Below are 57,671 nucleotides of genomic sequence, written 5' to 3'. Positions count from 1 at the left end.
GCCGACAAACGTGGCGATGATGGCTTCGTGACTGACGCGGCGCGACACGAACAGCGCGGCGCGGCGCGCGAAGTTCATGGCGAAGGGGTAGGACACCACTGCCGCCAGCAGCACCGCCAGCATGCCGTAACCCAGGAATTCCCAATGGTTCAGCAGGTTGTGCAGGTTGTGCGTCTGGCCGGTTGCCGAATCCACCGTGAAGCGCGGCGGCGCGTTAAAGAGCGGCGCGGCCGGTCCCGCCGCCACGGGGCTCAGGGGCAGGCCGAAGGCGATCAGCGGAATCAGGGCCTCGGCGATGTAGGTGGCCTCGGTCACGCCGTTGCGCGCGCTCAGCACCGTCGTCAGCCGGTGATAGGCGTGCTTGACGCGCGAACCCACCAGCTCGCCCAGCACGACGGTCATGGCGACCGGGCTGAACACGAAGGTGGCGCTGGACACGGCTGCGGTGGCAAGCGTCCAGCGCGTCTGCACCCGGTCCATGACTTTCAGCGGGTTCGGAAAGTAGCCCGACCAGCCTTTTACGTCAGGCGCCAGCGAGAACGTGCGCACCTTGTCGCGCATCATCTTGCCGCGGCCTTGCGGCGACAGCACGGTGAACAGGTCGGCGATCAGCGGTCCGATGGCGATGCCCAGGAAGTAGCTGATGCTGAGCTTGACGCCGTACTTGGCCGTCAGGCTTTGCAGCGCAATGATCACCATGACGAACGGCACCAGCAGCGCCACCGCCGCCCAGCGTCCCGCGGAAAAATACGCGATCAGCAATGCGGCGGCCAGGAAGATCCATGGGGCGGACTTGGTGATGGCGGCGCCGAACGGCGCCAGCAGCACGGCGAACAGCACCGCCAGCGGCACCGCGACAAAGGCGGCGACGATGGCGCCGGACACCATCTTGCGCAGCGCAATGTGCGGCACGCCCAGCTTGCGCAGCATGTTCGCGTCCTGCAGCAGCGGCGTGGCCAGGGTGTCGCCCGGGATGCCGAGCAGCGCGGTCGGCACGGCGTGCGTCATGTGCTTGGCCACCGCGCCCGCCAGAAAGAACGTGAAGACGCCGGCGGGCGGCACGCCCAGCAGCACGACCAGCAGCGTCAGCGGCGCCAGCGTCGTGGTTTCATCGGTGCCGGACACCAGGCCGATGGCCGCAAACACGACCGCGCCCAGCAGGCCCATGCCCGCGGCCACCATGATTTGTTCAAGCAGTTCGGGGCTCATGCCAAGGCCTCCTTGGCGGCGCCGCGCCGGGGGTCGGCAACATCGGCGGCAGCGGCAGAGACGGCGGGCGCCGCCGGCTGCGCGAACAGGTCGTACAGGTCCAGTTCCTTCAGCTCGCGCACCACGGCCTCGGGCAGGTCCGCCAGCGTGCCCAGGCCGCCGGGCTGTTCGGCCAGCTCGGCCAGCACTTCGGCGCGCCAGGCAGGATCGTGCGTGGCGCTGTGCTCGACGACCTCGCGTTTGGGCGGGAACAGTTGGGCGCAGATCACGCCAGCCAGCACGCAGCCGGCCAGCCCGGCCAGCATCGCGTATGCGTGCGCGAGCTCGGGTGACGCCACCACGCCGCGCAGCCAGCGGCTGGCGGCAAAGAAGCCGGCCACGCTGACCGAGATCCCAATGCCGATGGCCCAGGCCAGATGCCTGAGATCCACGGTGTCGCTCCAGACTTCAGCCAGGCGCGTGGACGGCGCCTGAGGGCTTTGTTTCATGTCTCTCTCCTGTGTTTATCGGACGGCGCGCGGGGTGACCGGCGCCGCCTCGGGTACTCACCGTGCGGGTTATCGGGACGCGCGCAGTTCCTCCAGCAAGGCCAGCGCGCGGTCGGTGCGGACGTCTTTTTCCGCGGCCATGCGCTTGGCGACCTCGTCGATCTCCGCGCCCGTGGCGCCGGCCACCAACGCGATGTTGCGGGCGTGCAGCGCCATGTGGCCGCGCTGGATGCCTTCGGTGGCTAGCGCCCGCAGCGCGCCCAGATTCTGCGCCAGGCCGACGGCCACGGCGACTTCGCCCAGCTCCTGTGCCGAACGCACGTCCATGATCTTGAGCGCAAGCCGCGCCAGCGGATGGGTCTTGGTGGCGCCGCCGACCAGGCCCACAGGCATGGGCATCTCGATGCTGCCGACCAGTGCGCCCGACGTGTCCTTTTCCCAGTGGGTCAGCGACGTGTAGCGGCCCGACCGGGCAGCGTAGGCGTGCGCGCCGGCCTCGACCGCGCGCCAATCGTTGCCGGTGGCGACGATGACCGGGTCGATGCCGTTCATGATGCCCTTGTTGTGCGTCGCGGCGCGGTACGGGTCGATGGCGGCGAACGTGTACGCGTCCAGCACGCCTTCGATGATCTCGGCGCCGCTGCGCTCCTTGGTGTCCAGCGTCTGCGGCGTCAGGCGCACGCGGGCGCGGGCCAGCCGCAGGTCGGCCAGGTTGGACAGGATACGCAGGCGGACCGAGCCGCCGACAATTTCCTCGACCAGCGGGGCCACGGCCTCGGCCATGGTGTTGACGGTGTTGGCGCCCATGGCGTCGCGCACGTCGACGATCAGGTGCATCACGATCATCGGGCCGCGCGGCGTGTCCGGGAACACGTGGACCTCGATGTCCTGGCAGCCGCCGCCCAGTTCGATCAACACCTTGTCGCGGCTGTTGGCCAGCGTCAGGATGCGTTCGCGTTCGCGCAGCAGGGCAAGGCGCGCGCCATGCGGGTCGGTCAGGCCCAGGACCTGCACCTGTGCGCGCATCAGCGGGCGGGTGCTGGACGTCTCGAAGCCGCCGCCTTCGCGCGCCAACTTGGCCATGAACGAGGCGGCCGCCACCACGGACGGCTCTTCCACGGCCATCGGCACGAGCACGTCGCGGCCATTGACCTGGAAGTTGCCCGCCACGCCCAGCGGCAGCTCGAACGTCCCCAAGACGTTTTCGATCATGCCGTCGGCGCGGGCCAGGTTCAGCGCGCCGGGCTCGGCCAGCAGTTGGCGCTCTTCATCGGTGAGCGAGGCGGCGTCGGCAATAAAAGCCAGGCGTTGGGCGGGGGTGAGGGCCCGGAAGTTGGGCAGGCGTGAATCGGCCACGATGGCGTGTCTCCGTATAAGAATCGAGTGGCCTGATTCTAGGTAAACTGTACCGCTATTCAGAGGTACAGTTTGGGCAAACAGTACCATTGCACTGCACCAATTTTGGCAACGACAAGACGGGGATCGCAACGTGGATGACGCCAATTCGCCGGGCAGGCCGCAGCGCGCGGCGCCCATCGCCGAGAGCCTGGCCAACCTGATCGGCCAGCAGATCGCCGACGGCGTCTACCGCGCGGGCGACAAGCTGCCGTCCTTGCGCGAGCTGGCGCAACTGCACCGCTACGCCAAGAACACAGTCGTGGTGGCGTTTGAAATGCTGGTGGCGCGCGGGCTGGTCGAACCGCGGCGCGGCTCGGGCTTCTATGTGCTGGACGTCGATCACGCGCGCCCGGCCGCGGAAGAAGAGCCGGGGCAATTGAGCCGGGCGATGGACATCGTGTGGCTGATGCGCGAACAGCTCAAGACCCAACCGGATGCGGTCGCCGTGGGCGACGGCTTTCCGCCGGTGGAGTGGCTGGCGGACATGCGCATGGATCGCTATCACCAGAAGGTGGTGCGCACGGGGCTGGGCGCGCTGTTCCGCTACGGCAGCCGATTTGGCTATGCGCCGCTGCGCGAAAGCCTGGTCCGCAAGCTGGGCGACGTGGGCATCAACACCGCGCCGTCGCAACTGGTGCTGACGCATGGCGCCAACGAGGCAATGGATCTGGTGATCCGCTACTTCCTGCCGCCGGGGTCGACGGTGCTGGTGGACAATCCCGGCTACTACCCGCTCTTTGGCAAGCTGAAGCTGGCCGGCGTGCGAATGCTGGGCGTGCCGCGCCTGCCTGACGGGCCGGACGTCGTTGCACTGGAATCGTTGCTGCAGCGCGAAAAGCCGCGCCTCTTCTTTACGCAGTCGATCGCGCACAATCCCACCGGCTCGGACATGTCGCCCGCCAAGGCCTACAAGATCCTGCAACTGTCAGAGCGCTACAACCTGATGGTGGTCGAAAACGACCCCCTGGCGGACTTCAAGCCCACGTCGTCGGTCAGGCTGTCGGCGCTGGATCAGCTTGAGCGCACCATCTACATCGGCAGCTTCTCGAAGTCTTTCTCGGCGGCGTTGCGCGTGGGTTTCATCGCGTGCAACGCCGCGCTGGCAAGCGACCTGGCCGATCTGAAGGCACTGGTGCACGTCAGCAGCTCTGAGTATTGCGAGCGCATGGTGGACGTGATGCTGCGCGAGGGCCATTACGAGCGGCATCTGGTGCGGCTGCGCCAGCGGCTGGAAGCTGCGACCGGCCAGGCGTTGCAGGTGCTGGATTCGCTGGGCGCGCAGGTGTTCACGCGGCCGACCAGTTCGTTGTATCTGTGGTCTGCGTTTCCCGGCGTGGCCGATTCGCTGACGCTGGCCGCAGCGCTGATGCCCGAGAAGGTCATCATGGCGCCGGGTCGCGTGTTCAGCGTGGATCCCACGGCGGTGTCGCCGTGGTCCCGCTGCAATGTGGGCGCCGTGGTGTCGCCGCGATTCCACGCCACCCTGGCTGCGCATCTGGATCAGCGATAGGAAAACTCCTGGAAGGCCTGCCGCAGCTCGCCCTGCGCCTGGTTGCTGAGCGCCCGCGCGATGGGCGCGCCGGGAGCGGCGCGCGCGGCCTGCACCGCGAAGTGGCGCACCCCGCGGCGGGCCAGTTCCCGCGCCAGCGCCATCAGCCGCGACTCGTCCAGCCAGTCGGGATGCCACGTGATGCGGCATTCGAAATCCTGTCCGGCGGACAGCAACTGCGTCAGGCACGCCAGCGCCGGACGCTGGGAATCGCGCCGCCCCGTGATGTCGTCGTAACCCTTGGCGTCCGCCTTGATGTCCATGCCCACCCAGTCCAGATGACGCAGCACGTCGGCCAGCCGTAGCGGGTAGATGCCCGCAGTGTGCAGGCCCACGCGGTAGCCCATGCGTTTGACGTCGCGGATCATGGCGGGCAGGCGCGGCTCGCTCAGCGGCTCGCCGCCGGAGAACACAACGGCGTCCAGGAGGCCCTTGCGGGTTTCGAGGAAGGCGCGGACCTCGCGCCAGTCATAGCGGGCGGCGCGCGTCTGGAGTTCGACGTTGTGGCAATAGTGACAGCGCCACGGGCAGCCCGAGATGAAGACGACCGCGGCCAGTTGGCCGGGCCAGTCGACGGTGGAAAAAGGCACCAGCCCGCCCACGGCGGGCGAGTGCCGGGGCAGGGGCTGGATAACCGGCTGCGGCGGTGCGGCATAGGCCGGCCGATCCGCCAGCAGGCGGATGGCCTGGGCGGCGGGCCGGCCGGCGCCGCCGGCCTGCGAGTTGCCCTGGGGCGATCCGCCTTCAGGCACTGCGTTCGACGAAGAAGCGGCGCTCATTGAATTCGCCCTGTTTGCCGGTGTTGAAGGAAGAAACCGGGCGGTGGTAGCCCATCACCCGGGTCCAGACTTCGCAGCGCACGCGCTGGCTGTCGTCCAGTTGGACAGCGGGAGCGGACGCGGCGACGGGAGCGGTCAAGGTTTGCATAGGTTTTCCTCGGAAAGTGATGCCGGACGCTTGCCCGGCGGGTAAAGGACGGCGCGCGCCGGTAGGTTGCGCACCGCCCCGGATTCCGGCAACGCTAGGCCGGGGTGCAGCAAGACGATTGCTTGGCCAGCAGTTCCGCGTCGCACTTGGGGCAGAACTCGTGGTGCCCGGCCAGGTAGCCGTGATTCGGGCAGATGGAGAACGTGGGCGTGACCGTGATGTACGGCAGGCGGAAGTTGGTGAGCGCGCGGCGCACGAGTTGCTTGCAGGCCTCGGCGGTGGACACGGCCTCGTTCATGTACAGGTGCAGCACGGTGCCGCCCGTGTACTTGCTTTGCAGCGTTTCCTGCAATTGCAGCGCGTGGAAGGGATCATCTGTGTAGCCCACCGGCAACTGGCTCGAGTTCGTGTAGTAGGGCTGGGCGTCCGTACCCGCTTGCAGGATGCCGGGGTAGCGCTTGCGGTCTTCGCGGGCGAACCGGTACGTGGTGCCCTCGGCCGGCGTGGCTTCAAGGTTGTAGAGGTGGCCGGTTTCTTCCTGGAATTCGGTCATGCGCTGGCGCACGCGGTCCAGGAGGCGCACCGCAAAGGCGTGGCCGGCGGGCGTGGTCACGTCTTCGGCATCGTCCGTGAAGTTGCGGATCATCTCGTTGATGCCGTTCACGCCCAGCGTGCTGAAGTGGTTGCGCAGCGTGCCCAGGTATCGGCGGGTGTAGGGGTAGAGGCCCTGGTCGATGTAGCGCTGCACGACCTTGCGCTTGGTTTCCAGCACGTCGCGGCCCAGCGCCAGCAGGTAGTCCAGGCGCTCCATCAGCCGCGCTTCGTCGCCGCGGCAGGTATGGCCAAGCCGGGCGCAGTTCACGGTCACCACGCCGACGGATCCAGTCTGCTCGGCTGAACCGAAAAGGCCGTTGCCGCGCTTCAGGAGTTCGCGCAGGTCGAGCTGCAGGCGGCAGCACATGGAGCGCACCATGTGCGGCTCCAGGTCGGAGTTCAGGAAGTTCTGGAAGTACGGCAACCCGTAGCGCGCCGTCATTTCAAACAGGCGCTCGGTGTTGGGATGGTCCCAGTCGAAATCGGGCGTGATGTTGTACGTGGGGATGGGGAACGTGAACACGCGGCCCTTCGCGTCGCCGGCCATCATGACCTCGATGTAGGCGCGGTTGATCATGTCCATCTCGGCCTGCAGGTCGCCGTAGGAAAACGGCATTTCCTCGCCGCCCACGTAGGGGATCTGGTCCTTCAGGTCGGCCGGGCAGGTCCAGTCGAACGTGAGGTTGGTGAAGGGCGTTTGTGTGCCCCAGCGGCTGGGCACGTTCAGGTTGAAGATGAGTTCCTGGATGGATTGCTTGACGTCCGCGTAGGTCATCGCGTCGCGGCGGATGAAGGGCGCCATGTAGGTGTCGAACGAGCTGAACGCCTGCGCGCCGGCCCATTCGTTCTGCAGCGTGCCCAGGAAGTTCACGATCTGGCCGATGGCGGCCGACATGTGTTTGGGCGGCGTGGATTCGACCTTGCCGGGAATGCCGTTGAAACCTTCGGTCAGCAACTGGCGCAGCGACCAGCCGGCGCAGTAGCCGCTGAGCATGTCCAGGTCGTGGATGTGGATGTCGCCTTCGCGGTGGGCGTGTCCGGCTTCCGGGGTGAAGACGTTGGACAGCCAGTAGTTGGCGGTGACCTTGCCGGCGACGTTCAGGATGAGGCCGCCCAGGCTGTAGCCCTGGTTGGCGTTGGCGTTGACGCGCCAATCGCGCTGTTCCAGATACTCTTCCATGGCGCTTTCGACGTCGACCAACGTATGGCGCAACGACCGCAGGCGGGCGTGCTGCTCGCGGTGGACGATGTAGGCGCGCGCGGTGCGCCAGTGGCCTGCCTGGACCAGCACGTCTTCAACGCGGTTCTGGATGGTTTCGACGCCGGGGCAGACGTTGCCGTCCAGCTTGGCGATGACGGTGCCGGTCAGCGCGCGTGCGCCTTGCAGGTCCAACTCCCCGGTGCTTTGGCCCGCCGCCGCCATGGCTTGCGCGATCTTCTCGCTATCGAATGCAACGACGCGGCCGTCGCGCTTGAGGATGTGTTGGATTTCCATTGTTGGCACCATATGTAGTGGAGTGCGAAGACTCTATCACCACATATGGTGCTGGAACCGCTGGATCTGGATGCCGATTGACCCGCATCAAATGGCCGAAAACCGTCGTGAATTTGCGCAATGCGGCGATCGGTCGCACCCGGCGCCTGCGGCCGGCCCGGCTGGATCAGAAGCCGATGCTCACGCCGAGCAGGGAAATCGCCACCGCGACCGCGGCCGTGCCGGCGGCCGGCCGCGGGGCCCATGACAGCAGCCCGAACCACAACAGCGCGCCCGCCGACAGCCAGCCCAGCCAGACCACCATGCCCAGCATGTCGCCCCACAGGCCCACGCAGGGAAGGATGGCCAGCCCCATCAACAGGACCCCGGCGCCGCGCAGGACGCGCGTGTGGCCGGCGTGCGGATTGCGCGTCCAGACCTGGTGATAGTGACGGGGGGTGGCGAGCGCCAGGCAAGCCATGCCGGCGTAGGTCAGCAGCAAGGCCATCGCGATGGCGCAGAGGTCGTTCATGGTCATGCGGCTGCTTTGTTGCGCGGGTCGCTGTGCCTGCCGGGTGGCGCGACGCCCTTGCGCTGTTGTGGGTAATGCCCCCGATTCTACGGGAATCGGCGCGGCGTCCGGCTTTGGAGCGCTTTGTATTTTCTGCACAGCTTCCGGGCCGCCACTGCTCGGACGGCGGCAATCGCCTGCCCGGATCGGCGGACGCAGCCTCGGGAACGCGAATTGCTGTGTTCGCGCCTCCATCGGAAGCGATCGCCCGCCGTGCGCATCGTTGATGACCTACGACAAGGAGCCCAACCATGAAACGCAAAGCCGGAAACGCCCGCCAGATCAAGGAGCTGCTCTACCAGGCGCTGGAAACCGAGATCGGCGGCCTTGCCATTTACGAGACTGCGGTCAGCTGTGCCATCAATGAAGACCTGAAGAAAGAATGGCTGGGCTATCTGGAAGAAACCCGCACCCATCGCCGTGTGTTGTTGACGGTGTTCGAACAACTGAAGCTGGACCCGCAGGCCAAGTCGCCGGGCCGCGACGTGGTGCGTCACCTGGGCGAATCGCTGGTTCGGGCGATGAAGATGGCCATCAACGCCGGCGACCCGGCCGCCGCTCAGCTGGTGGCGACCGAATGCGTGGTGCTGGCCGAGACCAAGGACCACGCCAACTGGTCGCTGATCGGGCTGATTGCCGAGCAGCAATCGGGCGAAGAAGCCAAGATCCTGAAGCAGGCCTATGACGCCGTGGCAACCGATGAGGACCATCACCTGTATCACACGCAAGGCTGGTCGCGCGAGCTGTGGATCGAGTCGCTGGGCTTCCCGGCCGTGCTGCCGCCGCCCGAAGAGGTGAAGAAAGTGGAAACCGCCATTGGTGCGTCCCGTGCCGAGCAGGCGCGCGAAACGATGCTGACCCATTAAGGAGAAAGAATCATGCCAAGCAAGAAGCCAGCAAAGGGCGGCGCGCTCGACACCGCCTACATGAATACCGATAGCGGTCCGGCCACCGGACCCGCCGGCAAGCCGACCCACCCCGCGCTCCAGCGCGCGGCTGCCGTGGGCGCCACGACAGGCGCCATCCCCCACAACGCCAACAAGGAAGCAGAGTACGGCGAGCAGGCCGCGCGCTGTCCTTACGCCGGCGCACACGTGGGCACGGTGGATCCGGCCGTGGGCGCAAGCTCGTTGTCCGAGAAGGAAGTCTCGGACAAGACGGGCGACGCCGCCACGCCGGGCGTGAACCAGAACGACGGTACGTTGCCGCGCGTGCGCGCGGACGGCGGTGGCCAGGCCCTGACCACCAACCAGGGCGTGCGCATCAGCGACAACCAGCATTCGCTGAAAGCCGGGCTGCGCGGGCCGGCGCTGCTCAAGGACTTCATCCTGCGTGAAAAGATCACGCATTTCGACCATGAGCGCATCCCCGAGCGCATCGTGCACGCGCGCGGCTCGGCTGCCCACGGCTACTTCGAGTGCTACAAGCCGCTGACGGACCTGACCGCTGCGTCGCTGTTTGCCGAGGCCGGTAAGCGGACCCCGGTCTTCGTGCGCTTTTCGACCGTGGCTGGCGAGCGCGGGTCCAAGGACACGGCGCGCGACGTGCGCGGCTTTGCCGTGAAGTTCTACACGGACGAGGGCAACTGGGACCTGGTCGGCAACAACATGCCGGTGTTCTTCATCCAGGACGCAATGAAGTTCCCGGACCTGGTTCACGCGGTCAAGCCCGAACCGCACCATGGCATGCCGCAGGCGGCGTCCGCGCACGATACCTTCTGGGACTTCGTGTCGCTCATGCCCGAATCCACGCACATGCTGATGTGGGCGATGTCGGACCGTGCGATTCCGCGCAGCTACCGGATGATGCAGGGCTTTGGCGTGCACACGTTCCGCTTCGTCAACGCGCAGGGCGAATCGCGGCTGGTGAAATTCCACTGGAATCCGATCCTGGGCACGCATTCGCAGGTGTGGAACGAAGCGGTCAAGGTGTCGGGCGCGGATCCGGACTATCACCGCCGCGACCTGTGGGAAGCGATCGACGCGGGCCACGGCCCCGAATGGGAACTGGGCGTGCAGGTCTTTACCGAAGATCAGGCCGAAGGCTTCAGCTTCGACGTGCTGGATGCCACCAAGATCGTGCCCGAGGAACTGGTCCCGGTCGTGCCGATTGGCCGCATGGTGCTGGACCGCAACCCCGACAACTTCTTTGCCGAGACCGAGCAGGTGGCGTTTTGCGCCGCGCACGTGGTGCCCGGCGTGGACTTCACGAATGACCCTCTGCTGGCTGGCCGCATCCATTCCTACGTCGACACGCAGATCTCGCGCCTGGGCGGCCCGAACTTCCACGAGATTCCCATCAACGCGCCGCTGGCGCCGGTGCACAATAACCAGCGCGACGGCATGCATCGTCAGGCCATCCATCGCGGCCGGGTGGCCTATGAGCCCAATTCGCTGGCCGGCGGCTGCCCGTTCCAGGCGGGCATGGACGGCTTCGTGTCGTTCCCGGAGCCGGTGACGAGCGATGAGTTGCGCGGGCATCCCGAAAAGTTTGCCGAGCACTACAACCAGGCCACGCTGTTCTACGACAGCCAGACCGCCTGGGAGCGCAAGCACATCGTCGATGCCTTCGCGTTCGAGCTCAGCAAGGTGACCGTGCCGCAGATCCGCCAGCGCATGGTGGCGTCCCTGCGCAACGTGTCCGACGAGTTGGCCCAAGGGGTGGCCGATCAGCTGGGCATGGCGCTGCCGGACCCGTTGCCGCGCGCCATAAAGAACCCGCCCAAGCCCGAAGTGCAGGTGTCGCCATCGCTGTCTCTGACCGCGCGGCCGGGCGACGGCAGCGTAGCTACGCGCAAGGTCGCCATCCTGGCGGCTGAAGGCGTGGATGGCAAAACCGTATCCGCGGTGGCCGACGCGCTGATTCAGGCGGGTGCCGTCGTGCGGCTGGTGAGTCAGCGCATCGGTCCCGTCCACACCGCCGACGGCGGCGCGTTTGATGCGGATGCGTCGCTGGACAACCATCCGTCCGGCGTGTTCGACGGGGCGGTGGTAGCGGGCGGCGCCGATGCCGCGGCGCTCCTGGCTGCCGACGGTCGGGCGCTGGAGTTCCTGCGCGACGCCTACCGGCACGGCAAGACGCTGATGGGTATCGGCGACGGCGTGCAGGTGTACGCGGCCGCGGGCATCGATCCGGATCCGAACGACGGCGGTCTGCTGCTGGGCGGGGAAGATCCGCAGGCGTTCATCGCGGCACTGGGCAAACACCGCCATCCGGAGCGGGAGACGACGCCACCGAAGGTATGAGGGACGCGCCCGCACGGGTAAGAACGGATCATTGACACGTGCGGGGCGGCTGCGAATACTGAGCCGGCAGGTCGGGCGCGCGCAATCGGCGCGCGTCCTTCTTAACCGGGGAGGCCGTATGAATCGCGCGTCCGTGTTGCCTGTGAAGTTCCTTGGCTGGCTCTGCGCCAGCCTTTTGGCTTTTTCCGCCCTGGTCAGCGTCTCACCATCCGCGCGGGCCGCGTCGGCGGCGGAGATCGGCGCCGACGCGATGGCGGCGCTGGAGCAGCTTTACTCCCAGGATCCACGCATGCGTGAACTGGGCAAGCAGGCTGTCGCGGTGCTGGTGTTTCCCGACATCATCAAGGGCGGCTTCCTGGTCGGCGGCGAGCGCGGCTCCGGCGCGTTGATCCGCCGCGGCCAGGTCGAAGGGTTTTATTCGATATCTGCACTGTCTTTCGGGTTCCAGGCCGGCGCCCAGCAGTTTTCGTACGCGCTGTTCTTCATGAATGAGCCGGCGCTGGCGTACCTGGATCAGAGCGACGGGTGGAGTCTGGGGGCGGGGCCCAGCCTGGTCGTGGTGGATCAGGGCTACGCCGCCAGCATCTCGACCACCACCTTGACGCAAGACGTGTACGCGGTGCCGTTTGGCGAGCAGGGCCTGATGGCGGGGATGGGTCTGCAAGGATCGAAGATCAGTCGCATGGATCCGAACTGAGTCATTTGCAGAAATGGGGGCGGGACCCCGGTTGGCGTCCCGCCAGCCGTCATTCCAGCGTTATGCCGGCACGCTGGGCGATGGCGCTGAAAGTGGCGATTTCTATCGCAATCTGCTCACGGAAAGCCTGACCTGGCAGGAAGACCGGATTCAGTGACAGTTCCGACACGCGCTTGCGCACCTGAGTGTCCTGCATGATTTCCGCCATTACCCGGTTCAAGGTGTGCATGACCGGAGTCGGTGTGTTCGCCGGCGCGACCAATCCGTACCAGCCGACGAACGACACCTCCGGCATGCCCGCTTCGGCGAAGGTCGGCACGTCCGGCAATTGCGGCATGCGTTGCTCGCCGGTGACGGCCAGTGCGCGGATCTTGCCGGCGCGCACGTGGGCGGCGGACGCCGACACCGTATCGACGGCCAGCGCGATCTCGCCGCCGATCAGCGCGGTCATGAGCTGCGCGCTGCCCTTGTAAGGCACTGGCGTCATCTTGGCGCCGGCAGCCTGCGCGAACATCTCGCCGGTGAGGTGGGGGGCGGACCCGGAGCCGAACGTACCGTACATCAGTCCGCCTTTGGCGCTTTCCTGTCGTGCGAGCTCAGCCGCCTGTTGTGGTGTCGCTGCGGGCAGCGCATTTTGCGCCAGCAGCACGACGGGCGCCATGGCGACGATGCCGATGTGCTCGAAGCTGCGCACGGGGTCGTAGGGCAGCGACGGTTTGAGTGCGGGCAGGACGCTGTACGTGGTGCTGCCGGACAGCATGAGCGTGTAGCCGTCGGGCGCTGCGCGGGCGACGGCCTCGGCGCCGATAAGCGTGGAGGCGCCGGGGCGGTTCTCGACGATGACGGGCTGACCCAGCTTGCCCGTCAACTTGGTTGCGAGCAGGCGCGCCACCGCGTCGGTGGCGCCGCCCGGCGTGAACGGGACGACGATCTTGATGGCCTGTTCCGGATACGCGGCGTGGGCGTTCGCGGCGGCAAGTGTCAACGCCAACAGGGCGGTGCGAAGTCTGGCGGTCATGATGGGGCTCGGTCGGATCAGGCGTAGGTGGACGATTGGGAGCAGGCTTGTTCGAGCAAGTCGGCGCCCTGGGTGCCGAGGTCCCAGAAAAGGCCGGCCATGATGGCTAGGCCTTCCCGGGCGACGCTGCCCAGCAGGTGTTCATTGGGCGCGTGCTGCGCGCAAGCGGGGTAGGAGTGCGGCACCCACAGGGTGGGAAGGCCAAGTTGGTCGGCAAAAATGTCGTTGGGCAGCGAGCCGCCCAGGTTGGGCAAGAGGGCCGGCCGTTTGCCGGTGGTGCGCTCCAGCGAGGCGGCGGCCCAGCGCACCCACGGGGTGTCGGGCGACAGGCGCGTCGCGCCCGCCTGCATGCCGACACGAACCTCAACGTCGTCGAAACCGCCCTGATGCAGGTGTTCGACCACGTGTTCCTGCAGGGCACGCCAGTCGGTGCCGACCACGAAGCGCAACTGGCACCAGGCCGACGCTTCCGGAGGAATGGCGTTCACGGGCTTGGCGGGGTCTCCGGCGCCGAATGTCAGGACGTCGAGACTGTTCCAGCCAAATACCTTTTCCGGCGAGGTCAAGCCGGGTTCGCCCCACCAGTCGTTGATGTCCGGATCGTCGTCGCCACCACCAACTTCCAGGTCTGCCAGCGCCAAGGCGACCGCAGCGGGGATTGGCGGGGGGCGCAACCCGGGCACGGCGATGCGGCCGTTCGCGTCCACCAGCGAACTGATCGCATGTGTCAGCCGGATGGCCGGGTTGGAAAGCAGTCCGCCCCAGTTGCCGGAATGGTAGCCGCGTTCCCGAGCCCGTACCTTGAGTTCGAAATTGACCGCGCCGCGCGAGCCCATGAACAGCGTAGGCCGCGCGGCGTTCAGGCGCGGCCCGTCGCTGGCGATGAAGACGTCGGCGGCCAGAAGATTGCGGTGCGTCTTGCAGAACGCGGCCAGGCCGGGCGAGCCCGCTTCTTCGCCGGTTTCGATGAGCCAGATCGTATTGAACCCCAGCACGCCGCCGCGGACGGCGATGACGCGCGACAGCGCTTCAAGGTTGATGGAGTGTTGGCCCTTGTTGTCGGCCGTGCCGCGCCCGTACCAGCGGTCGCCTTCGACCTGCAGGCGCCAGGGGTCCCGGCCGGCGTCCCATTTGGCGGCGTTGCCTCGCACCACGTCGCCATGACCGTACATGAGGACGGTCGGCAACTCGGCCGCTTCGATGCGGCGTGCGACCAGGATCGGCAGGTCCACCCCGGCAGGGTTGCGATGCACTTCACAGGAAAAGCCCAGTGCCGACAGGCGCGGGACCAGTTCGATCGACAGGTAGGCATGCTGCGCCGGGCCCTGGGTGGAGACTTCGCTTTCGGTGGTGTACGCGATGCGGCGCGCGAGGGTGTCCTGAAGGACGCCGCTGTCATACGCTTCTGTCGCGTGGAGAATGGCTTGTTCGCGGGTCATGGCGGTTCTCGGGGCAGTACGGAAAAACAAAAGTATTACGGTTCTATGCGTGCCACAATTAGATATTTCGCACCTTTGCGTTGCCATAAAGGCATCTCATCCAGGAGCCATCCATGATCTCCCTCGGTCTCAGATATTTCCTGGAAGTCGCGCGCTGCGGTTCGATCGCAGGCGCGGCGGCCAGTCTGCATGTGGCAGCATCCGCCGTCAGCCGGCAGATCGCCAAACTGGAAGACAGCCTGGGCATCGTGCTGTTCGAACGCCAGGCGCGCGGCATGGCGCTCAGCGAGGCCGGGCTTCAGCTCGCGGCATACGCCCGGGCGGCCGCGCTGGAGGCCGAACGCGTCACCAAGGAGATCCGGCGGCGCAGCGCGCTAGGCGACGTCACGATCCGGCTGGCCTGTAGCGAGGGATTCGCGCACCGATTCCTGCCGCTATGCATGGCCGACTTCAAGCAGGTCCGGCCCGAGACGCGTTTTCATCTCCAGGTGGACCGGCCGGAGGAGGTGATTCGACGGATTCTCGAGGGAATGTCGCAGATCGCGCTGCACTACACGGTGGCGCAGGACGATCGCCTGAAGACCGAACTGCTGACGCGCGCGCCGGTTTACGCGGTGATGTGCCGGCAGCATCCGCTTGCCGCGCGCCGCGCGATCAGCCTGCGTGACCTGGCCGACGTGCCGGTATCGGTTGGCGATAAGGGCACCACCGTGCGGCAGCTTTTCGATACCGCCTGCGCCAATGCCGGCTTGCATATCGAGCCGGCCTACGTGTCCAACAATTCGGCGGCCTTCCTGCCCATGCTGCCGGGAAGCCGGATCGTGGCGCTGACGGGTTACCTGACCTTGATGGGGGATCCGCAGGGCACCGCGCTGGCCGCAGTGCCGTTCAGCAACCCGGAAATGCGCCAGCGCAGCATCCAGGCCGTGACGCTGCAAGGGCGCACCCTGCCGCCGCTGGCCAAGGAGTTTCTGGAATTCATGGCGGCGCGGCTCACTGCGGCGCCGCGCGCGCCGGATCTGGACAAGGGCGGCGCGTGACGGCTGATGACTAGACCGACCGCACGAACAGGGCGCGCAGCTTGTTCCAGAAATCGCCGCCCAACACGAAGAAGCTGGCCACCAGCATGACGTCGCCCAGCAGTTGCGCCTGCCACAGCCGCGGCCGGAAACCGGGCCAGATCTGGTCGACATAGGGTTCCAGCATCGACGTCAGTAGCGGCAGGATGAACATCACCATGCCGATGGCGTGGCGCACGGGGCCGACCTTCTGCACGGGCGCCAGTTTCTTCGCGTGACCGCCGATGATGGCCTTGAGTTGCTGGAATCCCTCTTTGCCCATGACGGCGATGCAGGTGATGAGCAACACCTTGTTGGCGATGAAGATGGCGCCGGTCAGTGCCGCGATGCGCGATCCGGGGATGTCCATCGCGGCGCCGATGGGAATCAGGAACCAGAGCGCGAAGGCCAGGATGAAAATTCCGATTCCGCACTTGAAGCGCCAGCCCATTGCCGGCGCGGGTTGGGTTGGCAGGTCTTGGACACTCATGGCGGTCTCCTTGCAAGGGGTGGAATATGAAACGGGGGAGTTCAAGGCATGTGAATCAAGTTCCGGAAATACGGCGGCGTGAGGAAAATACGCCCGGCTTGCGGGGCGCACGCGGCCGGGGTTCGAGCAACTGCAGCATCAGGCAGGCATACAGGGTGACGGCGATGAACAGCCCCATGCGCACGGCGAAGGCGGTATAGACGTCCTTGCCCGCCACGCTGTCCTGCACCGACTGGCCGAGCAGGATGATGAGCGTGATCAGGGTGTTCAGCCAGAAGCTGGGCGGATGCGGCGTGGGGCTCAGCCGGTACAGCTTTCTGGCCATCACCAGCCCGAACAGCAGCATCCACAGGAAATACATCCACAGGCTGGGAAAGGGCCGCAGGGCGATCCAGAACCCCACCGCAAGCACGCCGGCCAGCAGCGTCGATCCCAGGATCTCGCGCGCCGCGCCATGCGCCGCCGTGACGCAGCTTTGGCGGCCTAGGCTGACCGCCTTCAGGATGATGGGCATGTAGCCCAGCGGATCGGTCATCGCCAGCAGAAAGGCCGGCAGCACGACCAGCGCCGCGCGCAGGGCCATGCGGCTTGCCTCGGCGGCCGGCAAAACAGGCGGGGGCGGTGGCGCCGGCAGGCCAGGCGGTTCGGGAAACAGCGCGTGGCAGACGCCCAGCACCAGGGCGGCCAGCAGCAGCGCTTTGACCAGGGCCTCGATCACCGTCACCGCCAGGCCGAAGTCCAGTGTGCCTGCCGCAGAAATCATGGTCAGGCCGATGATCAGGAACGTCGACACCAGATTGTTGCCGCCGCGCAGCCCGTGGCGAAACGCCAGGAACAGGCACAGGCCGACGATCAGCACCCCGCCGGCCGGGTAGTAGCGAAGCAGCGGAATCAGCAACAGCCCGCTGCCCGTGGTGAACATCGCCACCAGCGCCAGGGCCAGGCCGGCTTTCAACGACAGCGGCCGGTTCATCTGCGCCAGCAGGAATACCCCGAGCACCGGCGCAATCATCGGGATCGGCATGTCCAGCCCGAAGCTGATCGCCAGGCACAGCGCCGTCCCCACGCCCAGGCGCAGGGCGCGCTGGCCGCGCGGGTCGCGCGGGGGGGAGATGGCGTCAGTAGGCATAGGAAAGCCAGCTCATCAGCCGCAGGTACAGGCGGCCAAGGGGGTTGAGCGGATTGCCGGGGTTGGGAAACGCCATCACTTCGGCCTGGCCGCCCACCCGGATGCCGCGCAGGGAGGGAAGCTGTCCGGGATCGAGGTCGATGGCGACCGGAAAGCGTTGGGCGGGGCGCAGCCAGTCGCGGCTGTTCTGAACCGTGGGAAGGCTGCCGGGCTGCGTGGGCGTGCCGACGTTGACGCCATAGCCCACGCTGCGCACGCGGCCCTCGAACACTTGCCCGGGCAGCGCATCCAGGATGATGGCGACCGGCGTGCCGGGGTCGACGTGCCCCAGGTTGTTCTCGGTCATTTCCGCGTTGATCCACACGTCGTGGATGGCGATCAGCGTCATCACGGGCTTTCCCGCCGCGGCGAATTGGCCGGCGTCGGTCCGCAGGTCGGTGACCAGGCCCGCGGCGGGGGCGCGCACCTGCGTGTTGGCCAGGTCCAGTTCGGCCTTTGCGACCGCGGCGGCGGCGCTGCGCAGCTTGGCGTTGTCTTCCTCGCTGCCCCCTTCTTGTTCGCGCGCTCGCTGCACCTCGGCACGCGCGGCCGCCACCTGGCTGACCGCCTGGGCCAGATTCGCCCGCGCGATCTCCAGCCGGCGCAGCGATATCGTGCCCTGGTCGTCGCGGTACAGGCGCTCGAGCCGGGTGCTGTCCTGGCGCGCGCGGACTTCATTGGCTTGCGCCGCGCGCAGGGACGCCTGCGCCGCATCGATGCCGGCGGTGCTGGCGCCAATCTGCCGGCGTGTGGCGTCCAGATCGGCCCGGGCGCGGTCGAGCGCAATCCGGTAATGCTCCGGGTCGATGTCGAACAGCACGGCGCCCGACTTCACGTCCTGGTTGTTGCGCACATGTACCTGCGTCACCCGGCCCGCCACTTCGGACGCCACGGGCACCACAAAGGCCTCCACCCGCGCCTGCTGCGTGTACGGCGTGTAGCGGTCCGCCAACAGATACCAGACCAGGCTGATGACGATGACGACGAGGACCCAGCGGACCCCCTTTTTGGCGGGATCCGCGGGGGGCGGCGGGGCGGCCGGCGGGGCGGGCGGTGGCGGCGGCGGCTCGGACGGCGCGGGGCGTGCCGGCGTATCGCGGGGCGGCGAGCCAGGGCTCGCCGCGGGCGCAGCGCTGGCCGTCGGGGGCGCGGGCCTGGGACTAGTCATCGGATCGCCTCGTGGTCTTGGGAAGCGCCGGCGCGGGCCGCCCGGCCTCGGACAGCAGGTCGCCCCAATTGGTGCGCCGCTGCATCTGTTCTTGCGTGGCCGGATCGATGACCGGCTGGTCGCTGTACCAGCCGCCGCCCACTGCCTTGTACAGGGCGATCAGGTCGCGCACGGCATTGCCCCGGTTCACCAGATAGGTGTCCTGCTGCGTTGCCAGCGCGCGCTGCGCATCCAGCACCCGCTGAAAGTCGGAATAGCCCTCGCGGTAGAGCGCCGTGGCCAGCGTCAACGAGCGCTTGGCCGCCAGCGCCGAGTCGTAGAGGATCCCGTCGCGTTCCAGCGCCTTGACCAGTCCCGTGGCGGCGTCGTCGGCCTCGCGCGCGGCCTGGCGCACGGCGTCCTGGTAGATGACGATGAGCTGCTGCAGCCGCGCGTCCTGCAGGCGCACCGTGTTGGTGATCCGGCCGTGGTCGAACACGTTCCAGGTCAGGCTGGGGCCGGCAAGCAGGGCTGCGCCGCCGGACGTGCCGGCCAGCGACGTGGCGGTCCAGGCGATGCTGCCCAGCAGCGTCAACGAAGGGTAAAGATCCGCCTTGGCCACGCCCACCTGCGCGGACTGCGCCGCGATCCGCAGCTCGGCGGCACGGATGTCCGGTCGCCGCAGCAGCAGGTTGGCCGGCACGTCCTGCAGCACCGCCCGGTCGATCAGCGGAATCACGGCCTCGCGCGTCGCCAGGTCGGGCAGCTCCGGCATCGGGCCCGGCGGCTTGCCGACCAGCACCGCCAGCGCGTTGCGGGTGCGCGCGATCTGGCTTTCGAACTCCGGAATGGTGCTGAGCGTGCCAAGGTATTGCGTGCGCGCCTGCTGCAGGTCCAGTTCGTCGGTCTCGCCGCTCTTGAAAAGGCGCTCGGTGATCTCGTAGCTGCGCTTCTGGATGGCCGCATTGTCGCGGGCGATGCGCAGCCGGGCTTCGGCCGTGCGCAGCGCGTAATAGCTTTCGGCGACCTGCGCGTGCAGCAGCACCAGCACGTCTTCGCGGTTGGCCTCGGCCGCGAAGTAGGCGGCATCCGCGGATTCGATGGCGCGGCTGAAACGGCCCCAGAAGTCCAGTTCCCAGCCGATGCTGAACCCCGCGCTGTATTGCCAGAAGCTGCTGGGCCGCGGATTGCCTTCCGAGGAGCGCGATGACCGATGCTGATAGAGCGCGTCCGCGCCGACGACCTGCGATTGCGGATACAGACCGCTGCGGGCAATGCCAAGCTGGGCGCGCGCTTCCATGATCTGCAGACCGGCCACCTGTACGCCGGGATTGTGCGCATCGGCCTGGGCGATCAGGGATTCAAGAACGGGGTCGTCAAAGATACGCCACCACTGCCGGGCGTCCGGCTGCGAGGCTTCCACGGTGGCTTGTTGCAGCGCCGGCGTGTCCCATTGGCTAGACCAGTCGACACGCTGGGGCTCGAAGTCGGGTCCCACTTGCACGCAACCGGCCAGGCACAGCACGCCGGTCAGCAGCAGTCGATTCAAACAAGTCATCGGCCACATTGGGCACCAGGTCTGTCAGAGGCTAAACTGCGAGTCCCCGGTGACGGCCCGATGGTGCCCGCACCGCGAACGCCGGAAAGCTCGGCAGCGACAACGTGTTGTGTGGTCGCGCCGGCATCGCGGGCAGCAGTCGCGTTCTCGGCGGCGCGAAAAAGCGCCGGACCGGATCGGGCGGTCTGCGTCAGCGTGCCAACCGATTCTATTGAGCTTTTTATTTTCCGGCTAGCGGGAAGATACGGAGGGCGGCCCGGCAGGCCGCCACGGTCAGGCGGTGCGGCGGCGCCAGCCCAGGCGGCGCAGCCGCTCCAGCGCCAGATACACGATCGGCGTCGTATACAGCGTCAGGAACTGGCTGATCATCAACCCGCCGACAATGGCGACACCCAGCGGGCGGCGCAATTCCGACCCTTCGCCCATTCCAAGCACCAAGGGCAGGGCGCCCAGAAGACCTGCGAGGTTGGTCATGACGATGGGCCGCAGGCGCAGCATGGCGGCGCGGTGGATGGCCTGCTCGGGCGTCAGGTTCTCGCGCCGCTCCAGACTCAGGGCGAAGTCGATCATGAGGATGGCGTTTTTCATGACGATGCCCACCAGCAGGAACAGCCCCAGCAGCGCAATCAGCGTGAACTCGATGCCGGCCAGCCGCAACGCCAGCAGCGCCCCGACGCCGGCCGATGGCAGCGTGGACAGGATGGTCAGCGGATGCAGCGCGCTTTCGTACAGGATGCCCAGCACCAGGTAGATGGCGACCAGGACCCCCAGGATCAGCCAGGGCTGGTCCTGCAGGCTCTGTTGGAAGTTGCGCGCATCGCCGCCCAGGCGGGTCTGGATGTAAGACGGCACCATCAGCTTGGCCGTCGCCGCGTCAATGGCGGCCAACCCCTGTTCCAGCGACACGCCCGGCGCCAGCGAGAAGCCGACCCACACCGCGGCAAACAGGCCATCGTGAAAGACCCGGTCGTTGACCAGCCCGTTATCGTAGGTGGCAAATGCGGTCAGCGGAACGCGGTTGCCATCGGCAGCCACGACGTGCACCTGTTCCAGGACTTCCGGGTCTTCGGTGTAGCGCGGGTCCAGTTCCAGCACGACGCGGTACTGGTTCATCGCGTCGTACAGCGTCGCGACCTGCCGCTGGCTGAATGAATTGCTCAGCACGCTGCTGATGGTGTCCATGTCGACGCCCAGCCGCTGCGCCGCGCTGCGGTCGATGTCGATCACGACCTGCTGCGTCGCGCCGTCGCCTTGCGCGTCGACCTCGCGCAGCTCGGGGATCTCCTGCATCGCCTTGGAGATCTTGCGTGACCATTCCCGCAGCGCCGGCACGTCGCTGGCCATGATGGCCAGTTCGTGGTCGCCGGAATTGCCGAAACCGCCTGGCATGCGCAGGTCCTGGTCCACGTTCAGGAAGAACATGCCGCCCGGCACCGCCGGCGCGTTCGTGCGCATCCAGTTGATGACCTCGGTGGACGACGCCTCGCGTTCGGCGGCGGGTTTCAAGCGGATGAGGAACAGAGAATTGCTGATGCCCAGGCCGCCGCCGTTGTAGCCGATGACGTCGTCGACGGCCGGATGCTTGAGGACAAGTTGCCGGTACTGGTCGATCTTGGGCTGCATGACCTGAAACGAGAACCCGTCGTCGCCGCGCACGAAGCCCATGAGCTGGCCGGTGTCCTGCACCGGCAAAAATCCCTTGGGCGCCTGGACATACAGGTAGACGTTCAGCCCGACGACGCCTGCCAGCAGCAGCAACGTCAGGCGCGCGTGGCCAAGCACGCGCGCCAGCGACACGCCATACCAGTCGTGGATGCGGGCAAACACCGCCTGCATCCGCGAGGGCTTGGCCGCAACATGGCTGACGGGCCGCAGCCAGCGCGCGCACAGTGCCGGAATGATGGCCACCGACACGACCAGCGAGATGACGGTGGCGGCCACCAGGGTGATCGAAAATTCGCGGAACAGCCGCTCCACCAGACCGCCCATGAACAGGATCGACACGAACACGACGCTCAGCGCCACGGTCATGGCCACCAGGGTAAAGCCCACCTCGCGCACGCCGCGCAGCGCGGCCTTGACCGGCGTGAGACCGCGCTCCAGATGGCGCGAGATGTTTTCCAGCACGACGATGGCGTCGTCCACCACCAGCCCGGCGGCCACGATCAGCGCCATGAGCGACAGGTTGTTCAGCGAAAAGCCCCACGCGTACATGACGGCAAAGGTGGCGATCAGGCAGACCGGAATCGCCACGCTGGGGATCGCGGCGGCACGCGCATTGCCCAGAAACAGCCCCACCACCAGGATGACCAGCCCGGCGGCCAGCGCCAGGGTGATATGCGCTTCGCGCAGCGTCGCCTTGATGCCCGGCGAGCGGTCCAGTGCGACGGTCAGGTCCACGTCGGCGGGCATCAACTGGCGCAGGCCCGGAAGGGCCTGGTTGATGGCGTCGATGGTTTCGATGATGTTAGAGCCCGGCTGCCGGCTGATGGTCAACACCACCGCCGGATTGCGGTTGTGAAAGCCGCTGCTGTAGCGGTTTTCGACCGAATCGCTGACGCGCGCCACCTGCGACAGCCGGATCACGGCGCCATCCTGGTAGCGCACGATGAGACTCTCGTAGTCCTGCGCGCGGCGCGGCTGCTCGGGGGTGCCGACCTCCCAGCGCTGGCCGGCCGAATCGAGCTGCCCTTGCGGGCCCATCGGAGCGGCGTTCGAAATTGCCTCGCGCACGTCGTCCAGCGCCACGCCGTAGTGCGCCAGCGCGTTGGGATTGACCTGGACCCGCACGGCCGGCAGTGAACTGCCGCCCATCGTCACCTCGCCCACGCCGCTGATCTGCGAAAGCTTCTGCGCCAGCACGGTTGAACCCAGGTCGTAGAGCTGACCAGCGGGCCGCGTGGCGGAACTGAGCGCCAGCGCCATGATGGGCGCCTGCGACGGATTGACCTTGCGATAGCTGGGATTGCCCGGCATGCCGGCGGGCAGTTCGGCGCGTGCGGCGTTGATGGCGGCCTGCACGTTGCGGGCGGCCTCGTCGATGTTGCGATCCAGTTCAAACTGGAGCTGCACGCGGGTCGAACCCTGGTTGCTGGACGAGCTCATCGAGCTGACGCCCGCAATGCTGCCCAGCGCCCGTTCCAGCGGCGCGGCGACTGTGCTGGCCATGCTTTCGGGGCTGGCGCCGGGCAGATCGGCGCGCACTTCGATGGTCGGAAAATCCACCTGCGGCAACGGCGCCACCGGCAGCAGGCGCCACGCCACCGCGCCCAGCAGCGTCAGCGCCAGCGCCAGAAAAATGCAGGCGACCGGCCGGTGCAGCAACGCCCGGATCATTTCACCGGGCCTTCGGCGTTGGGCGCCGGTGCGGCATCAGCGCGGCGGTGGCCCAGCCGGTGAAAGAACAGGTACACGGCCGGCGTGGTGAACAGGGTCAGCACCTGGCTGACCAGCAGCCCGCCAACCATGACCCAGCCCAGCGGCTGGCGCAGCTCGGCGCCCGAGCCGGTCGCCAGCATCAACGGCAGCGCGCCAAACAGTGCGGCCAGCGTCGTCATCAGGATGGGGCGCAGGCGCAGCAGCGCAGCCTCGCGGATGGCGGCTTGCGGGTCAAGGCCGCGCGTGCGCTCAGCCTCCAGCGCAAAGTCGACCATCATGATGCCGTTCTTCTTGACCAGCCCGATCAGCAGAATGATGCCGATCACGGCAATCAGGTCCAGCGGCCGGCCGGTGATCAGCAGCGCAAGCAGCGCGCCGACCGTGGCCGAGGGCAGGGTGGACAGGATGGTGACCGGGTGGATGGCGCTTTCGTACAGCATGCCCAGCACGAGGTACATGGTCACCACCGCGGCCAGCATCAGCCACAACGTGTTGGACAGCGACGCCTCGAACGCCGACGCCGCGCCTTGCAGCCGCAGCTCGACGCTTTCGGGCATGCCGATTTCCTGCTTGGCCGCTTCGATGGCAGCGATGGCTTCGCCCAGCGAACCGCCCGGCGGCAGGTTGAAAGACAGATTCACCGCGGGGAACTGCGACAGGTGATTCACCGCCAGCGGTGCGGCGCGTTCACTGACCGTGGCCAGTGCGGACAGCGGAATGGCCTGCCCGTTTTCCGTCTGCAGATGGACGCGTTCCAACGCCTCGGGGCTGGTCGCCATAGTCCGGTCCACCTCCAGCACCACGCGGTACTGGTTGGATTGCGTGAACAGCGTGGCGACCTGACGCTGACCGAATGCGTTGTACAGGGCCTGCGCCACGTCGTCCATCGTGACGCCCAAGCGCGCAGCGGCGTCGCGCGAGACCTCCAGATAGGCTTGACGTCCCCCGCCTTGCAAATCGGAAGACACGTCGGCAAGCTGGGGCGCCTGCGCCAGCCGCTGCATCAGCGCGGTGGTCCAGCGCGTCAGCAGGGCGCCGTCGGGCGAAGTCAGGCTGAACTGATATTGGCCGCGGCTGACGCGGTCTTCGATGTTCAGTTCCTGCACAGGTTGCAGGTAAAGCGAGATGCCGTTCACCTCGCGCGCCCGCGCGTCCAGCCGCGCCATGATGTCCGCCAGCGGCGCGCTGCGTTCGTTCCAGGGCTTCAGGTTGATCAGCAGACGCCCCGTGTTCAGCGTGGCGTTCATGCCGTCGATGCCGATGAAGGACGACAGGGTCGCGACGTCGGGATCGGCCAGCAGGCTTTCCGCCACGGCCTGCTGACGACGCGACATGGCGTCAAACGACGTGCTCTGCGCGGATTGGGTCACGCCTTGCAAAACGCCGCCGTCCTGCGCTGGAAAGAAGCCCTTGGGCACCGCCAGATACAGCAGGCCGGTCAGCACCAAGGTGGCCACCATCGCCAGCAGCGTCAGCCGCTGGTGGCGCAGGGTCACGTCCAGCCAGCCGGCGTAGCGTACTTGCAGGCGGTCCAGCAACCCGGGGCGCGACGGCTCGTGCGCCGGCAGCAGGCGCGCGCACATCATGGGCGTAAGCGTCAGCGAAACCGCCAGCGAGATCAGGATGGCGACGGCCAACGTAATGGCGAACTCACGGAACAACCGGCCCACCACGTCTTCCATGAACAGCAGCGGGATCAGCACCGCGATCAGCGACAGCGTCAGCGACACCAGCGTGAAGCCGATCTGCCCCGCGCCCTTGAGCGCGGCCGCCATCGGGCTGTGGCCTTGTTCGCGGTAGCGCGCAATGTTCTCCAGCATGACGATGGCGTCGTCCACCACGAAACCTGCGCCTATGGTCAGCGCCATCAGCGTCAGGTTGTTGGTGGAGAAACCGGCCAGGTACATGAAGCCGAACGTGCCGATCAGCGACAGCGGGACGGCCAAGCTGGGGATCAGCGTAGCGGGCAGGTTGCGCAGGAACAGAAAGGTCACCAGGACGACCAGCCCCACGGCGAAGGCCAGCTCCCATTGCACGCCGCGCACCGAAGCGCGGATGCTCTCCGTCCGATCGGTCAGGATGCGCACCTGCACGGCGGCGGGCAGGCTGGCCGTCAGTTGCGGCAGCAACGCCTTGACCTGGTCCGCCACCGCAATGACGTTGGCGCCCGGCTGGCGCTGGATATTCACCAGCACCGCGGGTTGCTTGTCCACCCATGCGGCCAGATAGCGGTCTTCGGCGCCGTCTTCGACCGTCGCGATCTGACCCAGCCGCACCGGCGCGCCATTCTTCCAGGCGACGATCAGGTCGCGGTATTCCTCGGCGCTCTGCAATTGATCATTGGCGTCCATGATGACGGACCGCACGGGGCCATCAAAGCTGCCTTTAGGCTGATTGGAGTTGGCCCTGGCAATCGCCTCTTGCACGTCCGACAACTGCAGGCCGCGCGCGGCCAGCGCCATCGGGTTGACCTGCACGCGCACGGCGGGGCGCTGCCCGCCCGCCAGGCTGACCATGCCCACGCCCGACAGCTGCGACAGCCGCTGCGTCATCCGCGTATCCACCAGATCGTAGACCTTGGGCAGCGGCAGCGAATCCGACGTGACGGCCAGCGTCAGGATCGGCACGTCCGCGGGGTTGACCTTGCGGTAGACGGGCGGGGTGGGCAGATCGTTCGGCAGAAGCGAATCGCTGGCGCTGATGGCTGCCTGCACCTCCTGTTCGGCCACGCCCAGCGGCACGTCCAGCGCAAACTGCAGCGTGATGACCGAGATGCCGCTGCCGCTGGTGGACGACATCTGCTTTAAGCCCGGTATCTGCCCGAAGCGCCGCTCCAGCGGTGCGGTGACCGCGCGCGCCGTCACGTTGGGACTGGCGCCCGGATACTGCGTGGTGACCTGGATGATGGGATAGTCGACCTGCGGCAATGCGGCCACGGGCAGCAGGCGCCACGCCAGGATGCCCGACAACAGCAGGGCGATCATCAGGAACGATGTGGCGACCGGGCGCAGGATGAAGGGGCGTGACAGGCTCATGCGGGCTCCTTGTCCTGATCATGCTGCTCCACGATCTGCACATCGCGTCCGTCATGCAGCCGGTCCACGCCCTCAACCACGACGCGCTCGTCCTCGGCCAGGCCCGCCAGCACGACGATGCGACCCGCGTTGGCCGGACCCAGTTCCAGCACGCGGCGGGTGACGCGATTGTCGTCGCCGATGACGAAGACGAACGATCCTTCAGAACCGAACTGCACGGCGGCGGTGGGTATGGTCACGACATCGTCCTGCTGCACGACGGCCAGCCGGATGTTCACGAACTGGTTGGGAAACAACGACTCGTCGGCATTGTCGAAGCGCGCGCGCAGCCGCACCGTGCCGCTGGCCGCCTGGATGCGGTTGTCCAGCGCCTCGAGCGTGCCTTCAGCCAAGATGCGGCGCTCGTCGGGGTCCCAGGCCTGCACGGGCAGCACGGGCGTTTTGGCCTGCGCCTGACGCAGAATGTCCAGGCGGGTCTCCGAGATGCTGAACAGGGCCGACGTGGGCGCCATCTGCACCAGCGTGGTCAGCCCGTCTGCGTCTGTCGTGCGCACGTGGTTGCCGGCATCCACGCGCCGCAAGCCCACGCGGCCGGCGTGCGGCGCCACGATGCGCGTAAGACTGAGCAGGCGGCGGGCGTCGGCGACCTGCGCCTGGTTCTTCTGGCGCTGCGCGGTGTACATCCGCACCTGCGCCTCGGCAGTATCGAGCTGCTGCCCGGCCACGGCCTCCTGCCGCGCCAGCTTGCGATAACGGCGCAGGTCCGCTTCGGCGTTGTCCAGCAGCGCTTGCGTTTGCGCCAGCTCGCCTTCGGCGGACGCCAGCGCAGCCTGGAAGGGGCGCGGGTCTATTTCGGCAAGCAACTGACCCTGCGAGACGGCCTGGCCTTCGGTGTAGTGCAGCCTCACCAACTGGCCATCGACCTGGCTGCGCACGGTCACCTGAGCCAGCGGCGTGATGGTGCCCAACGCATGCAGGTCCCGCTGCAGCGGGCCAGTGCGCGCGGCGGCGACGCTCACTGCGACGGGAAGCTTCCCGTAGTTGGGGGGAGGAGGGGCGGCCGGGCCTTTATTGCCCGCCAGCCAGACCGCGGCACCGATCAGCAGGGCCAGCGCCAAGGCTGCCGCGATCAGGATCAGGCGTTTGCGTGAGGGGGTGGGGCCCGCAAGGAAGCGCAGGGACATCAGGGCTGCCAGGCAAGGGATAGCGGACAGCCGAGATTCTATATTAATAATAATGATTAGCGTTATTGACGCTGATTTTCAAGAAGGGTTTGCGCGTATCGTTTAGAGTGGCGGCTGTTTTCAATACCCCGGTTTGCAAGAGGAGTGGGTCATGAGCAAAGAATCCTTCGAAAGTCAGCGGGAATTATTCGAGCGCCTGCAGGAACGGCTGGCGTCCGAACGCGACCGCTTGGCGCAGTGGCAGTCGATCGAAGCCGATTACCAGCGCAAGTACACCGAGACGCTGCGGCCCCTCGAAGAAAAGCTCAACCAGCTTCGTTACAAGCTGGTGCTGTGCTTTGATCATGCGTACAAGGAAATGGGCCTGTCCAAGGCCGAGCGCGAATTCGTTTCCGAACTGGTCACGGAGTTTTCGGAAGAACTGCTGGTCCTGGCAACCAAGAGCGAGCTGCCTGCCGGTTGCGACACCGCGCGCCTCAAGACGCTCTACAAGAAGCACCGCGGGTCGGATTACGACGCCAACCTGGCCGAACTGACGGAAAGCGCGGGCCAGGAACTGGCCGATGCGCTGGATCTGGACGTTGCCGATCTGGCCTCGATGTCGCCCATGCAGTTGCTGCAGATCATCCAGGACCAGTATGACGACGAGGACGCGGAAGAACTGCTGGAGTACGCGCGCGTCGTCAAGATTCCGGCCGTGACGAATGACGTCGCGTGGCAGGCCTTGCAAGAGGCCGAGCAGGTGCGCCTGGCGCAGTCCACGGCCAACGATGAATCGATGATCGACCTGCTGGGAGACCGCGACATTCCCGACGATGAGCTGGACTCTGTCAACGCGTCGCTGATCCTCGAGCTGGACGAAGTGCTGAGCCAGCTTCAGTTCGCCGAAGAAGGCTTCAAGCTGCGCTACGAACTGGACGTGTTCGCCACGTTCGACCCCGACACGGTAATGGGCGAACTGGACGACGATATCAAGGACATCCAGGAGTACATCCAGGAACTGGAGCACGAGATCATGCAGTTCTCGGATGAATCCCTGCTCAAGGCGTGGATCAAGGCGATGCGCCGGGAAGTGGCCGCGATGGAGCGGCGCGAAGATCGGTCCTGACGCGTCTCAGCCTTTCGGCCGCGACACCGGCATCACCCGCATGACCGGCGCGGCCTGCTTGGCCGCCGCATCCGCGCGCGGCCGGATCATCATCGGGAAGAACCGCCACAGGTACAGTCCCAGCGCCAGCGCCCACGCGGTGGCGGACGCATGCAGCAGTCCCAGTGTTGCGGCGGTGGGCAACAGCGCCGCCAGCCGCAGCAATGCCGCCAGGATCATCAGCGCGTAGCTCACGACCATGCTGCGGTCCGTGTGCAGCGGCCGGCCCAGGTGGCCCAGCGCGGTGCGCGTCACCATGCCCAGGATCAGCACGGAAAACCCTGCCACGCCAATCACGTGCGCCGGCCACGCCTGCCGGACGACGAAGCCCGCCAATTGCGCCGCGCCGACCAGCAGCCCGATGCCCAGGCCCAGATACCCGGCATAGAGAATCCACAGAAGCGGCACGCGCCGCACGGCCCACGGCTTCCAGGACACCCACTGCACCAGCGCGATCACGCCGCTGGCCGCCAGCGCCGCCGCGGCCACTTGCTGCACCCCCGCCAGCAGGCAGGCGATGGCAATGATGCCAAACCCAAGCTGCCAATGGCCGCTCTTGGTATGGGGAGGGATGTCCAGGCCCGCGACGGCGCGCTTGGCGAAGAAGGGCATGACCCGCCGGGCGATCAGCAACGTCAGCACGGCCATCGACAGCAGTCCGGCGTTGAAAAAGCGCATCAGCGTGACGTAGTCGCCCTGTACCGTCGCCCACAGATACAGCCCGTTGGTCGCGCCGAGCGCCAGCAGCAGGAGCGGGACGCCATAGTTGCGCTGATTGCGTGTCACGGCGACGGCGCGTCCCAGCGCCCCAGCCGCCCACAGAAAGAAGAGCAGATCGGCAGCCGCCGCAACGGCGAATGCCGGGCGGCCCGGCACCAGATAGCCCACCCGCGCCACGATCCATAACCCGCACATGGCCGCCAGCGGGTTGCCGCGCAGCGGATTCTTGCCCGTCCAGTTGGCGCCCGCCGTCAGCAGAAACCCCACGGCAATGGTGGCGACAAAGCCCCACAGCATTTCATGCGCGTGCCAGAACATGCCGTTCAGCACGCCGGTCAGGCGCTCCGGTGCATGCACCCACAGCAGCACGGAGAACAGGGCCCAAAAACAGCCCGCCAGGTACAGCGGGCGAAATCCCATTTCGGTGAAAGCGCGCCATTCGGGCGGTGCGGGGCGCGGCTTCTTTGCGGGTTCTTCAATGGAAAGCAGGGTGCTCATGATGTAGCCAGTGCGCGCAGGGTGCGCCGCGTTGCGGGTTTGAACGTGTATTTGAAATACATATTACTGCTGGCGGCATCCGGGCGCGACTTGCCTGCTTGATCCAGCGCAAGGCTGTCCGGAACACCCGCATGACTAGGCACTTCGGAAATGGCCCTTTGGTCGGCTGGGGAATGGTGAGTGAAGGGTGGCCTCCTTAGGCTACCCACATACGCATTTGTCAGCAAAAAACGAGACCAACCATGGCAGCACATCAATCCTCGGCCGGCGCGCCGATGCGGGTCCTGATATCCAGTACGTTTGCCTTCACCATCTGTTTCGCGGTGTGGATGATCTTCGCCGTGCTGGGCATTCCCATAAAAACCCAGCTCGGCCTGTCTGAAACGCAATTCGGCCTGCTGGCCGCCATGCCGGTCCTGACCGGTTCCCTCGTGCGCGTGCCGCTGGGCATCTGGACCGACCGCTACGGCGGCCGTCCCGTGTTCTTCGTGCTGATGTTGTTGGCAGTGGTGCCGATCTGGCTGCTGTCGTACGCCACGGAATACTGGCAGTTCCTGGTGCTGGCGCTGTTCGTCGGCCTGACCGGCGGCTCGTTCTCGGTGGGTACGCCCTACGTGGCGCGCTGGTTCCCGCGCAACAAGCAGGGCCTGGCCATGGGCGTCTTTGGCGCCGGCAACTCGGGTTCGGCCATCACCAAATTCGTGGCGCCCGCCCTGATCGCCGCGGCCGCCGGATCGTGGGTCATCGTGCCGCAGGTGTACGCCGTGGCGCTGCTGGTCACCGCGATCCTGTTCTGGATGTTCTCGTCGTCCGATCCCTCGCACCGCGTTGCGGGCGGCGCATCCTTGTCGGCCCAGTTCGCCATGCTGAAGGACCCGCGCGTCTGGCGCTATTGCCAGTACTACTCGGTCGTGTTCGGCGGCTACGTTGCCCTGGCGCTGTGGATGACCAAGTACTACATCGGCGAATACGGCTTCGACATGAAGCTGGCCGCGCTGTTGGCTGCATGTTTCTCGCTGCCCGGCGGCGTGCTGCGCGCGGTGGGCGGCTGGATCTCCGACCGCTACGGCGCCTACAAGACCACGTGGTGGGTGATGTGGGTGTGCTGGGTCGCGTTCTTCCTGCTGAGCTATCCGCAAACCGAATTCACCGTCATGACAGCCGGCGGCCCGCGTTCCTTCGGCATCGCGCTCGGTCCGGTCACCTTCACCATCCTGCTGTTCATCGTCGGCATCGCCATGGCGATCGGCAAGGCCTCCGTCTTCAAGTTCATTTCTGACGAGTTCAGCGACAACATCGGCGCCGTGTCCGGCATCGTCGGGCTGGCTGGCGGCCTGGGCGGCTTCATTCTTCCCATCATGTTCGGCGTCCTGCTCGACCTGACCGGCATCCGCTCCAGCGCCTTCATGCTGCTGTACGGCACGGTCTGCGTCTCGCTCATCTTCATGCACTTCAGTTTCCGGCCCGAAAGCGCGGCCATCGCGCGGCAGCAAGCCGCCTGACCCACCCACCATCCTGAGAGAACCTCATGTCCACTCAAGTCCTTGCGCGCTGGGAGCCGGATAACCCCGGCTTCTGGAAACAGACCGGCGCGCGCGTCGCCAACCGCAATCTGTGGATCTCGATCCCGGCGCTGATGCTGGCGTTCAGCATCTGGATGCTGTGGAGCGTGGTCGTGGTCAACCTGGACCGCGCCGGCTTCATGCTGTCCAAGAACCAGCTGTTCTGGCTGACGGCGCTGCCCGCGCTGTCGGGCGCCACGCTGCGCATCTTCTACTCGTTCCTCGTGCCCGTCTTCGGCGGGCGCAAATGGACAGCCATCTCCACCGCCTCGCTGCTGATTCCGGCGCTGGGCATGGGCTTTGCGCTGCGCGACCCGACCACCTCGTTCCCCACGCTCCTGATCCTGGCGCTGCTGTGCGGCCTGGGCGGCGGCAACTTCAGCTCCAGCATGGCCAACATCAGCTTCTTCTTTCCCAAGGAAAAGAAGGGTCTGGCCACGGGCCTGAATGCCGGCATCGGCAACCTGGGCGTGTCGCTGGTGCAGTTCGTGGTGCCGGTCGTCATCACGATGGGCGTGTTTGGCGTCGCTGGCGGCGAACCCCAGGTGATCAACGCCAATGGCACGCAGCAGAACCTGTGGCTGCAGAACGCGGGCTTCATCTGGGTGATCCCCATCGCGCTGGCGTCCATCGCCGCGTGGTTCGGCATGAACGACATCGCCGACGCGCGCGCCTCGTTCGCCGATCAGGCCGTCATCTTCAAGCGCAAACACAACTGGCTGATGTGCTGGCTGTACGTGGGCACGTTCGGGTCGTTCATCGGCTTCTCGGCGGGCTTCGCGATGCTGACCAAGACGCTGTTTCCCACGGTCAATCCCATGGCATACGCCTTCCTGGGACCGCTGGTCGGATCGCTGACGCGTCCCGTGGGCGGCTGGATCTCCGACAAGCTGGGCGGCGCCCGGGTCACGCTCTTCACCTTCGCGGCCATGATCGCCGCGGTGGCGGGCGTCATGGTGTTCCTGCCTGGCGAAGGCCGCCTGGGCGACTTCAACGGGTTCCTCGCCATGTTCATCGTGCTGTTCGCGCTGACCGGCCTGGGCAACGGCTCGACGTTCCGCATGATCCCCGTGATCTTCCTGCGTGAGCGCACGCAGGCCGCGCAGGGCAAGGGCCCGGCCGCGCAAAAGCAGGCGATGACGGAAGCGGCCAAGGAATCGGCCGCCGTGCTGGGTTTTTCCGGCGCCATCGGGGCCTATGGCGGCTTTTTCATTCCGCGCAGCTTCGGCACGTCGCTCGACATGACGGGCAGCGTCCAGACCGCGCTGGTTTGCTTCATCGGCTTTTACGCCACCTGCATGCTGATCACCTGGTGGTTCTACGCGCGCCGCAATGCGCCCGTGCCGTGCTGATCTGCCCGATACGCCGGCCGGTCCGTGCTTTGCGCGCGGTGCGGCCGGCGGCGCGCGACTAGTTCGGTCTACGCGGATAACTAGTCACTCTGCCGAACCCGGGTTGTGCCACCGGCGAATGGTCCGCCAGACAGCCCAGTCCTAAAGTTGCTTCAACAGCATTGATCGCAGTACGCGCCGGCCAGGCCGGCGTTCTTGGAGAAACACAATGAGTCATTTTCTGGACCGGTTGAAGTTCATGTCGCGGGTGAAGTCCACCTTCGCGAACGGTCACGGCGAAACCGTCAACGAGGACCGCAAGTGGGAAAACGCGTACCGCGCCCGCTGGCAGCACGACAAGGTGGTGCGTTCCACCCACGGCGTGAACTGCACCGGCTCCTGCTCCTGGAAGGTCTATGTCAAGAACGGCCTGATCACCTGGGAAACCCAGCAGACCGACTACCCCCGCACCCGTCCCGATCTGCCCAATCATGAGCCGCGTGGCTGTCCCCGCGGCGCCTCGTACAGCTGGTATGTGTACTCGGCGCAACGCGTGAAATACCCCATGATCCGCGGCCGCCTTATCGAAATGTGGCGCGAAGCCCGCAAGACCATGGATCCCATCGCCGCCTGGGAATGGATCAGCCAGGATCCCAAGCGCGCCAAGCGCTACAAGTCGGTGCGCGGCCTGGGCGGCTTTGTCCGCGCCGATTGGGACACCGCCACCGAAATGATTGCTGCCGCCAACGCGCTCACCATCAAGAAGTACGGTCCCGACCGCGTGATCGGCTTCTCGCCGATTCCCGCCATGTCGATGGTCAGCTACGCCGCCGGCGCCCGCTACCTGAGCCTGCTGGGTGGCGCCTGCCTCAGCTTCTACGACTGGTACTGCGACCTTCCCCCCGCCAGCCCCCAGATCTGGGGCGAACAAACTGACGTGCCCGAATCGGCCGACTGGTACAACTCCACCTACCTGATGGTCTGGGGCTCGAACGTCCCGCAGACCCGCACCCCCGACGCGCACTTCTACACCGAAGTCCGCTACAAGGGCACCAAGACCGTGGCCGTGTCCAGCGACTTCGGCGAAATGGTCAAGTTCGGCGACATCTGGCTGGCGCCCAAGCAGGGCACCGACGCCGCGCTCGCCATGGCCATGGGCCACGTCATCCTCAAGGAATTCCACCTCTCGGGCAAGTCGGCCTACTTCACGGACTACGTGCGCCGCTACACCGACATGCCGATGCTGGTGCAGCTCAAGGAACGCGACGGCTTCTACGCCCCTGACCACTTCCTGCGCGCCTCGCAGCTCGACAACGCGCTCGGCGAACAGAACAACCCCGACTGGAAGACGCTGGTGCTGGACGAGTCCACCGGCGATCTGGTCGCGCCCAACGGCAGCATTGGTTTCCGCTGGGGCGAGGGCGCCGTCAACGACGGTGAAAAGGTTGGCCGCTGGAACCTCGAATCCAAGGACGGCGGTTCGGGCCGCGAAATCGTCCCGACGCTGACCCTCCTGGGCCAGTCGGACGACGTGGTCGGCGTGGGCTTCCCGTACTTCGGCAGCGAACACGACGAACTCCTCGTGCGCAACGTGCCCGCCCGCCGCATCCGCCTGGCGGACGGCACCGAGGCGCTGGTCGCCACGGTGTATGACCTGCAAATGGCCAACTACGGCCTCGATCGCGGCCTGGGCGGCGGCAACGTCGCAACTTCGTACGACGACGACGTTCCCTACACGCCCGCCTGGCAGGAAAAGCACACCAGCGTGCCGCGCGCGCAGGTCATCCAGGTGGCGCGCGAATTCGCCCAGAACGCGCACGACACCGAAGGCAAGTCCATGGTCATCGTCGGCGCCGGCCTGAACCACTGGTACCACATGGACATGATCTACCGCGGCATCATCAACATGCTGATGATGTGCGGTTGCGTCGGCAAGAGCGGCGGCGGCTGGGCGCACTATGTGGGCCAGGAAAAGCTGCGTCCGCAGTTTGGCTGGGCGCCCCTGGCGTTCGCGGCGGACTGGGTCCGCCCGCCGCGCCAGATGAACGGCACCTCGTTCTTCTACGCCCACACCAGCCAATGGCGCCACGAAAAGCTGAACGTGCAGGAAGTGCTCGGCCCCACCGCCGACCGCGCCAAGTACGGCGAACTCAGCATGATCGACCTGAACGCCCGCGCCGAGCGCATGGGCTGGCTGCCGTCGGCCCCGCAGCTGCGCACCAATCCGCTGGACGTGGTGGCGCAGGCCGACAGCCTGGGCAAGGATCCCATCGCCCACGCGGTCGAACAGATGAAGTCGGGCGACCTTCGCATGTCCTGCGAAAACCCGGACGATCCCGCCAACTTCCCGCGCAACATGTTCGTGTGGCGCTCCAACATCCTCGGCTCCAGCGGCAAGGGCCACGAGTATTTCCTGAAGTACCTGCTGGGCACGCAGAACGCGGTGTTCGGCGATGAAGGCGATGCCATCAAGCCCACCGAAGTCACCTACGAGGAAGACGCGGCCGAAGGCAAGCTGGACCTGCTTACGGTGCTGGACTTCCGCATGAGCACCACGTGCCTGTACGGCGACATCGTGCTGCCCACGGCCACCTGGTACGAAAAGGACGACCTCAACACGTCCGACATGCACCCGTTCATCCACCCGCTCAGCGAAGCCGTGCAGCCGCTCTGGGAAAGCAAGACCGACTGGGAAATCTACAAGCTGCTGGCCAAGAAGTTCACCGACATCGGCGGTCCGTACCTCGGCAAGCGCCGCGATCTGGTGCTGACTCCGCTGATGCACGACACCCCGGGAGAACTCGGCCAGGCCTTCGAACCCAAGGACTGGAAGCTGGGCGAATGCGACCTGATCCCCGGCAAGACCGCGCCGTCCATGACGGTGGTTGAACGCGATTACAACGACATCTACCGCAAGTTCACGTCGGTGGGTCCGTTGCTGGACAAGCTGGGCAACGGCGGAAAGGGCATCAACTGGAACACGCAGCACGAGGTCCACGAGCTGGCCGGCATCAACGACAGTGTCACCGAAGCCGGCGTCAGCCAGGGCCGTCCGCGTCTGGACACGGCCATCGACGCCGCTGAAATGATCCTGACCTTCGCACCGGAAACCAACGGCCACGTGTCGGTCAAGGCGTGGGAAGCGCTGGGCAAGATCACCGGACGCGACCATACGCACCTTGCCGTCGGCCGCGAGCACGACAAGATCCGCTTCCGCGACATCCAGGCGCAGCCGCGCAAGATCATTTCGGCGCCCACCTGGTCTGGCCTGGAAAGCGAAGAGGTCAGCTACAACGCCGGCTATACCAACGTCCATGAACTGATCCCATGGCGCACCCTGACGGGCCGCCAGCAGTTCTACCAGGATCACCGCTGGATGCTGGACTTTGGCGAAGGCTCGTGCGTGTACAAGCCCGCCATCGACACCAAGACGGTTGCGCCTATGCTGGGCAAGTACCCCAACGGTGAAAAGGAACTGGTCCTGAACTGGATCACCCCGCACCAGAAGTGGGGCATCCACAGCACGTACTCGGACAACCTGCGCATGCTGACCCTGAGCCGCGGCGGCCCCCACGTGTGGGTGTCCGAAGCCGAGGCCAAGCAGGCCGGTCTGGTCGACAACGACTGGGTCGAAGTCTTCAACGTCAACGGCACGCTGACCGCCCGGGTGGTCGTGAGCCAGCGCGTGCCGGTCGGCATGTGCCTGATGTACCACGCCCAGGAAAAGATCGTGAACGTGCCGGGCGCTGAAACCAGCGGCAAGCGCGGCGGCATCCACAACTCGGTCACGCGCACGGTGCTCAAGCCCACGCACATGATCGGAGGCTACGCCCAGCAAGCCTACGGTTTCAACTACTACGGCACCGTGGGCGCCAACCGCGACGAATTCGTGGTCGTGCGCAAGATGAAGAAGGTGGACTGGCTGGAAGGCCCGCTCGTCGAAGAACTGCAACAAGAAGAGAAGCAATCATGAGGATACGCGCCCAAATCGGCATGGTGCTGAACCTGGACAAGTGCATTGGCTGCCACACTTGCTCGGTCACCTGCAAGAACGTCTGGACCAGCCGCGACGGTGTCGAGTATGCCTGGTTCAACAACGTGGAAACCAAGCCCGGCATCGGCTATCCGAAAGAATGGGAAAACCAGGAAAAGTGGAAGGGCGGCTGGAGCCGCACGGCCGCCGGCAAGCTGGAACCGCGTCAAGGCGGCAAGCTGCGCATCCTGGCCAACCTGTTCGCCAACCCGAACCTGCCCGCCATCGACGACTACTACGAGCCGTTCACCTACGACTACGAGCACCTGAAGAACGCGCCGCTGTCGCAAACGCCGCCCACCGCGCGTCCGGTGTCGGTGCTGACGGGCAAGAAGATGGACAAGATCCATTGGGGCCCCAACTGGGAAGACGACCTGGGCGGCGAATTCAGCTCGCGCAGCCGCGACGCCCTGTTTGAAGGCGTGCAGAAGGAGATGTACTCGACCTTCGAGAACACCTTCATGATGTACCTGCCGCGCCTGTGCGAACACTGCCTGAACCCGGCCTGTGTCGCCAGCTGCCCGTCCGGCTCCATCTACAAGCGTGAAGACGACGGCATCGTCCTGGTCGACCAGGACAAGTGCCGCGGCTGGCGTATGTGCATCTCGGGCTGCCCGTACAAGAAGATCTACTACAACTGGAACAGCGGCAAGGCCGAGAAGTGCACGTTCTGCTACCCGCGCATCGAGGCCGGCCAGCCGACCGTGTGCTCGGAAACCTGCGTGGGCCGCATCCGCTACCTGGGCGTGCTGCTGTACGACGCCGACCAGATCGAGAACGCCGCATCCACCGCGAACGAGCAAGACCTCTACCAGTCGCAGCTCGACCTGTTCCTGGACCCGCACTCGCCCGAGGTGATCGCCGCGGCCCGCGAGCAGGGCATCCCGGAATCCTGGCTGGAAGCCGCGCGCAATTCGCCCGTCTACAAGATGGCCGTCGAATGGAAGGTCGCTTTTCCGCTGCACCCGGAATACCGCACGCTGCCCATGGTCTGGTACATCCCGCCGCTGTCGCCCATCCAGACGGCCGCTGAATCGGGCAAGATGCCCCAGCGCACTGTCGGCAAGAGCGGCATGATCCCCGATGTGTCCACGCTGCGCATCCCCGTGCGCTACCTGGCCAACCTGCTGACCGCCGGCAAGGAAGCGCCGGTGCTGCAAGCGCTGGAACGCATGCTGGCCATGCGCGCCTTCAAGCGGTCCGAGACCGTTCACGGCGAACGCGACAAGGCCCTGCTGGACCAGGTGGGCCTGACCGAGGAAACGGTGCAGGACATGTACCGCATCATGGCCATCGCCAACTACGAAGACCGCTTCGTCGTGCCCAGCAGCCACAAGGAAGTGGTCGAGGACAGCTTCAACGAGAAGGGAAGCTGCGGCTTCACTTTTGGCAACGGCTGCTCGGGCGGCGTGTCGGAAGGCACCCTGTTCGGCCGCAAGCCGCAAGGCAGCGAAATCTTCATCGAGATGCCCAAGTCGCGCAAGAAGGCCGTTTCGGCTTAAGGAAAGGAAAACATCATGAGCCTGTACCGACTGCTTTCCGCCATGCTGTGCTACCCCGAGCCGGAGCTGCTGGACTACCTGGGCGAACTGGAAGAGGCCCTCGCGGCCTATCCGGACGCCGAAGAGACCCTGCAGCCCCTGGTGAGCTATCTGGCCTCGAACGACCTGATTCCCCTGCAAGAGAACTACGTCGCCACCTTTGACCGAAACCGCTCGCATTCCCTGCACCTGTTCGAGCACGTGCACGGCGAAAGCCGCGACCGCGGCCAGGCCATGGTGGACCTGCTGGAGACCTACCGCCAGCATGGTTTCGAACCCGTTGTGTCCGAACTGCCGGATCACGTGCCGCTGTTCCTGGAATTCCTGGGCGTCATTGACCCCGACACAGCCCAGGAACTGCTGGACGAAGCCATCCACGTGCTGGCCGCCATTGGCGCGCGCCTGGCCAAGAGCGAAAGCTCCTATGCCTGCATCTTTGCCGTGCTGCGCGCCCAGTCCCGCGTGATTCCGCGCGTGCAGACCGAGGCGCCCGTGCGCGACATGGACGAGGCGATGGAGGCCTTCGGGGCCGGCCCGGACGGCGTGGAACCGCTGCTACGGCCGTTCTCGGGAGGTGGCGCACAGCCCGTGCACTTCCATCCCCGTTCCGCCGCGACTCATTAATGCTCAGGACGACGCATCATGAACTCCCTGAATCAGTTTCTTTTCGGCATCTATCCGTACATCGCGCTGACCATCTTCCTGCTCGGCAGCCTGGCGCGCTTTGAACGCGAGCAATACACCTGGAAGTCCGACAGCTCGCAACTGCTGCACCGCGGCCAGCTGCGGCTGGGCAACATCCTCTTCCACATCGGCATCATCGGCCTGTTCTTCGGGCATCTGGCCGGCCTGCTGACTCCGGTCGTCGTGTGGGACACGCTGGGCGTCTCGCACTCGCTCAAGCAGATGGTCGCCATGGTGGCCGGCGGCGTGATGGGCGGGCTGTGCCTGATCGGCCTCCTGATCCTGATCCACCGCCGCCTGACCGATCCGCGCATTGCACACGCCACGCGGCCGGGCGACAAGATCCTGCTGCTCTGGATCCTCGTGACCCTGCTGCTGGGCCTGTCCACGATCGTGCTGTCGGCCGGCCACATGGACGGCGAAATGATGGTGCACCTGATGACCTGGGCGCAGCACATCGTCACGTTCCAGGGCGACGCCGCCAGCTACATCGCCGGCGTGCCGCTGCTCTTCAAGGCGCACCTGTTCATGGGTCTCACGCTGTTCGTGATCTTCCCGTTCACCCGCCTGGTGCACGTCTGGAGCGGCTTTGCGTCGATCGGCTACCTGGGCCGCGCCTGGCAACTCGTCCGTCCGCGCTGATCCACTGTCTTAGGAGCCGAACATGCCTGTCATCGTCAATGGCGTCGAACTGAACGACGCGGATCTGGAACGTGAACTTCCCTTGCACGCCGAGGCCGGCAATCCCATGCGCGAGGCCGTCACGGCCCTGGTGCTGCGGCGCGTGCTGCTGGACGAGGCCGGCCGGCAAGGTCTGGACGTGTCCGACGAGGAAAGCGCGATCGGCGCGCTGCTCGCCAGCCAGGCGCCGGCGCCTGAAGCCGACGACCAGGCGTGCCGGCGCTTCTATCAGATGCACCCCGAGCGCTTCATGGTGGGTGAACTGGTCGAGGCGGACCACATCCTGTTCCAGGTCGCGCCCGACGTGAACCTGGACATGCTGAAGGCGCATGCCAACGTGGTGCTGACCGAACTGCTGGCCGATCCCTCCCGGTTCGCGGAGGTTGCCCGCGAGCAGTCCAATTGCCCGTCCGCTGCGGTGGGCGGCAACCTGGGTCAACTCGGCCGCGGCGACACCGTGCCCGAGTTCGAACGCGCGGTGTTTGCGTTGCCCTCGGGTGGGCTGCTGCCGCAGTTGCTGCAAACGCGGCATGGCCTGCACATCGTGCGCGTCACGCGCCGCGTTGAAGGCCGCCTCTTGCCTTACGAGCACGTCGCAAAGCAGATTGCGACGGCGCTCACCACCATGAGCCGCGACACCGCCTGGCGGCAATACACCAAGCTGCTGGTCGGGCGCGCCAAGATCTCCGGCATTGACCTGGACGACGGCGAACCCGAACGGGTCTTCGCCGGGAGCGCCGCATGATGGACGAGCCAGCCCCTGCCGTATTGGCGGACGGCTTTGGCCGCCGCATCGACTACCTGCGCGTCTCCGTCACCGATCGCTGCGATCTGCGTTGCAGCTATTGCCTGCCCAAGGACTTCAAGGGCTTTGAGACGCCGGCCAACTGGATGTCCCACGACGAGATGGCGCGGCTGGTCGGGTTGTTCGTGGGCCTGGGCGTGGCCAAGGTCAGGCTCACCGGCGGCGAACCGCTGCTGCGCAAGGGCGTGGCCGGGCTGGCCGCCACCATCGCCGCCATGCCCGGACTGCGCGACCTGTCCGTGTCCACCAACGCCACCCAGCTTGTGCGCCATGCCCAGTCGCTGCGCGCGGCCGGCGTGAGCCGCCTGAACATCAGCCTGGACACATTGGACGCCGCGGCGTTCTCGCAGATCACCGGGCGCGACTGTCTGGATTCCGTGCTGGCCGGGCTGGCGGCCGCGCGGCAAGCCGGCTTTTCGCCGATCAAGCTCAACAGCGTGGTGCATGCGGCCACGCCGGAATCCGAAGTCCGCCGCCTGCTGTCGTATGCCGTGGAGCAGGGCTTCGTGCTGCGGCTGATCGAACCCATGCCCATGGGCGAATGCGGTCGCGGCTATACGCATACCGACCTGAACGCGATGGGCGCCCGTCTTGCGGCCGATGCTGGCCTGGTGCCGTCGTTGTCCGAATCCCGCAACGGCCCGGCGCGCTACTGGACAAGCGGGCAGGGCGCGCCGGTGCTGGGCGTCATCACACCCATGTCGCGCCATTTCTGCGCCACCTGCAACCGCGTGCGGCTGGGCGTGGATGGCACCTTGTATCTGTGCCTGGGCCAGGAAGACCAGGTGCCGCTTGGACACCTGCTGCGCGCGGGCGCCAGCGACGCCGAGCTCATCCAGGCCATCCGGGTAGGCATCGCGGCCAAGCCGGAGCGCCATGACTTCAACGCCCGGCCCGAACGCATCGTGCGCTTCATGGCGCAAACGGGAGGCTGATATGCAAGACCTTGAACGACTCGTCGGCGGCTTCCAGCGCTTTCAGCAGCAATACTACGAAGACGCACCAATGCTGTACCGCAATTTGCGCGACGGCCAGCATCCCAGCACGCTATTGATCGGCTGTTGCGATTCCCGGGTGGATCCGGCCATGCTGCTGGGGTGTGATCCCGGCGACATCTTCACCGTGCGCAATGTGGCGAATCTGGTGCCGCCGTGCAGCAAGGACCGCGGCCTGCAGGGCGTCCTGGCGGCCATCCAGTTTGCGGTCGAGCAATTGCAGGTCAGCCGCATCATCGTGCTGGGCCATGCGCAATGTGGCGGCATCCGCGCCCTGATGGAACGGCGCATCCGCCGCGACGGTGAGACCGACTATCTGGGACGCTGGATGGACATCGCAGAACCGGCGCGCGAGCAGGTGTTGCGGCAGATGCCGGATGCCTCGAAAGAAGAGCGCCGGCGCGCCTGCGAACAGGCTTCCATCCTGATTTCCCTTCGCAATCTTGAAGACCTGCCTTTCGTGCGGCGGGCGGTCGACGCGGGCAGCCTGTCACTGCATGGCTGGTACTTCGACCTGGTGGCGGGCGCTTTGCTGGCATACTCCCCGCGGGCAGACACGTTTTTGCCCATCGTGTGCCCCTTGCTGACGGAACCTGCCCTCGTATGACTCCTGTATTCGGTATCGCCGGCCGCTCCGGCAGCGGCAAAACCACCCTGATCGAAGCGATGCTGCCGCTGCTTGGCGCCCGCGGCCTGCGCGTGAACGTCATCAAGCACAGCCATCACGACTTCCAGATGGAGCCGCCGGGCAAGGACAGCGCACGATTCCGCACCGCCGGCGCGCAGGAGGTCATGATCGCCTCGCCGTACCGGTATGCCATCGTGCACGAGCTGCGCGACGCGCCGGAACCCACCCTGGAGGCGCAACTGGCGCGCCTGTCGCCCGCCGATCTGGTGTTGGTCGAAGGCTTCAAGCAGGCCGCGATCCCGCGCATCGAGGTCTACCGCCCGGCGTTGGGCAAACCGCCCCTGCACACGGAAGACCCTGCATTTCTGGCGGTCGTGACCGACGCGCCGCTGGACATCGACGTGCCATGCCTGCCGCTGAACGATCCCGCCCAGGTGGCGGATTTTCTGTGCCGCACGCTTGGACTGCGTTGAGCGCGTGAGTGACGCAATGGGCACGCGTGCGCCGGATTGCTGGCGGGAAGCGACTACACTGACACCCGAACTGCGCTTCCAGCCCTGACATTCATGAAGTCCACCGATACCGCCGCCCAGCCCGAAGCGCTGCCTTCGCCCCGGCACCGCCTGTCCACGCGCATCGTGGCAAGTTCACTGCTGGCGCTGATCGTCGTGCTGTCCATGGTCAGCTGGACGCTGTGGCTGTCCTGGCAACTGGAAGGCGCGGGCGCGGCCATCAACGATACCGGCAGCCTGCGCATGCGGGCCAACCGCGTCGCCGTCGAGCTGATGCGACCGCAAGCCGGGCGCGAAGTGCGCACCACGGAACAGATCGCGATTCTGGACGAGACCATCGCGCGGCTGGCGCGGGGCAATCCCGCGCGGCCGCTTTTCATTCCCAACGACAACGCCATCCGCGCCCAGTGGCACGACGTGGCTGCATACTGGCGCGACATCATGAAGCCGGCGGCCCTGCGTTCCATCGGCCAGCCGGATGCGTCAAGCTACCTGGAAACGCTGCCCGAGTTCGTGGCCCGCGCCGATACCCTGGTGCGCATGATCGAACAGGACAACGCCGGCAAGACCACGTCGCTGCGCCTGTCGCAGGGCGTGCTGGCGGCAATTGCCAGCGCGGGCACGCTTGCCATGATCTACCTGCTGTATCTGTGGATCATTTCACCCGTGTTGCGCCTGCGCGACGGCCTGCAGCGCATGGCCGACCGCGAATTCAGCACCCGCCTTCCGGTGGAAAGCCAGGACGAGTTCGGCGTACTGGCGCGCGGCTACAACCGCATGGCAGACGAACTTCAAGACCTGTACACCAGCCTGGAACAGCGGGTGGAACAGAAGACGGCGCAGCTTGCCGCGCAGAACCGCGACATCGGTGCGCTCTACGACATGGCCGCGTTCCTGAACCAGCCCAATGAAATCGAGGCCATGTGCGATGGCTTTCTGCGCCGCGTCATGCTTCAGTTCGATGCGGAAGCGGGCAGCATCCGCGCGCTGGACCCCAACAACGAAAAGCTCAACCTCGTGGTGTCGGTGGGCCTGTCCGACGATCTGGTCGAATCCGAACACTGCATGAAGGTCGACGACTGCTATTGCGGCGTCGCCACCCGCCAGGCTGGCGTCATCGTCATCCAGGACTTCCGCCAGTCGCCGCCCGACATGGATCTGAACTGCCAGCGCGACGGCTTTGCCAGCGTGGCGGTGTTCCGTATCGTCACGCGCGACGAAGTCCTGGGATCCTATTCACTGCATTTCCGCACGCAGCGCCGCCTGCTGGCGTCGGAGTCGCAGCTGCTGGAAACGCTGGGGCAGCACCTAGGGGTGGCGCTGGACAACCGGCGCCTCAGCGCGCAGGCGCGCCAATTGGCCGTGGTGCAAGAGCGCGGGCTGGTGGCGCAGGGCCTGCATGACAGCCTGGCGCAAGGGCTGAACTTCCTGAATCTGCAATTGCAGATGCTCGATGCCGCCATCAAGCGCGGCGACGAAGAAGAAGTCAGCGAAATCCTGCCGCTGCTGCGCACCGGCGTAGACGAAAGCTATCAGGACGTGCGCGAACTATTGACCAACTTCCGCAGCAAGCTGTCGCAGGGCGACCTGCAGGCGGCCATTGAAGACACGGTGGCGCGTTTCCGCCGTCAGACCGCCATCGACACGGATCTGACATTCAGCCAAGGCGAAGGCGCGCCGCTGCAGCCCGAGCAGCAACTGCAGGTGCTGTTCATCCTGCAGGAAGCGCTGTCCAACGTGCGCAAGCATTCCGAGGCCAGCCGCGTGCGCATCGCCGTGGAAAACGGCCGGGATTTCACTCTGCTGATTGCCGACGACGGGCAGGGGTATGATCCCGCCGACGTCGCCGAGCGCGGCGAATCTCACGGTGGCCTGCACATCATGCGCGAGCGCGCCGCTCGCATGCGCGCCGTGATAAAACTCGAATCGCAGCCCGGCGCCGGCACGCGCGTGGCGCTCACCTTGCCCGGCGCCGAGCGCCAGGCCGCCTGACATCCTTGCCCATCATGACCATCCGCATCCTGCTCATCGACGACCACACCCTGTTCCGCTCCGGTGTCCGCCTGCTGCTGCAGCGCCAGCCCGACTTCGAGGTCGTTGCCGAGGCCGGGGACGGCGTCGAGGGCCTGAAGCGCGCCAAGGAACTCAAACCCGACGTCGTGCTGCTGGACCTGAATCTGCCCGGCTTGTCGGGGCTGGAAACGCTGCAGCTCCTGACGCAGGATCTGCCCACGTGCGCGGTCATCATCCTGACCGTGTCCGAAGAAGCCGACGAGCTTGGACAGGCGCTGCGCGACGGCGCCCGCGGCTACCTCGTCAAGAACATCGACGCGGACGCCCTGGTGTCCGCCATCCGGCGCGCCGCCAACGGCGAAGCCGTCATTGCGGACAGCATGACGGCCAAGCTGGTCGAGCAGTTCCGGGGACAGGCCAGCCAGACGCCGCCGCCACCCGGCACCGCGGAACGTCACCGCCTTACCGCACGCGAAACGCAGATCGTGCAATGGCTGGCGCGCGGGGCCAGCAACAAGGTCATTGCGCGCGAACTGGATGTCAGCGAAAGCACCGTCAAGATCCATGTGCAGAACGTGCTGAAAAAGCTCAATCTGACCAGCCGCGTGCAGGTTGCGGTGTATGCGGTCGAGCGCGGCCTGTACACCGAGGAATAGTCCTATAAAAGGCGCCGCGCGCGCCGCGCGGTTTGATTTTCGACAAGGCCCGGGGGACGGGCGGCCCATAGACTGGCCGTCATGCAAACTCGAACCTCTCCCATAGAGCTCGTGGCCCCGGCAGGCAGTCTGGCCGCCTTGAAAGCGGCGATTGAAGCGGGCGCCGACACCGTCTATCTCGGGCTCAAGAACGCCACCAACGCCCGCAACTTTGCCGGGCTCAATTTCACCGAAGCCGACATCCGCGCAGGCGTTGAACTGGCGCATCGCCAGAACCGTCACGTGCTGTTCGCCATCAATACGTTTGTGCAGGCCGGCCGCATGGCCGAATGGCAAGCCGCCGTCGATGCCGCCCACGATCTCGGCGCCGACGCCGTCATCATGGCCGATCCGGGCCTTCTGGCCTACGCCAGCGACCGCTATCCGGACCTGCGCCTGCATCTGTCTGTACAGGGCTCGGCCACCCACACCGACGCCATCGAACTCATGAAGGAACAGTTCGGCATCCGCCGCGTGGTGTTGCCGCGTGTGCTGACACTGACGGAAATCGCGCGCATCTGCGCCAACGTCAGTGTCGAGGTCGAGGTGTTTGGTTTTGGCAGCCTGTGCGTCATGGCCGAAGGCCGCTGTCTGCTGTCGTCATACGCCACTGGCGACTCTCCCAACAACAAGGGCGTCTGTTCGCCCGCGCACGCGGTGCGCTGGGTCGAAGAAGACGGCCGCATGGATGCGCGCCTGTCCGGCATTCTCATCGACCGCTACGAACCCGGCGAACCGGCCGCGTACCCCACGCTGTGCAAGGGCCGGTTCGAAGTGGACGGCCAAGCCGACCACGCACTGGAAGAACCCACCAGCCTGAACGCCATTGGCCTGTTGCCCAAGCTGGCCGAAATGGGCGTATCCGCCATCAAGATCGAAGGACGCCAGCGCAGCCCGGCGTATGTCACGCAGGTGGTGTCCACGCTGCGCGCCGCGCTGGACAGCGTGCATGCGGACGCGTCACGCTTTTCTCCGCGCCCCGAATGGAACGCCATGCTGGCGCGCCATGCCGAGGGTTCACAAGTCACACAAGGCGCTTTCGAACGCCCATGGAAATGACCCAAATCCCCTTTCAGATTTCCGTCGGCCCCTTGCTGTACTACTGGCCGCGCCAGCGCACCATGGATTTCTACGCCGCCGTCGCTGAAAGCCCGGCGGACATCGTCTACATCGGCGAAACGGTCTGTAGCCGGCGGCACGAGCTGCGCGCCGACGACTGGCTTGAACTGGCGCGTGATCTGCGCGCGGTGGGCAAGACCGTGGTGCTGTCGGGCCGCACGCTGATCGAGACCGGCGCCGAGGCCAGCGCCTTGAAGAAGCTATGCGAACAGCAGGACTTCATGGTCGAGGCCGGCGAACTGGGCGCAGTGCGCCATCTGAGCGGCCGCGGCTTTGTTGCCGGCCCGCACGTCAATGCCTATCACGGCGGCACGCTGACCTGGCTGGCGAACCGCGGCGCCGTGCGCTTTGTCGCTCCACTTGAAATGGACGGTCCTACGTTGGAACGGCTGCTGCGCGAGCGTCCCGCCGGCATGCAGGCCGAAGTCATGGTGTGGGGAAGAATGGCGCTGGCGTTTTCGGCACGCTGCTTCACGGCCCGGCACTTCCGCCTGAAAAAGGACGACTGCGGCTTTCGCTGTATCGAGCATCCTGATGGCCTGGACATGCGCACTCGCGAATCGCGCGAATTTCTTGGCATCAATGGCATCCAGGTGCAATCGGCCGCATGCCTGGACCTGTTGGCCGAAGCGCCGGAACTGGCGGGCATGGGCGTCGACGTCCTGCGTGTCAGCCCGCAATCGGCCGGCACACTCGAAGCGATCGCCGCGCTCGACGCCACGCGCCGCGGCGTCAAACCTGATGCGGTTTCGCCGCCCGCGGGCATCGGCCGCTGCAATGGTTACTTCTACGGGCAGGCCGGTATCGGCCTGCAGGAGGCCACCGCATGAGCGCCGCCCTGACTCTACCGCCCATGCTGGCCAAGCTGGGTAAGCGTGTGCCGGGACCTTTCGTGTCCCTGCATTTTGTCGCGGGACTTGAACTGGCCCGCCGCCTGAAGTGGCTGGAACCGCCCGCCGAACTGAACGGACGCACATTTGCCATCACCGTCGAAGACCTGGGGCTGCGCAGCAGCTTTGTGGTGCGCGACGGCGCCTTCCGGCCGCTGTGGAACAAGGGGCCGCAAGCCGCCGAACTGGAACTTGGCGCGAAGCTGGCCGATTTTCTGGCGCTCATGCGCGCGGAAACGGATGCCGATACCTTGTTCTTTCAGCGCCGTCTGCGTATCGCTGGCGATACGGAACTGGGATTGATCGTCAAAAACTGGCTGGATGCCGCGCCGCGGCCGGCATGGCTTCAGCGCATTAGCGTGGTGCATGGTGGGATCGGGAGCGGGGCGGGCGGCTGATCTTTCTGCCGAGCCGGTTTCTCCGCCCGGCTCGGCATCCCGTCATTTTCCAGCGCGCCCCTCCATGCGGCGCGCGACGCGCGACAGCGCCAGGCTGGCGGCCAGATACAACAGCGCCACCGCCAGATACACCTCAACGTGATAAGGCCGCCAATCGGTGCTCGCGACTACCGCCTTGGCCGCGCCCAGCACGTCGAACACGCCGATGATGCTGACCAGCGATGTGTCCTTAACCGCGCTGACAAAGACGCCCAGCGCGGCTGGCGCGGCGATGCGACGGGCCTGCGGCCAGATCACGCAGGCATAGGCCAGCGCGGGCCGCATGCCCAAGGCGCGTGCGGCCATCATCTGGCCGGGCGGAATCGCCTGCAACGCGCCGCGCAGCACTTCGGCCAGCACACACGCGGTATGCAGGGTCAGCGCCGCCAGCGCCATGCTGAATTTGGAGACACCGCCGCCAAGCAACATGGGCAGCACAAACGATGCGAACAGCAGCTGGGTCACCAGCGGCACGCCGCGCACCGCTTCGATCAGACCGGCTGCGGCCAACGAACCGGCGGGGCTGCCGGACCGGCGAAGCAGGGCCAGCGCGAAAGCCAGCGGCACGGCCGCCACCAGCGCGGCGATCGCCAGGACCAACGTGACGAGCAGTCCGCCCCAGCGTTGCGGTCCGATGAAATCTCCGCCCCACGGCCAGCCGGTCAGCGCGGCCACGGCAACGCCAAACAGCGCGGCCAACAAGACGATACGCATGCGCGCCGGTACGCGACGCGCGCCCAGGGCGACAGCGATGGCGGCCAGAAGGGCCAGGGACGCGATCAGCGCGGGCCCCCGGTGCACGTCGGACATGGTGCCGTAGAACAACAACGGCAGGTTCTCGCGCACGGCGGCCCAGCAGGCGCCCGCCGCATTTGCGCAGGTCATCGGGTCGCCTGACCACACGGCTCGAAGTACCGCCCAATCGAGCAGTGACCAGGCCACGGCGGCCAGCAGCAAAGACAGAACGGCCGACATCGCTTTGCGCCGAAGGGTTCTGGCCTTACGAACAGCGCCATCCCGGAATGCGCGGTCGCCCAGGCGCGCGCCGTGCGTGTCGCCGGGGCCGTGCCGCGTATTGCGCGCGTTCCACGCGGAGAGCCCGCCGCCCAGGCAGAGCGCCAGCGTCAGGTAAATGCTTACGGCAAGCGCAATGCCTTCCAGCGCCAGCCCAGTTTGCGTGATGGCCGTGTTGATGACGGCCATCAGCTCCTGGTAGCCGATTGCGATGGCGAGCGTGCTGTTCTTGATGAGCGCCAGGCATTGGTTCGCGTAGGGCGGCAATGCGACGCGCGAGGCGTAGGGCGCGATCACCAGCCGCAGCACCTTGACGGGCGTGAGGCCCAAGGCTTGGCCGGCTTCGAGCAGTCCCACGGGAACAGCACGGACCGCGCCGCGCACTATGTCGGCGATGTAGGCGGCGTGAAAAACGACGAGACCGAGGGTCAACGCGGCAAATTCGATGCTGGGTTGCCAGCCACCTTGCAAACCGAGCCCGCGCTTGACGGGCAGGTCGATCTGCATGGGGGGCAATAGCGCCCACGTGATCGTGGCGGCGGCCAGTATTGCAGCCAATATTGCGGCCAGTGCGGCGGCAGACGAAGCGGGCAACGCGGTGTTGCGCCAACGGCGGCGGGCGTACCAGGCCCCCGCCAGCGCAGCCACTGCCACGCCCGCATAAGGCAGCCAGCCATGCAAGGCGGGCAAGGCCAACCCGCGATTGGACAGCAGCACGGAAGGCAGCGGCGACCAGGCTTGACGCAGATCCGGCAGCCGCAGCAGCAAGCCATACCAGACGAAAAGCTGCAACAGCACTGGCGTATTACGCAGCGGTGCGATGACCAAGGCGGCAACGCGGGCCGCCAGCGGGTTGGACGACAACCCCAGAAATCCCAGCCCTACGCCCAAGACAGTGGCCAGCGGTATTGCCACGAAGGCGACGGTCAGCGTATTGACCAGTCCCGCTGCCAGGGACATCCAGTAAGGATCTTCCGGCGTGACGTTGAGCAGGCTCTCAGAGATGCGGAACCCCGCCGGCTGAAAGAGAAAGCCGAACCCGCCCTGGATACCTCGGGCGGTCTGCACCGATTCGATGTGCAGCACCAGAAGGGCCGCCATGCCGCCCAATCCCAGGATCCACGCCAGCGAATGCAGCCAGCGGCGCCACGGGGCAGTCAACGGGAAGGGAAGCGAGGTGGCAGTCATGGCGGGCCGGGCGGCATCAATCAAAAAAGAAGTAGGGCGGACCCGGTGGCCCGCCCGCGAATCATTTAGAAATGCGCATCAGACGATGCGCATCAAACGATGCATCGAGCGATCTGCACTAAGCGATTCGCGTCAAACGATTCGCATCAAACGATTTTCACCAAGCGAAGCGCATCACTGAAACGGCGGCGAATACAACAAACCGCCCTTGTTCCACTGCGCGTTCAAGCCGCGTTCCAGCTTGAGCGGCGTGGCGGCGCCCAGGTTGCGGTCCCACACCTCGCCGTAGTTGCCCACGGCCTTGATGGCCTGCCTGGCCCACGTTTCGTCCAGGCCGAAGCTCTTGCCGATGCCGGGGTCCACGCCAAGCAGGCGGCGCACCTGCGCATCAGTGCTTTGCGTCTGGCTGTCGGCATTTTGGGCGGTGATGCCCAGCTCTTCCGCGGCGACCAGCGCGTTGACCGTCCAGCGCACGATGGCGGCCCAGTTCGGGTCGTCCTGGCGTACGAAGGGGCCGAGCGGCGACTTGTTGATGCGCTCGGGCAGGATGACGAAGTCGTCGGGCTTGCTGGCGCGCGCGGCGCGGCTGGCGGCGAGGGTGGACGCATCCGACAGATACACGTCGCAGCGGCCGGCGTAAAAGGCCTGCTCCAGCTCGACCAGGTTTTCGATGACGACCGGGCGATAGCTGAGCTTGTTCTTCTTGAAATAGTCGACCAGGTTCTGTTCATTCACCGTGCCGGGCTGCACGCAGACCTGCGCGCCTTCCAGCTCGGTGGCGCTCTTGACGCCCAGCTTGCGCGGCACCAGGAAGCCTTGGCCGTCGTAGAACACGATGCCGGCGGACGCGATGCCCAATCCTCCGTCGCGGCCCGACGTGATGGTGGTGTTGCGGTTCAGCACGTCGATCTCGCCGGACTGCAGCGCCGGAAAGCGTTGCTGCGAGCTCAGCGGCACGAAGCGGGTCTTTTCCGGATCGCCCAGCACGGCGGCGGCCAGCGCGCGGCACAGGTCGGCGTCAAGGCCGGTCCAGCGGCCTTGCTTGTCGGCAATCGACAACCCTGCCGACCCCTGGCTGACACCGCACACCAGTTCACCGCGCTTCTTGATGGTGTCCACCGTGCCGGCCTGCGATGCGCCGGCAAGCGCCATCGCGGCGGCAATGCCCGCCGCTTTGAATAGATGATTCAAACGCATGCTGTTCCCATGATTGTTGTGTGCAAGAGAGGCACGAATTCTATGGGCGCGTAGTGGTATGCCGAGCGACTTAATACTCATATCAATATGAAAACTAAGCCTTATCCAGATGCGCGTCATATACCTAGAATGCCCGCATGCCAGATGGTCTGGCGGAGTAGGTTGCGCATGGCTTGGCAGGACGAATTCAGACAGCTGTTTCCCATCACGCGCGATAAGGCCTACGCCAACATCGCGTACACCAGCCCCTTGTCGCCGCATGTGTCATCCGCGGTGGCGGGCTTTTTCGACAGCATCACGCATGCGCGCAGCGACAAGCCGCAATGGCTGCGCGATGCCGACGCCCTGCGCGTGCGGCTGGCCCGTTTGATCGGCGGTGACGCGCGCCGGCTGGCGTTCACCAAAAACACCACCGAAGGGTTGAACACAGTCGCGCAGGGGCTGGCCTGGAAGGAGGGTGACAACCTCATCGTCGACGATCAGGAACATCCCTCGAACGCCTTGCCGTGGCTCAATCTGCGCAGGCGCGGCGTACAGGTGCGCGTGGCGCAGGCGCGCGCGCATCGCTTCACGGTCGATGACCTCTGGCAGCACGTGGACGCCCGCACGCGTTTGATCGCGGTGTCGTGGGTGCAGTACGGCACGGGGCTGCGCACCGACATCCGGGAGCTGGGACGGCGCTGCGCCGACCGCGGCATCTGGCTCGTGGTGGACGGCATCCAGGGCGCGGGCCTGTTGCGTGCGCAAGTGGACGACTGGAACGTCGACGCCTTTGCGTGCGGCGCGCACAAGGGCATGCTGGGTCCGCTGGGGGTGGGCTTGCTGCACGTGTCGCCACGGCTTCTCGACGCGCTGGACCCCTTCTACATCGGTCCGTCTGGTGTGACCACGCTGGACAAGTCCGGCCTGCAATGGCAGGCCGCGGTGTCGGACGCCAATGACGCGCGGCGGCTGGAGACCGGCAACCTGAACTATCCCGGCATCGCCGGCTGGGCGGGCGCGCTGGACCTGATCGAACAGGCGAGGCCCGAGCGCATCGAGCCCTGGGTGCTGGAACTGTCGCAGGCGCTGAGCGACGGACTGCGCAGCTTGGGCGCGCAAGTCGTGTCGCCGCTGGGCGATGACGTGCGCAGCACAACCACGGCGCTGCGCGTGGCGGATCCTGCGGCCGCGCTGGCGCATTTGACGCAGGCCGGTGTCGTGGCAAGCGTCGTGGAGTATGGTTACGTGCGCCTGTCCGTGGGCGCCTATAACAACCATGAAGACATCGAACGCATTCTGCGCGCCACGCGCGCATTTGCGGCCTGATCTGAATTTTCAATCACGTATTGACCGGAGAGACTGATGACTGAAGCGAAGAAGCCCAACTGGCGCCTGGAAACCGTGGCCGTTCATGGCGGCTACCGCCCCGATCCGACCACACGCGCGGTGGCGGTGCCCATCTACCAAACGGTGGCCTATGCGTTCGATGACACGCAGCACGGCGCGGACCTCTTCGATCTGAAGGTCGCGGGCAACATCTACACCCGCATCATGAATCCGACCACCGACGTGCTGGAGCAGCGCGTGGCGGCCCTGGAAGGCGGCATCGCCGCGTTGGCGCTGGCGTCGGGCCAGGCCGCCGTCACGTACGCGATCCTCACCATCGCCGAAGCGGGCGACAACATCATTTCGTCCAGCACGCTGTACGGCGGCACCTACAACCTGTTCGCGCACACGCTGCCGCAATACGGCATCACCACGCGTTTCGCCGACCCGTCCGATCTGGCCGCCTTCGAGGCGCAGATCGACGACCGCACCAAGGCCATCTTCGCGGAGTCGGTCGGCAATCCGCTGGGCAATATCACCGACATCGGCGCGTTGGCTGAGATCGCGCATCGGCACGGCCTGCCGCTGATCGTCGACAACACCGTGCCGTCACCGTACCTGCTGCGTCCCATCGAGCACGGCGCCGACATCGTCGTGCAGTCGCTGACCAAGTATCTGGGCGGACACGGCACCAGCCTGGGCGGCGCCATCATCGACTCGGGCAAGTTCCCGTGGGCCGAGCACAAGGCCCGCTTCAAGCGCCTGAACGAGCCGGACGTCAGCTACCACGGCGTGGTCTATACCGAAGCCTTCGGTCCCGCCGCGTATATCGGCCGTGCCCGCGTGGTGCCGCTGCGCAACACCGGCGCGGCGATCTCGCCGTTCAATTCATTCCAGATCCTGCAAGGCATCGAGACGCTGGCGCTGCGCGTGGACCGCATCGTGGAAAACGCAGTCAAGATCGCCAGCTACCTGCGCGAGCATCCGAAGGTGGAATGGGTGAATTACGCGGGCCTGCCGAATCATCCGGACCATGCGCTGGCCAAGAAGTACCTGGGCGGCAAGGTGCCGGGACTCTTTACGTTCGGCGTGAAGGGCGGCCGCGACGCGGGCGCGCGCTTCCAGGACGCGCTGCAGCTCTTCACGCGTCTCGTCAACATCGGCGACTCCAAGTCGTTGGCAACGCACCCGGCATCCACCACGCACCGCCAGTTGAACGCCGAGGAACTGAAGAAGGCCGGCGTGCGCGAGGAAACCGTGCGCCTGTCCATCGGCATCGAGCACATCGACGACCTGATCGCCGATCTGGAACAGGCGCTGGCACAGGTGTAAGCGCGTGGGCCGACGGCCGCACCGGGCTGGAATCCGATCAGACCGATGCGGGCCGGCGCCGTCGCAAGGCGGACGGCGCCATGCCTTCCGTGCGCTGGAACACCCGGCTGAAGGCGGCCTGGGACTGATAACCCACGCGTTCGGCGGCCTCCTGGATGCCCATGCCCTGATCCAGAAGCCGCCGCGCCACGCGCATGCGCAGCATCTGCAATAGCTGCGCGGGTGTGGTGCCGCTTTGCAGCGTGAAGCGGCGGTGGAAGGTGGCTTTGGACATGTGGACGCGGTCTGCCATGTCCTGCATGCTCCAGGGCGCGGCGGGCTCGGCCAGTATCGCCTGGAGCAGTCCGGCCATTGCCGGATCGCGCGCCAGCACGAAAAGGCCGTGCGCCTGGCGGTCCTGAATCGCCAGGTGGCGCAGCATGAAGAAGATCAGCAGGTCCGTCAGCCGCTCCAGCACGACGGGCGAGGCGGAAGGCTCCCTTGTGGTTTCGTCCAGGATCAGGTCGAACACACCGCGTGCGGCGCGAAAGCGGTGGTCGTCCGCGCGCAGCAGCAGATAGTCGGGCAGGGTGTCGGCCAGCAAATCGGCGAGCCCCGGGCGAAACTGGAAGAACCCGCAGGCAAGGCCCGTGCCGTCAGGCTGACGCGGCGATAGCGGTTGCATCGGGCCGCACACGGCGCCGGTGCTGACGGACGGCTGCAGGGGCGTCAACACATGGGCGATGTCTCGCAGGAAGAAGATGCCGTCGCCCGCCGCCAATGTGTGCGATTCCTGGCGCGACGCAATGTCCGCGCGCAACGGCCGTGCAGGATCAGGTGAAAACTGGCGCGGGCGCGCCCGCTGGTGCTGGCGGTCCAGTTGCCGCAGTATTGACCCAGATGATAAAGACTGGATTGCACCTCCAGGCTGGAGAGCAGCACGGCGTCCACGGCGGCTTGATCGGTGAGGGCGGAATCGAGGGTCAAGGTGGCGTTCGGTTATAAGCGCATAGCTGAAAGTCGATAAGATCTAGCATCAAGTTGCGATCCTCGTGCATTGTCGCTTGCGGGGCGCTGCACGCAAAATGGTGTTTTCATTCGATAGTCCAATGGAGATCTTCATGGCCCGTCTGACCGTGCACACCGCGCAAAGCGCGCCCGAACCCACCCAGGCGGCGTTGGCCGCAGCCGAGAAGGGCGCAGGGTATCTGTCCAACCTGCTGGGCGTGCTGGCCAGCGCGCCCGCCGCGCTCGAGGCCTACCAGACGCTGTCGCAGATCAACGCGCGCGCCGGCCTGACGCTGCAGGAGCGCGAGGTCGTGCAACTGGTTGCCGGCACGCTGCATGGCTGCACCTTCTGCGTGGCGGGCCACACCGCGCTGGCGCGCAACAAGGCCAAGCTGTCTCCCGAAGTCGTGGACGCGCTGCGCGCGCAGGGCACGCTGCCTGACGCGCGCTTGCAGGCGCTGGCGGCATTTACGCAAGCGGTGATCCGCACGCGCGGCCGCGTCGACGATGCGGAACTCAAGGCCTTGCGCGATGCGGGCTTCACCGAGGGCAATGCGCTCGAGGTGATTCTGGGCGTGGGCCTGGCCACGATCTGCAACTTTGCCAACAACCTGGCGCAGACCCCCTTGAACGAACAACTCAGCGAATACGCCTGGAGCGGCGCGCAATGACGGCGCAGACCGCGACCCGGCATCCTGACGCGACCGACCTGGCCGGCGGCGCGATCCTGCCGCAGGACCTGCAAGATTGGCTTACGCAACATGCCGAGGCGCTGGACGACGGCAGCCTTGACGCCGCCACGGTGCTGCCGCGGCTGGCGTCGGCGGGGCTGTTCCGCATCGGCGTGCCCGAGGCGCAGGGCGGCCTGGCCGGCACCGATATCGGCGATGCGATCGAGGCGGTGTCGCAGGTGGCTGAACGCTCGGTCGCCAGCGCGTTCGTCGCGTGGGGCCAGCGCGTCTTCATCGAGTATCTGCTGACCAGCCCCAATGCGGCGCTGGCCGAGCGCTGGCTCGCGCCGTTGCTTGCCGGTGAACTGGCGGGCGCCACCGCGCTGTCCAACGCCATGAAGTTCCTGAGCGGCATCGAGTCGCTGCAGATCGCGGCACGCGATGTCGACGGACAGTGGACGCTGGACGGCCGCATGCCCTGGGTGACGAATCTGCGGCCGCAGGGCTTTCTCGTCGCGGCGGCCGTCACTGCGCCCGACGGCACCCCCGCGGTCGTCGCGCTGCCGCACGATATTGCCGGACTGGAACGCAGTGCGGACCTGTCGCTGCTGGCGCTGCAGTCCAGCAACACCGCTGCGCTGGATGTGCGTGGCGTGCGCATCGGTCCTGAATGGCTGATCCACGCCGACGCGCGGCAGTATCTGCCGGGCGCGCGTCCGGCGTTCGCCGGCCTGCAATGCGGCCTGTCAATTGGCCTGGCCCGCAGGGCCTTGCAGGCGGCCGGGCAAGCGGGACAGGGCCAGGCGTCGCGCGGCATCCTGGGCCAACCGTTGCAGGCGCTGTCCGCGCAACTCGACGAGTTGACGGCCAGCCTCATCGCAGGCGTGCGCAGTCAGCGTTTTGTAGCCGAACCGTGGGCTTTGTTCGAAGTCCGCATTGCGCTTGCAGAAGTGGCGAACGCGGCGGTGCAGCTTGAACTGCAAGCCAGCGGCGGCGCGGCCTACCTGAAGCCTGGTGGCGCCGGCTTTGCGCGGCGCTGGCGCGAGGCGGCGTTCCTGCCCATCGTCACGCCGAGCCTGGTGCAGTTGAAGACCGAACTGGCCAAGCGCCAGGCCCGGCTCGCCGCGCAGGCCGCCTCATGACGGCGGTGCCGCTGCCGGTGTTGCAGGCCCGGGGCCTGGCGCTGCGCTACCCCGGCGCGGACGGCGCCGTCTTTGACGGCGTCGACCTGGATCTGGCGCGCGGCGAAGTGGTCGCGGTGCTGGGCGCCAGCGGTGCGGGCAAATCCAGCCTGCTGCGCGTCCTGGCCGGCCTGCAGCCCGCCACCGCCGGGACGCTGCTGATGGAAGGCGCGCCGCTCACCGGCGTGCACCCGCGCGTGGCGGTGGCGTTTCAGGATCCGAGCCTGTTGCCCTGGCTGTCGCTGGAACGCAATGTTTCCTTCGGACTGGACTTCAAGCATCAGCCGGCGCTGACGGATGCGCAGCGCCGCGCGCGCGTGACGCAGGCCATCGACGAAGTGGGACTGGCGCATGCGCGGCATCTGCGTCCGGCGCAATTGTCGGGCGGCATGGCGCAGCGCACGGCGCTGGCGCGATGCCTGGCGCGCCAGCCGTCGGTGCTGCTGCTGGACGAACCCTTTGGCGCGCTGGACGAGGTCACGCGTGGCGACATGCAGGAACTGCTGCGCAAGGTGGTCGCCGACTTCCAGACGGCGGCCGTCCTGATCACGCATGACATCGATGAAGCGCTGCTGCTGGCCGACCGCATCGTGCTGCTGGGCGGCACGCCAGGGCGCATCCTGGGCGTGTGGCAGGTGGATCTGCCCCAGCCGCGCGCCGATCTGCTGCCGGAAATGGGCGCGCTGCGCCTGGAGATCCTTACCCGCCTGCGCGCCGCGCTGCGGACCTCGCGCGGCGCTGCCGTGCCTGCCTGACCCACCTCGCTAGGAGCTTTCTGATGTGCCTTGAACACATGTCGCGTCGCGACTGGTTGAAACTCTCGGCTCTGCTGACCGCCGGCGGCGCCGCATCTTTGCTGTCGGCCTTCAATGCCC

The 57,671-nt window shown here is 66.4% G+C and carries 47 protein-coding genes (2 of these 47 running past the window's edge); 27 read left to right on the top strand and 20 right to left on the bottom strand.

The genetic code is table 11. The annotated features are described in order from the left end of the window. The 3 genes from B3098_RS24270 to B3098_RS24260 all read right to left on the bottom strand — a co-directional run. A protein-coding gene (locus B3098_RS24270; protein WP_175121273.1) for a tripartite tricarboxylate transporter permease crosses the window boundary here: on the bottom strand, positions 1-1,209 show its 5' portion. Its footprint begins 177 nt before the window's first position; 1,209 of the gene's 1,386 nt are visible here — the first part of the coding sequence; the start codon lies at positions 1,207-1,209; its stop codon lies beyond the left edge, outside the window. Continuing rightward, entirely contained in the window at positions 1,206-1,697 is a 492-nt protein-coding gene (locus B3098_RS24265) for a hypothetical protein (RefSeq protein WP_286899523.1), read from the bottom strand. Before B3098_RS24265 ends, B3098_RS24270 begins: the two co-directional genes overlap by 4 nt. 69 nt (positions 1,698-1,766) lie before the next feature. After that, positions 1,767-3,056, bottom strand: a complete 1,290-nt coding sequence (locus tag B3098_RS24260; RefSeq protein ID WP_286900263.1) for a hydroxymethylglutaryl-CoA reductase, degradative — start codon at positions 3,054-3,056, stop codon at positions 1,767-1,769. 130 nt (positions 3,057-3,186) lie between these two features. Here B3098_RS24260 and B3098_RS24255 point away from each other — a divergent pair, with 130 nt between their 5' ends. Then, positions 3,187-4,605, top strand: a complete 1,419-nt coding sequence (locus B3098_RS24255; protein ID WP_286899520.1) for a PLP-dependent aminotransferase family protein — start codon at positions 3,187-3,189, stop codon at positions 4,603-4,605. Here B3098_RS24255 and B3098_RS24250 read toward each other — a convergent pair. The 4 genes from B3098_RS24250 to B3098_RS24235 all read right to left on the bottom strand — a co-directional run bounded on the left by B3098_RS24250 (position 4,596) and on the right by B3098_RS24235 (position 8,177). Continuing rightward, a complete protein-coding gene (locus B3098_RS24250) occupies positions 4,596-5,423 on the bottom strand; it encodes an anaerobic ribonucleoside-triphosphate reductase activating protein (protein WP_191575357.1) in 828 nt (275 codons plus the stop codon). The genes B3098_RS24255 and B3098_RS24250 overlap by 10 nt on opposite strands. Continuing rightward, positions 5,389-5,571 (bottom strand): anaerobic ribonucleoside-triphosphate reductase, encoded by a 183-nt coding sequence (gene nrdD, locus B3098_RS24245; RefSeq protein WP_175121277.1) that lies wholly within the window; start codon positions 5,569-5,571, stop codon positions 5,389-5,391. The genes B3098_RS24250 and nrdD overlap by 35 nt, the downstream gene beginning before the upstream one ends. Positions 5,572-5,665: 94 nt before the next feature. Beyond that, positions 5,666-7,660, bottom strand: a complete 1,995-nt coding sequence (locus B3098_RS24240; protein ID WP_175136305.1) for a ribonucleoside triphosphate reductase — start codon at positions 7,658-7,660, stop codon at positions 5,666-5,668. A gap of 166 nt (positions 7,661-7,826) precedes the next feature. Next, positions 7,827-8,177 carry a DUF3325 domain-containing protein gene (locus tag B3098_RS24235; protein ID WP_414631311.1) on the bottom strand — a complete coding sequence of 117 codons (351 nt, stop codon included), beginning with the start codon at positions 8,175-8,177 and terminating at the stop codon, positions 7,827-7,829. Between the two features lie 284 nt (positions 8,178-8,461). Here B3098_RS24235 and B3098_RS24230 point away from each other — a divergent pair, with 284 nt between their 5' ends. The 3 genes from B3098_RS24230 to B3098_RS24220 all read left to right on the top strand — a co-directional run bounded on the left by B3098_RS24230 (position 8,462) and on the right by B3098_RS24220 (position 12,152). Further along, positions 8,462-9,076, top strand: a complete 615-nt coding sequence (locus B3098_RS24230) for a hypothetical protein (RefSeq protein WP_175136306.1) — start codon at positions 8,462-8,464, stop codon at positions 9,074-9,076. Positions 9,077-9,088: 12 nt separating this feature from the next. Then, entirely contained in the window at positions 9,089-11,455 is a 2,367-nt protein-coding gene (locus B3098_RS24225; protein ID WP_286899515.1) for a catalase, read from the top strand. 118 nt (positions 11,456-11,573) lie between these two features. Beyond that, positions 11,574-12,152: a lipid-binding SYLF domain-containing protein gene (locus B3098_RS24220; RefSeq protein WP_286899514.1), complete on the top strand. Its 579-nt coding sequence runs from the start codon at positions 11,574-11,576 to the stop codon at positions 12,150-12,152. Positions 12,153-12,201: 49 nt separating this feature from the next. On the opposite strand, the gene B3098_RS24215 is transcribed toward B3098_RS24220, so the two are convergent. Together B3098_RS24215 and B3098_RS24210 are read right to left on the bottom strand one after the other, a co-directional pair. Then, positions 12,202-13,170 carry a Bug family tripartite tricarboxylate transporter substrate binding protein gene (locus B3098_RS24215; RefSeq protein ID WP_286899511.1) on the bottom strand — a complete coding sequence of 323 codons (969 nt, stop codon included), beginning with the start codon at positions 13,168-13,170 and terminating at the stop codon, positions 12,202-12,204. A gap of 17 nt (positions 13,171-13,187) precedes the next feature. Next, positions 13,188-14,609, bottom strand: coding sequence for a M20 family metallopeptidase (locus tag B3098_RS24210; RefSeq protein WP_175121284.1), 1,422 nt, complete (start codon positions 14,607-14,609; stop codon positions 13,188-13,190). 113 nt (positions 14,610-14,722) lie between these two features. Between B3098_RS24210 and B3098_RS24205 the strand changes: the two genes are divergently transcribed. Then, positions 14,723-15,649 (top strand): LysR family transcriptional regulator, encoded by a 927-nt coding sequence (locus tag B3098_RS24205; protein ID WP_175136309.1) that lies wholly within the window; start codon positions 14,723-14,725, stop codon positions 15,647-15,649. A gap of 10 nt (positions 15,650-15,659) precedes the next feature. On the opposite strand, the gene B3098_RS24200 is transcribed toward B3098_RS24205, so the two are convergent. From B3098_RS24200 to B3098_RS24170, 7 genes are all read right to left on the bottom strand, one after another. Further along, positions 15,660-16,157 (bottom strand): transporter suffix domain-containing protein, encoded by a 498-nt coding sequence (locus tag B3098_RS24200; protein WP_175136310.1) that lies wholly within the window; start codon positions 16,155-16,157, stop codon positions 15,660-15,662. A 55-nt stretch (positions 16,158-16,212) separates the two neighbouring features. Further along, a complete protein-coding gene (locus B3098_RS24195; RefSeq protein WP_286899508.1) occupies positions 16,213-17,286 on the bottom strand; it encodes a DUF2955 domain-containing protein in 1,074 nt (357 codons plus the stop codon). Continuing rightward, positions 17,276-18,493, bottom strand: coding sequence for an HlyD family secretion protein (locus B3098_RS24190; RefSeq protein ID WP_414631310.1), 1,218 nt, complete (start codon positions 18,491-18,493; stop codon positions 17,276-17,278). Before B3098_RS24190 ends, B3098_RS24195 begins: the two co-directional genes overlap by 11 nt. Further along, the gene (locus B3098_RS24185) at positions 18,486-20,039 is read right to left on the bottom strand and encodes an efflux transporter outer membrane subunit (protein ID WP_286899507.1); all 1,554 of its coding nucleotides are present in this window, start codon (positions 20,037-20,039) and stop codon (positions 18,486-18,488) included. The genes B3098_RS24190 and B3098_RS24185 overlap by 8 nt, the downstream gene beginning before the upstream one ends. 264 nt (positions 20,040-20,303) lie before the next feature. Beyond that, on the bottom strand, positions 20,304-23,366 hold the full coding sequence (locus tag B3098_RS24180) for an efflux RND transporter permease subunit (RefSeq protein WP_286899505.1): 3,063 nt from the start codon (positions 23,364-23,366) through the stop codon (positions 20,304-20,306). Further along, positions 23,363-26,443 (bottom strand): multidrug efflux RND transporter permease subunit, encoded by a 3,081-nt coding sequence (locus B3098_RS24175; RefSeq protein WP_286899503.1) that lies wholly within the window; start codon positions 26,441-26,443, stop codon positions 23,363-23,365. Before B3098_RS24175 ends, B3098_RS24180 begins: the two co-directional genes overlap by 4 nt. Continuing rightward, complete coding sequence (locus B3098_RS24170) at positions 26,440-27,627, bottom strand: efflux RND transporter periplasmic adaptor subunit (protein ID WP_286899502.1); 1,188 nt, start codon at positions 27,625-27,627, stop codon at positions 26,440-26,442. Before B3098_RS24170 ends, B3098_RS24175 begins: the two co-directional genes overlap by 4 nt. A gap of 151 nt (positions 27,628-27,778) precedes the next feature. Between B3098_RS24170 and B3098_RS24165 the strand changes: the two genes are divergently transcribed. After that, complete coding sequence (locus B3098_RS24165) at positions 27,779-28,735, top strand: molecular chaperone DnaJ (protein WP_175121293.1); 957 nt, start codon at positions 27,779-27,781, stop codon at positions 28,733-28,735. A 6-nt stretch (positions 28,736-28,741) separates the two neighbouring features. On the opposite strand, the gene B3098_RS24160 is transcribed toward B3098_RS24165, so the two are convergent. After that, a complete protein-coding gene (locus B3098_RS24160) occupies positions 28,742-29,992 on the bottom strand; it encodes an NnrS family protein (RefSeq protein ID WP_286899499.1) in 1,251 nt (416 codons plus the stop codon). 242 nt (positions 29,993-30,234) lie between these two features. Between B3098_RS24160 and B3098_RS24155 the strand changes: the two genes are divergently transcribed. From B3098_RS24155 to ubiT, 15 genes are all read left to right on the top strand, one after another. Next, positions 30,235-31,494 carry an MFS transporter gene (locus tag B3098_RS24155; RefSeq protein ID WP_239212686.1) on the top strand — a complete coding sequence of 420 codons (1,260 nt, stop codon included), beginning with the start codon at positions 30,235-30,237 and terminating at the stop codon, positions 31,492-31,494. A gap of 26 nt (positions 31,495-31,520) precedes the next feature. Then, on the top strand, positions 31,521-32,906 hold the full coding sequence (locus B3098_RS24150; RefSeq protein ID WP_175136319.1) for a NarK family nitrate/nitrite MFS transporter: 1,386 nt from the start codon (positions 31,521-31,523) through the stop codon (positions 32,904-32,906). Between the two features lie 208 nt (positions 32,907-33,114). After that, positions 33,115-36,858: a nitrate reductase subunit alpha gene (locus tag B3098_RS24145; RefSeq protein ID WP_286899497.1), complete on the top strand. Its 3,744-nt coding sequence runs from the start codon at positions 33,115-33,117 to the stop codon at positions 36,856-36,858. Further along, positions 36,855-38,420 (top strand): nitrate reductase subunit beta, encoded by a 1,566-nt coding sequence (narH, locus tag B3098_RS24140; RefSeq protein ID WP_286899496.1) that lies wholly within the window; start codon positions 36,855-36,857, stop codon positions 38,418-38,420. Before B3098_RS24145 ends, narH begins: the two co-directional genes overlap by 4 nt. Positions 38,421-38,435: 15 nt before the next feature. After that, a complete protein-coding gene (gene narJ, locus B3098_RS24135) occupies positions 38,436-39,083 on the top strand; it encodes a nitrate reductase molybdenum cofactor assembly chaperone (RefSeq protein WP_175121298.1) in 648 nt (215 codons plus the stop codon). Positions 39,084-39,101: 18 nt separating this feature from the next. Beyond that, a complete protein-coding gene (gene narI, locus B3098_RS24130) occupies positions 39,102-39,785 on the top strand; it encodes a respiratory nitrate reductase subunit gamma (RefSeq protein WP_175121299.1) in 684 nt (227 codons plus the stop codon). A 22-nt stretch (positions 39,786-39,807) separates the two neighbouring features. After that, positions 39,808-40,569, top strand: a complete 762-nt coding sequence (locus B3098_RS24125; RefSeq protein ID WP_286899492.1) for a peptidylprolyl isomerase — start codon at positions 39,808-39,810, stop codon at positions 40,567-40,569. Continuing rightward, complete coding sequence (gene moaA, locus B3098_RS24120) at positions 40,566-41,564, top strand: GTP 3',8-cyclase MoaA (RefSeq protein WP_175121301.1); 999 nt, start codon at positions 40,566-40,568, stop codon at positions 41,562-41,564. The genes B3098_RS24125 and moaA overlap by 4 nt, the downstream gene beginning before the upstream one ends. A gap of 1 nt (position 41,565) precedes the next feature. Further along, complete coding sequence (locus tag B3098_RS24115; protein ID WP_175121302.1) at positions 41,566-42,231, top strand: carbonic anhydrase; 666 nt, start codon at positions 41,566-41,568, stop codon at positions 42,229-42,231. Continuing rightward, positions 42,228-42,725, top strand: coding sequence for a molybdopterin-guanine dinucleotide biosynthesis protein B (mobB, locus tag B3098_RS24110; protein ID WP_286899490.1), 498 nt, complete (start codon positions 42,228-42,230; stop codon positions 42,723-42,725). Before B3098_RS24115 ends, mobB begins: the two co-directional genes overlap by 4 nt. A gap of 93 nt (positions 42,726-42,818) precedes the next feature. Further along, on the top strand, positions 42,819-44,756 hold the full coding sequence (locus B3098_RS24105; protein ID WP_286899488.1) for a type IV pili methyl-accepting chemotaxis transducer N-terminal domain-containing protein: 1,938 nt from the start codon (positions 42,819-42,821) through the stop codon (positions 44,754-44,756). Between the two features lie 14 nt (positions 44,757-44,770). Further along, positions 44,771-45,433, top strand: a complete 663-nt coding sequence (locus B3098_RS24100) for a response regulator (protein WP_175121305.1) — start codon at positions 44,771-44,773, stop codon at positions 45,431-45,433. A gap of 81 nt (positions 45,434-45,514) precedes the next feature. After that, entirely contained in the window at positions 45,515-46,531 is a 1,017-nt protein-coding gene (gene ubiU / locus B3098_RS24095) for a ubiquinone anaerobic biosynthesis protein UbiU (RefSeq protein ID WP_286899486.1), read from the top strand. After that, positions 46,522-47,421, top strand: a complete 900-nt coding sequence (locus B3098_RS24090; protein WP_376784617.1) for a U32 family peptidase — start codon at positions 46,522-46,524, stop codon at positions 47,419-47,421. Before ubiU ends, B3098_RS24090 begins: the two co-directional genes overlap by 10 nt. Further along, entirely contained in the window at positions 47,418-47,879 is a 462-nt protein-coding gene (gene ubiT, locus B3098_RS24085) for a ubiquinone anaerobic biosynthesis accessory factor UbiT (RefSeq protein WP_286899483.1), read from the top strand. Before B3098_RS24090 ends, ubiT begins: the two co-directional genes overlap by 4 nt. 42 nt (positions 47,880-47,921) lie before the next feature. Here the strand turns inward: ubiT and B3098_RS24080 are convergent, their stop codons facing one another. Both B3098_RS24080 and B3098_RS24075 read right to left on the bottom strand, forming a co-directional pair. Then, a complete protein-coding gene (locus B3098_RS24080) occupies positions 47,922-50,120 on the bottom strand; it encodes an ABC transporter permease subunit (RefSeq protein ID WP_286899481.1) in 2,199 nt (732 codons plus the stop codon). 174 nt (positions 50,121-50,294) lie between these two features. Further along, the gene (locus B3098_RS24075; RefSeq protein WP_286899479.1) at positions 50,295-51,317 is read right to left on the bottom strand and encodes an amino acid ABC transporter substrate-binding protein; all 1,023 of its coding nucleotides are present in this window, start codon (positions 51,315-51,317) and stop codon (positions 50,295-50,297) included. 168 nt (positions 51,318-51,485) lie between these two features. Between B3098_RS24075 and B3098_RS24070 the strand changes: the two genes are divergently transcribed. Together B3098_RS24070 and B3098_RS24065 are read left to right on the top strand one after the other, a co-directional pair. After that, positions 51,486-52,625 carry an aminotransferase class V-fold PLP-dependent enzyme gene (locus tag B3098_RS24070; protein WP_286899476.1) on the top strand — a complete coding sequence of 380 codons (1,140 nt, stop codon included), beginning with the start codon at positions 51,486-51,488 and terminating at the stop codon, positions 52,623-52,625. Between the two features lie 36 nt (positions 52,626-52,661). After that, complete coding sequence (locus B3098_RS24065; protein ID WP_175121311.1) at positions 52,662-53,957, top strand: O-acetylhomoserine aminocarboxypropyltransferase/cysteine synthase family protein; 1,296 nt, start codon at positions 52,662-52,664, stop codon at positions 53,955-53,957. 37 nt (positions 53,958-53,994) lie between these two features. Here the strand turns inward: B3098_RS24065 and B3098_RS24060 are convergent, their stop codons facing one another. Next, positions 53,995-54,756, bottom strand: coding sequence for an AraC family transcriptional regulator (locus B3098_RS24060; protein WP_286899472.1), 762 nt, complete (start codon positions 54,754-54,756; stop codon positions 53,995-53,997). 301 nt (positions 54,757-55,057) lie between these two features. Between B3098_RS24060 and B3098_RS24055 the strand changes: the two genes are divergently transcribed. The 4 genes in view from B3098_RS24055 to B3098_RS24040 are tightly spaced (at most 53 nt apart) and all read left to right on the top strand, a layout consistent with a single transcriptional unit that may run on beyond the window. Then, positions 55,058-55,615, top strand: coding sequence for a carboxymuconolactone decarboxylase family protein (locus B3098_RS24055; RefSeq protein WP_175121313.1), 558 nt, complete (start codon positions 55,058-55,060; stop codon positions 55,613-55,615). A gap of 53 nt (positions 55,616-55,668) precedes the next feature. Next, complete coding sequence (locus tag B3098_RS24050; protein ID WP_414631318.1) at positions 55,669-56,757, top strand: acyl-CoA dehydrogenase family protein; 1,089 nt, start codon at positions 55,669-55,671, stop codon at positions 56,755-56,757. Further along, positions 56,754-57,551 carry an ABC transporter ATP-binding protein gene (locus B3098_RS24045; RefSeq protein WP_286899466.1) on the top strand — a complete coding sequence of 266 codons (798 nt, stop codon included), beginning with the start codon at positions 56,754-56,756 and terminating at the stop codon, positions 57,549-57,551. The genes B3098_RS24050 and B3098_RS24045 overlap by 4 nt, the downstream gene beginning before the upstream one ends. A gap of 23 nt (positions 57,552-57,574) precedes the next feature. Beyond that, positions 57,575-57,671: the 5' end (the start) of an ABC transporter substrate-binding protein gene (locus tag B3098_RS24040; RefSeq protein ID WP_175183628.1), read on the top strand. The gene runs 1,094 nt beyond the window's last position; 97 of the gene's 1,191 nt are visible here — the first part of the coding sequence; the start codon lies at positions 57,575-57,577; its stop codon lies beyond the right edge, outside the window.

This window comes from Achromobacter sp. UBA2119 (assembly GCF_002331005.1).
In the GTDB taxonomy this organism is placed as follows: Bacteria; Pseudomonadota; Gammaproteobacteria; order Burkholderiales; family Burkholderiaceae_B; genus Achromobacter; species Achromobacter animicus.
Note: the sequence above shows the minus strand (reverse complement) of the source record. Positions and strands in the feature narration are given on the sequence as shown.

Coding starts and splice junctions, on each gene's coding strand:
- B3098_RS24265 (WP_286899523.1), bottom strand. CDS start 1,697: ATGAAACAAAGCCCTCAGGCGCCGTCCACGCGCCTGGCTGAAGTCTGG.
- B3098_RS24250 (WP_191575357.1), bottom strand. CDS start 5,423: ATGAGCGCCGCTTCTTCGTCGAACGCAGTGCCTGAAGGCGGATCGCCC.
- nrdD (WP_175121277.1), bottom strand. CDS start 5,571: ATGCAAACCTTGACCGCTCCCGTCGCCGCGTCCGCTCCCGCTGTCCAA.
- B3098_RS24240 (WP_175136305.1), bottom strand. CDS start 7,660: ATGGAAATCCAACACATCCTCAAGCGCGACGGCCGCGTCGTTGCATTC.
- B3098_RS24235 (WP_414631311.1), bottom strand. CDS start 8,177: ATGACCATGAACGACCTCTGCGCCATCGCGATGGCCTTGCTGCTGACC.
- B3098_RS24230 (WP_175136306.1), top strand. CDS start 8,462: ATGAAACGCAAAGCCGGAAACGCCCGCCAGATCAAGGAGCTGCTCTAC.
- B3098_RS24225 (WP_286899515.1), top strand. CDS start 9,089: ATGCCAAGCAAGAAGCCAGCAAAGGGCGGCGCGCTCGACACCGCCTAC.
- B3098_RS24220 (WP_286899514.1), top strand. CDS start 11,574: ATGAATCGCGCGTCCGTGTTGCCTGTGAAGTTCCTTGGCTGGCTCTGC.
- B3098_RS24215 (WP_286899511.1), bottom strand. CDS start 13,170: ATGACCGCCAGACTTCGCACCGCCCTGTTGGCGTTGACACTTGCCGCC.
- B3098_RS24210 (WP_175121284.1), bottom strand. CDS start 14,609: ATGACCCGCGAACAAGCCATTCTCCACGCGACAGAAGCGTATGACAGC.
- B3098_RS24205 (WP_175136309.1), top strand. CDS start 14,723: ATGATCTCCCTCGGTCTCAGATATTTCCTGGAAGTCGCGCGCTGCGGT.
- B3098_RS24200 (WP_175136310.1), bottom strand. CDS start 16,157: ATGAGTGTCCAAGACCTGCCAACCCAACCCGCGCCGGCAATGGGCTGG.
- B3098_RS24195 (WP_286899508.1), bottom strand. CDS start 17,286: ATGCCTACTGACGCCATCTCCCCCCCGCGCGACCCGCGCGGCCAGCGC.
- B3098_RS24190 (WP_414631310.1), bottom strand. CDS start 18,493: ATGACTAGTCCCAGGCCCGCGCCCCCGACGGCCAGCGCTGCGCCCGCG.
- B3098_RS24185 (WP_286899507.1), bottom strand. CDS start 20,039: ATGTGGCCGATGACTTGTTTGAATCGACTGCTGCTGACCGGCGTGCTG.
- B3098_RS24180 (WP_286899505.1), bottom strand. CDS start 23,366: ATGATCCGGGCGTTGCTGCACCGGCCGGTCGCCTGCATTTTTCTGGCG.
- B3098_RS24175 (WP_286899503.1), bottom strand. CDS start 26,443: ATGAGCCTGTCACGCCCCTTCATCCTGCGCCCGGTCGCCACATCGTTC.
- B3098_RS24170 (WP_286899502.1), bottom strand. CDS start 27,627: ATGTCCCTGCGCTTCCTTGCGGGCCCCACCCCCTCACGCAAACGCCTG.
- B3098_RS24165 (WP_175121293.1), top strand. CDS start 27,779: ATGAGCAAAGAATCCTTCGAAAGTCAGCGGGAATTATTCGAGCGCCTG.
- B3098_RS24160 (WP_286899499.1), bottom strand. CDS start 29,992: ATGAGCACCCTGCTTTCCATTGAAGAACCCGCAAAGAAGCCGCGCCCC.
- B3098_RS24155 (WP_239212686.1), top strand. CDS start 30,235: ATGGCAGCACATCAATCCTCGGCCGGCGCGCCGATGCGGGTCCTGATA.
- B3098_RS24150 (WP_175136319.1), top strand. CDS start 31,521: ATGTCCACTCAAGTCCTTGCGCGCTGGGAGCCGGATAACCCCGGCTTC.
- B3098_RS24145 (WP_286899497.1), top strand. CDS start 33,115: ATGAGTCATTTTCTGGACCGGTTGAAGTTCATGTCGCGGGTGAAGTCC.
- narH (WP_286899496.1), top strand. CDS start 36,855: ATGAGGATACGCGCCCAAATCGGCATGGTGCTGAACCTGGACAAGTGC.
- narJ (WP_175121298.1), top strand. CDS start 38,436: ATGAGCCTGTACCGACTGCTTTCCGCCATGCTGTGCTACCCCGAGCCG.
- narI (WP_175121299.1), top strand. CDS start 39,102: ATGAACTCCCTGAATCAGTTTCTTTTCGGCATCTATCCGTACATCGCG.
- B3098_RS24125 (WP_286899492.1), top strand. CDS start 39,808: ATGCCTGTCATCGTCAATGGCGTCGAACTGAACGACGCGGATCTGGAA.
- moaA (WP_175121301.1), top strand. CDS start 40,566: ATGATGGACGAGCCAGCCCCTGCCGTATTGGCGGACGGCTTTGGCCGC.
- B3098_RS24115 (WP_175121302.1), top strand. CDS start 41,566: ATGCAAGACCTTGAACGACTCGTCGGCGGCTTCCAGCGCTTTCAGCAG.
- mobB (WP_286899490.1), top strand. CDS start 42,228: ATGACTCCTGTATTCGGTATCGCCGGCCGCTCCGGCAGCGGCAAAACC.
- B3098_RS24105 (WP_286899488.1), top strand. CDS start 42,819: ATGAAGTCCACCGATACCGCCGCCCAGCCCGAAGCGCTGCCTTCGCCC.
- B3098_RS24100 (WP_175121305.1), top strand. CDS start 44,771: ATGACCATCCGCATCCTGCTCATCGACGACCACACCCTGTTCCGCTCC.
- ubiU (WP_286899486.1), top strand. CDS start 45,515: ATGCAAACTCGAACCTCTCCCATAGAGCTCGTGGCCCCGGCAGGCAGT.
- B3098_RS24090 (WP_376784617.1), top strand. CDS start 46,522: ATGGAAATGACCCAAATCCCCTTTCAGATTTCCGTCGGCCCCTTGCTG.
- ubiT (WP_286899483.1), top strand. CDS start 47,418: ATGAGCGCCGCCCTGACTCTACCGCCCATGCTGGCCAAGCTGGGTAAG.
- B3098_RS24080 (WP_286899481.1), bottom strand. CDS start 50,120: ATGACTGCCACCTCGCTTCCCTTCCCGTTGACTGCCCCGTGGCGCCGC.
- B3098_RS24075 (WP_286899479.1), bottom strand. CDS start 51,317: ATGCGTTTGAATCATCTATTCAAAGCGGCGGGCATTGCCGCCGCGATG.
- B3098_RS24070 (WP_286899476.1), top strand. CDS start 51,486: ATGGCTTGGCAGGACGAATTCAGACAGCTGTTTCCCATCACGCGCGAT.
- B3098_RS24065 (WP_175121311.1), top strand. CDS start 52,662: ATGACTGAAGCGAAGAAGCCCAACTGGCGCCTGGAAACCGTGGCCGTT.
- B3098_RS24055 (WP_175121313.1), top strand. CDS start 55,058: ATGGCCCGTCTGACCGTGCACACCGCGCAAAGCGCGCCCGAACCCACC.
- B3098_RS24045 (WP_286899466.1), top strand. CDS start 56,754: ATGACGGCGGTGCCGCTGCCGGTGTTGCAGGCCCGGGGCCTGGCGCTG.